The organism is Enterobacter sp. CRENT-193, assembly GCF_002787395.1.
Lineage (GTDB): Bacteria > Pseudomonadota > Gammaproteobacteria > Enterobacterales > Enterobacteriaceae > Enterobacter > Enterobacter hormaechei_C.
In genome coordinates this window covers 3540880-3597904 of record NZ_CP024812.1, presented here as the reverse complement: position 1 = coordinate 3597904, position 57025 = coordinate 3540880, and the positions used below count along the sequence as shown (strand labels likewise).

Here is a 57025-nt window from a genome sequence, read left to right as displayed (position 1 = left end):
CCGAGTCCAGACTTTTCCGGTCGGGTTTTGCGGGCTACACAGCAGCAGAATCGTGTTTTCCGGTTTTGATAGCGCCGCTTCCAGCGAGGCCATATCCCCCTCCCAGCCATGCGCTGTTTTCTGCATCGGCACGGAAACAACGGTACGCTGGTTGCCTTCGATGGCTTTATAAAAGGCATCGTAAGCCGGAGTATGGACCACCACGCCGTCGCCAGGCGAGGACCAGAGGCGGATCAGCTCCGAGACCATATAAATGACCGACGGCCCATACACCACGGTTTCGGTATCAATCTGACTGTTAAAGCGTTGCCGGAACCAGTGCGCCACGGCGGCCAGAAATTCGTCATTTTTCCAGCGACTGTAACCAAACACCCCGTGGTTTATTCGCTGGTGCAGCGCATCGGTAATGCAGGGGGCGGTGGCGAAATCCATATCAGAGATGGTGAAGGGCAGCAGGTCGGCAGCGCCAAAACGGTCAGCGACATAATCCCACTGGGTACACCAGGTGCCGTGTCGATCCACGACGGTTGAAAAATCAAACATGACGGTGCTCCGTAAAGTAAAACCCCCTCATGACGAGGGGGGGCGAGGCATCAGGCTTCGACGGTTCGCATCAGGGTTGCCAGCTCATCCTTCACTGACTGTACCTGCGGGCCAATGACGACCTGCAAATTGTGCTGATTTAACTGTACTACGCCAATAGCCCGGTTAGCTTTAAGTGCGTTGGTATCCACTTTGGACATGTCCGCCACCGACAAACGCAGGCGGGTGATGCAGTTATCCAGAGAGGTAATATTATCCGCACCGCCCAGCGCCGCCAGAATAGCCGGCGTGTTATATCCGGATTTCCCAACGGTACCGGCCACCGCCTGTTCAACGCTGGTGGCCGTATCGGTATCGCGGCCAGGCGTTTTCAGGTTGAAGCGGGTGATGGCGAAGCGGAAGATCCCGTAGTAAACCGCGAACCAGATGGCGGCCACAACCGGCACCAGATACCACTTGGTGGACAGGCCGTGCAGGATACCGAATACCACGAAGTCAATCACGTTACCGTCGGTGTTACCGATGGTCACACCGAGCACAGCCATCACGGTAAAGCCCAGGCCCGTCAGTACGGCGTGGATGAGGTACAGTACCGGTGCCACGAACAGGAACAGGAACTCGATAGGTTCTGTCGTACCGCCCACCACGCAGGCAATAACGCCGGAGATCAGCAGACCTTTAATTTTATGACGATTTTCCGGACGGGCACAGTGGTACATCGCCAGCGCAGCACCCGGCAGGCCGCCGAGGAAGGCAGGCATTTTACCCTGAGAAAGGAAACGCGTCGCACTTTCAGAGAAGCCGTGAGTGGTCGGGCAGCTCAGCTGGGCCTGGAAGATGGTCAGCGCGCCGCTAACGGAATGACCGCAAACGTCCATGGTGCCGCCTGCTTCCGTAAAGCGGATCAGGGCAACCAGGATGTGCTGTAAACCAAACGGTAGCAGCAGACGTTCACCCGTACCGAAAATCATCGGGCCGAAATCACCCGCGCCGTTGATAATGCGGCCAATCCCGGTGATCCCCATGGCAAAAATCGGCCAAATCAGAGGGATGATCAGACCAAACAGACCCATCACAACCAGCGTAATGATTGGCACAAAGCGGGTCCCGCCGAAGAAGGCCAGCGCATCGGGCAGGCGGATGTTGTGGAAGCGCTCGTGCAGCATCCAGATAATCACCCCCGCGATCACGGCTCCAAGGATCCCGGTATCGATGGACTGAATACCAATCACGCTCTGAATGTTATTGGCTTTCAGTACCGCCGCGTCGGTCGTCGGCAGGATCCCTTTGGCGGTCAGCCAGAAGTTAACCGCAAGGTTCATGACCGCATAGCCAACGAAGCCCGCAAACGCCGCCACGCCTTTGTTTTCGCGCGCCAGACCCAGAGGAATGGCGATACAGAACATTACCGGCAAGAAGCTAAAGGCAAACGATCCGACCTTGCTCATCCAGATGAAGATCGCCTGAAGTACCGGATTTCCCAGGAAAGGGATCAGAGTAATGACGTCATGACTGCTTAACGAGCTGCCGATCCCCAGCATAATCCCGCAAAAAGAGAGAAGCGCCACGGGCAGCATAAAGGTTTTACCCAGTTGCTGGAAAAACTCCCACAGCGATATTTTTTGTGCTGCTTTCGTCGTCATAAAACGACTCCTTAAAGGGTAGAAAGAGATTTAACGACCTCGATGGGGCGAGAAGATAAAACGTTTTATCAAACTTTAGTGCGCGCTAAATCACATTCTCAGGCTTTTACTGGTAGTATAAAGATAACGTATTGATAAAACGTTTTAGCGATCTCATTATCAAGGAGTCACGCCACCACATGGCTGTAGCGAAAAAGATCACCATCAACGATGTCGCGCTGGCGGCGGGGGTTTCCGTCAGCACCGTTTCGCTGGTATTAAGCGGGAAGGGGCGCATCTCTCCTGCAACGGGTCAGCGCGTCAACGAGGCCGTTGAGCAGTTGGGCTTTGTGCGTAATCGCCAGGCGTCGGCGCTGCGCGGTGGGCAAAGCGGGGTGATAGGGCTGATCGTTCGCGATCTCGCGTCGCCGTTTTATGCAGAACTGACCGCCGGGCTGACCGAGGCGCTTGAAGCGCAGGGGCGAATGGTTTTCCTGCTCCACGGTGGGCGCGAACCGGAGCAACTGCTCTCCAGGCTGGATTTGCTGCTGACGCAAGGGGTGGATGGGGTGATCGTGGCCGGCGCGTCCGGCGTGGGCAGTGAATTGTGTGAGCGCGCGGCGCAGAAAGGCGTACCGCTGGTGTTTGCGTCGCGCGCCAGCTATCTCGACGAAGCCGATACCCTTCGGCCAGATAACATGCAGGCCGCGCAAATGCTGACCGAGCATCTTATTCATCGCGGCCATCAGCGCATCGCTTGGCTCGGCGGTAAAAGCTCGTCCCTGACGCGTGCCGAGCGGGTGGGCGGTTACTGCTCCACGCTCATCAAATATGGCCTGCCGTTTCACAGCGAATGGGTGGTGGAGTGTGAATCCAGCCAGAAAAAAGCCGCGGAAGCCATCGGCACGCTGCTTCGCAACAGCCCGACGATCAGCGCGGTGATTTGCTATAACGACGTTATTGCGATGGGGGCGTGGTTCGGCTTGATCCGCGCCGGACGCCAGAGCGGTGAGGGCGGGGTAGAAACGTTCTTCGGCCATCAGGTGGCGCTGGGGGCGTTTGCAGATGTCGGTGAAAATGCGTTAGACGATCTCCCCATCGTCTGGGCGACGACGCCGGCTCGTGAAATGGGGTACACCCTGGCAGAACGAATTATGCAGCGCATTGAAAATACGGACGTGCAGGCCGGGCATCAGATTGTGGCTGCGCGCTTAGTGACGGTGAAGTAAACGCTTTGCTTGCACGGGCCTACAACGGCTCAGGATCGGAGGCCGGGTAAGCGTCAGCGCCACCCGGCAATAAAAAATCCCTCATGCGAGGGGTTTTTCGTTTACTGCTGCGGTACTGCCGGCGGCGCAGCCGGTTCGGCCGGTTCAGGCATGCCCAGCGTCGGCATACCAAACATACCGACAAACTCTTCCAGCGGCATTTTGTCGCCGTTGAGCGTCACCTGGCCATTAGCATATTGCAGGCTGGTGGAAATGGTGTTGTCTTCCACCTTCGTGATGCGGAACATCTGGCCCATCGCCGCCAGGCCTTTCACCTGTTGGTTTGCCAGTTTACCTGCATCTTCTTCACCATACCCTTCGAGTTTCGCAATCTGCGTCATGAACTCGGTTGCCATATCCATCGGGATGGTCAGCTTGCTGTCGAGCGATTTCACGCTGCGGTCAACTTCCTGCGCGAGGGTCTGCGGCTCGCTGGTCGTGGCTGCCGGATCCTTCAGGAACAGCGACAGGTTGAAGTTGGTTTCGCCTTTGCCGTTTTTCCAGCTCAGTGGCGCAACGGTAATCACCGGCTCGCCCTTCAGCAGGATCGGCAGGTTATTAAACAGCACCGTCATCGCCTGCTGCTGGTAAGCCTGTGGGTTCTGTTGCAGGGCGGCATCGGTCAGCAGAGCCTGGCTCTCTTTACTGTATTTCTGACTGAATTCGTGCCACGCCTGGCCGTCAATGTTGCCGATTTTCAGGGACAACTTACCGGTACCCAGATCCTGATTCTGTACTTTCAGGCTTTTCAAGCTGTAATCTAGCTGGGTGTTGATGCTTTTACCGTCTTTGGACACGTCAGACTTACCGTCCAGATCCATGCCTTCAAGCACCGCCATCTCTTTGCCTTCGATCGCAATGGCGATCTTATCGAGGCTCAGTTTCTGGTCGCCGATACGCTCATCAAAATCAGTCATACGGCTATTGCCGCTGGCTTTCAGGTTGTTGAAGGTAAGCTGCACCTTCTGGTTATATTCATTGACTGAATTCATCAGGCCGCTGGCGGCATCGCCGGTCAGGGAGACATTCTTGCCGTCGCGATCGGCATCAAGCTGGAAATTACCGCCGCTGAAGGCGACTTTATCAGTGCCTTGTTCGTAATTCAGGGCTTTCAGGTCGATGTCGGAATGCGTATCACCGGCATAGCTGATGCGGGTATTGATCTCAAACGGCGACTCATTTTTCGCCATATCGAAAATCGGCTTCGTCACCTCGTTATTCACCAGTACGGTTCTGGCGGATGCCATAGAGGGGATCAGGTTAAACTTTTTCAACTGCGCCAGCGGGAACGGACCGTGGCTGACCACTTCATCCAGCACCACGCTCTGGCCCGGTTTCAGCCAGGCGCTCTGATTACCCGCAACCGGCTTCACCACCACCTGCATATGGCTGGTAAACACGCCACGCTGGTAGTTCTGATAGCTCAGCTCCAGACCTGCTTCAGGCGCGCTGCGCTTAATCTCGCTGTTTGCCTGCGTCATCATCTCTGCCAGACGGCTTTCCAGCTGTTTCCCGGTATACCAGGAAGCACCCGTCCAGATCACGCCTAAAGCAACAATCACTCCTACCGCTACGACCGATTTTTTCATTGCGATTATCCCTAAAATGAAACCAGGCGGTTAAAACCGCCTGGTGTTACAACGCCTGTTACTAGCTTAGCAAGAGTTGTTAAAAAATTCAGTAAGTCCCTAAAGCTTATTAAAAACACGCGCCAGGCGACCGGTGCCGCTCACCCGGACAGGCGACTCGTTTGCTGCGACAAAGGCGGATTCACCCGGTTTGAGCACCAGACGCTCGCTATCTTTGTGCAACGTCGCTTCGCCTTCCACACAGAACAGGATCGCGGCGCTCTCCTGTGCAATGGCGGTTTCGTCTGCGCTGAGGTCGTGCAGGGAGAAGGCAAAATCGTCAACCGGAATCGGGAAGTCCAGCTCTGCGCCGTTTTTCACCGGCTGAGTAAGCAGCTCCGCAGCAGGTTTCGCCACAAACTTCACGTTGGCAACCAGCTCAGGGATGTCGATGTATTTTGGCGTCAGGCCCGCGCGCAGTACGTTATCGGAGTTAGCCATCACCTCCAGTGCCACGCCGTTGAGGTAGGCGTGCGGGGTTTCAGCGAACAGGAACATCGCTTCGCCCGGGTTGAGCTTCACCACGTTCAGCAGCAGCGGAGAGAAGAGGCCGCTGTCGTCCGGATAAAACGCGGAAATTACGCGAATGGTGTCCCATGGCTCACCCTGCTGGCTGTTCAGCGCGGCTTTCAGCACCGCCAGCGCGTGGGATTTTTCCTCGCCCTGCATATTCAGCAGGCTGGCAAACAGCTCGCTCAAGGCTTCTGCGTTCGGGTTTTCAAGGAAGTGGGCGATCGCGTTGTGAGCCCCGGCGACCGGTTGCAGCAGGGAGATGATCTCGGAAAACTCGCGGAAGGCATTCATCGCCAGGAAAGGGGTAAGGGCGAAAACCAGTTCCGGCTTGTGGTTAGGATCTTTGTAGTTACGCTCTGCGGCGTCTAACGGAATACCGGCGGCATTTTCTTTGGCAAAGCCCAGCTCAGAGGCTTTTTTGTTCGGGTGAACCTGAATGGAGAGCGGCTGGTCGGCGCACAATACCTTGAACAGAAACGGCAGCTCACCAAAACGATTCGCCACTTTATCGCCGAGCAGTGCGGCTTTGTCGGCGTCGATGACGTCACGCAGGCTGCGAACCTGACCGCTGGCATCTTCAATTTTTGAGCTGCTCTTCGGGTGCGCGCCCATCCACAGCTCTGCCATCGGCAGGTTGTCCGGGTTGGCGATACCGTAGAGATCCGTTAACGCAGTTTTACTTCCCCAGGCGTAGTTTTGCACTGAGTTGATGAGTTTTTGCATTATCAAGCCCTGATTCATATGTGGAATTAACTCCGCGTATTAAAGCAATAAACCGAATGGAAGTAACCTGCGGATGTAAAAAGTCGTACTAGTCTCAGTTTTTGTTAAAAAATTGTGTAGGATAAGCTGACTCGCTTTTAAGCCGGGCAGCGGAACATCTGCCCTGAATAAACAGACCGAAGCAGTAAGTGAGAGAACAATGTCGAATAAACCCTTCCATTATCAGGATCCTTTCCCCCTCAGTCAGGATCAGACCGAGTATTATCTGTTAACCCGCGATTACGTTACTGTCTCTGAGTTTGAAGGGCAGGAGATCCTCAAAGTTGACCCGCAGGGGCTGACGTTGCTGGCGCAGCAAGCCTTCCATGATGCTTCCTTTATGCTCCGTCCGGGGCATCAGCAGCAGGTTGCTGATATCCTGAGCGACCCGGAAGCCAGCGAGAACGATAAGTACGTTGCCCTGCAATTCCTGCGTAACTCTGATATCGCGGCGAAAGGCATTCTGCCGACCTGCCAGGACACCGGCACGGCGATTATCACCGGTAAAAAAGGCCAGCGCGTCTGGACCGGCGGCGGTGACGAAGCGGCGCTGGCGCGCGGCGTTTACAATACCTACACCGAAGACAACCTGCGCTATTCGCAAAACGCGGCGCTGGATATGTACAAAGAGGTGAACACCGGCACTAACCTGCCTGCGCAGATTGACCTCTACAGCGTCGACGGTGACGAGTACAAATTCCTCTGCATCGCCAAAGGCGGCGGTTCAGCCAACAAAACCTATCTTTACCAGGAAACCAAAGCGCTGCTTACCCCGGGCAAGCTGAAGAACTACCTGGTCGAGAAGATGCGTACCCTCGGCACCGCGGCCTGCCCGCCGTACCATATCGCATTTGTGATTGGCGGTACGTCTGCCGAAAGCACCCTGAAAACCGTTAAGCTGGCCTCAACCAAATACTACGATGGCCTGCCAACGGAAGGTAACGAACATGGTCAGGCGTTCCGCGACGTGCAGCTTGAGCAGGAACTGCTGGCCGAAGCGCAGAACCTGGGGCTGGGCGCGCAGTTTGGCGGCAAATACTTCGCGCATGACATTCGCGTGATCCGCCTGCCGCGCCACGGTGCTTCCTGTCCGGTGGGGATGGGCGTTTCCTGTTCAGCGGACCGTAACATCAAAGCGAAGATCAACCGCGACGGCATCTGGATCGAGAAGCTGGAGAACAACCCGGGCAAATACATCCCTGAAGAACTGCGTAAAGCGGGCGAGGGGGAAGCGGTTCGCGTGGACCTGAATCGTCCGATGAAAGAGATTCTGGCGCAGCTTTCGCAGTATCCGGTCTCGACCCGTCTATCCCTGAACGGGACGATTATCGTGGGCCGCGACATCGCCCATGCGAAGCTGAAAGAGCGCCTGGACAACGGCGAAGGGCTGCCGCAGTACATTAAAGATCACCCGATCTACTACGCAGGTCCGGCAAAAACGCCTGATGGATATGCTTCCGGCTCGTTAGGCCCAACCACGGCGGGCCGTATGGACTCCTACGTCGACCAGTTGCAGGCCAACGGCGGCAGCATGATCATGCTGGCGAAAGGCAACCGCAGCCAGCAGGTGACGGACGCGTGCCACAAGCACGGCGGCTTCTACCTCGGTAGCATCGGTGGCCCGGCGGCGGTGCTGGCGCAGGGCAGTATCAAGAGCCTTGAGTGCGTGGAGTACCCGGAACTGGGTATGGAAGCGATCTGGAAAATTGAAGTGGAAGACTTCCCGGCGTTCATCCTCGTGGATGACAAAGGTAACGACTTCTTCAAACAGATCCAGTCTTCCCAGTGTTCGGCGTGTGTGAAGTAATTCTGTAAATTGCCGGGTGGCGCTGACGCTTAACCGGCCTACATACTCGTAGGTCGGGTAAGGCGCAGCCGCCACCCGACATCAAAAAGAGCGCACAAAGCGCCATAACGTTTCTCAGAAGTCATCAATACTTATCTCTTAAGCATGTGAGCAATCCCATCTTTGTTATCAAGGATTAAGTAATGACAATGCATCGCCGCGAGAAAGACTCCATGGGCGCCATCGACGTCCCGGCCGACAAGCTATGGGGCGCACAAACCCAGCGTTCGCTGGAGCATTTTCGCATTTCGACAGAGAAAATGCCCGTCTCGCTAATCCAGGCGCTGGCGTTGACCAAACGCGCTGCCGCCAAAGTCAATCAGGATCTGGGCCTGCTGGATGCCGATAAAGCCACCGCCATCATCAATGCCGCCGACGAAGTGCTGGCGGGCAAACATCCCGACGAATTCCCCCTTGCCATCTGGCAGACCGGCTCAGGCACCCAGAGCAACATGAACATGAACGAGGTGCTGGCGAACCGCGCAAGCGAGCTGCTTGGCGGCGTGCGCGGCATGGAGCGCAAGGTCCACCCGAACGATGACGTGAACAAAAGCCAGAGTTCCAACGACGTGTTCCCGACGGCCATGCACGTGGCGGCCGTCATCGCAATCCACGAGCAGCTTATACCGCAGCTCAACGTGCTTAAATCTACGCTTAACGAGAAAGCGCAGGCCTTCCGCGACATCGTTAAAATTGGTCGTACGCACCTTCAGGACGCCACGCCGCTGACGCTCGGCCAGGAGATCTCCGGCTGGGTGGCGATGCTGGAGCACAACCTTAAGCATATCGACAACAGCCTGCCGCATCTGGCGGAGCTGGCGCTCGGCGGAACGGCGGTGGGCACTGGGTTAAACACCCATCCCGAGTACGCGGTGCGCGTGGCCGAAGAGCTGGCGAAGATTACCGGGCAGCCGTTTGTTACCGCTCCGAATAAGTTTGAAGCGCTGGCGACCTGTGATGCCCTGGTGCATACCCATGGCGCGCTGAAAGGGCTGGCGGCCTCGCTGATGAAAATCGCCAACGACGTGCGCTGGCTGGCCTCCGGCCCGCGCTGCGGCATCGGCGAAATCAGCATTCCGGAAAACGAGCCGGGCAGCTCCATTATGCCGGGTAAAGTGAACCCGACCCAGTGCGAAGCCATGACCATGCTGTGCTGTCAGGTGATGGGTAATGACGTGGCGGTTAACATGGGCGGCGCGTCGGGTAACTTCGAGCTTAACGTCTATCGTCCGATGGTGATCCACAACGTACTGCAATCGATTCGTCTGCTGGCCGATGGCATGGAGAGCTTTAACGAGCACTGCGCGGTGGGCATTGAGCCTAATCGCGAGCGAATCAGCCAGCTGCTGAATGAGTCTCTGATGCTGGTAACGGCGCTGAACACCCATATTGGTTATGACAAAGCGGCCGAAATCGCTAAAAAAGCGCACAAAGAGGGGCTTACCCTGAAAGCCTCTGCGCTGGCGCTGGGCTACCTGACGGACGCCGAGTTTGATGCCTGGGTCCGACCGGAAGCGATGGTGGGCAGCCTCAGATAATCACTGCGCCACATACAGGTGCAGCCGCGGAATAATCAGCTGTAGCGGCTGCGCCTGGGGTTTATAGCGATGCTGAACGTTTTCAGCATCGTAGTTCAGCAGTTCCCCGATATCCGGCACCACCGCACCCTGATCGGCATCATAGAGCGCAATCAGCGGCGTCGGGCAGGCGTATTGCACCTGCTTTTGTTGACCGGCATACCAGACACGGGCGATAGGCTGCACCTTCACCGGACGCTTTATTTTAAGACGGGTATCAGCTGGCAGGGAGGCAATGCTGTGGTACTCCTGCTCCAGCCGTTCAATCCACTGTTCCCGCGACCACGGGGCGACCGTTCGCGGCGATTTCAGGCTTTTTTCCAGCTGCGCCAGGATCTCGTCCCGCGCGAAATTTTTAATGATGTGCTTGTTGGCCCAGCCGAAGCGCAGCGTGGCGGGGTGGCGCAGTACCGTCAGCGTGCGGTAGGCATTCAGGGTGATCAGCCCCGGAAGCTGGCGATGCACCCATTCAAAACGGGCAGCCGGTGCCAGCCCGGACTCAACGGTTACAATCCTCTCAAAGGCGGCTTTCAGCGTATTGATATGCGTAATCTGCGCCTCAATTCCTTCACGCGTTGCGGCATCCGTTTGCAGGCAGATGACGCCGGGCAGGCGAACGGCGGCCTTACTGCTGCGATTTTCGGACTGCTGCTGGATGAAAAGGCGACGATAGTGCTGCAACGTCATTTCCAGCGCCGCCTTGCCAACATGCTGCGTCACCTCAATGGTGTTCAGCGGGTCGTGCTCTGCGCCTTTTGCCACCTCGGGCAGGGAAAAGACGCGGGCGGCCAGCAGGCGGCAGTCCTGAAGTTGCCCCGTGAGGGTCAGTAACGCCTGCTCTATTTCCCGAAATGTGGTGTTAAGCCTTTCGATGAGATCGTAAGTTGTCATGGCAGCCCTTAATTAGTTACAACATACTATTGATATAGCACAACACGCCGGGTCAGGCCAGCGTGCGGTTTAGGTCAGGCAGGTACGGGAAGGGGAATGTTGTGATAGATCGGCCAGCTAAAGACGAACCGGGCCCCACCCAGCTCGCTCGCTTCGCAGCGAACCGAACCGCCCATCGCCTGGGCAATAGAACGGACAATAGCCAGCCCCAGACCACAGCCGCCGGTAGCCCGGTCGCGGCTGGGATCGAGGCGCACAAACGGCTCAAAAACTTTTTCACGCTCCGCCGGCTCAATGCCGGGGCCATCGTCTTCCACACACAGAATCGCCTGGCTTCCCTGCAAATCTAAACCTATGCGCAGCGTCGTTTCGCTGTAGCGCATGGCGTTGTTCATCAGATTATCCAGCACGCGTTCCATCAGGCGCATGTCCAGTGCGCCGTACGCGCCGGGGGTAATGGCTGTCAGCAGTTTTCGCTGAGGGTTAACGCTCTGCACATCGTTAATATGCGTCTGTAGCCAGACGGGGAGATCCGGTGTACTGAGGTGCAACTCCGTCTGAGGCCGATCGAGGCGGGCATAGGTCAGCAGCTCTTCAATCAGCGCTTCAAGCTGGCCAATATCCCGATTGAGCGCCTGCGATTCCGCCCCGGTGAGGTTCTCGCTCATCTCCAGGCGATAACGCAGGCGTACCAGCGGAGTGCGCAGTTCATGCGCAATGCCATCGATCAGCTGCTTCTTGCTGGCAATCAGGGCGTTGATGTTATCGGCCATCTGGTTAAAGGCAATACCGAGCCGGTCAAAACTGGAACCACTGTCGAAATGTATGCGTTCAGTTAAATGACCCTCCCCAAAACGCTGTGCGGCGGATTCCAGTTTCAGCATGTCCTGCCAGTGCGGTCGCATCCAGATGAATACAGGGAAAGCGAGCGAGATGGCAATAAAGCCCAGCAGGGCGAGATCCAGCAGGCGCATCTGGTGCAGGTAATAGAGATAGGGCACCGGCCCGACGGCCAGGACATAATGGCTGCGCGGAATACGCTGAATGAAGGTATATTTCTCGTCCAGCGCGACGATGTCTCCATCGCGCAGACGCTGCATCGCAGGCGGCGCTAAATCAAAATCCTTCATGGGTTCGATATGCAGATCAAACGACAGATTCAGATCCAGCTCTTTTAACGTGCGCGCCCAGTCATGAGGTGGTATTTCTCGCAACTCGCTACGCATCAGGTAGAGCGAGCTTTTCATCAGATCGTCGAGGGATTGTCTGCCCGCGCGCTCTGCGGTGAATTTGTAGACCAGCCCGACCAGCATGGTCATCACCAGAAAGCAGACAAACAGCAGAAGGTAAAACTGCACAAACAGCTTTTTCATTAATCTCACCGAAACAGGGGCTTCACTACACGTCTTTTACCAGCAGGGTCGCCATGGGCGCAAGTCAGGCATGATGAGTTGAAAAGGGTAATTGTCGAGAGGTATTTCAGCGCGGCATCGCTTTATTCCATCAATGCCCGGAAAATCCGTTTACGTTTCAGTTAAACGCGTTTATTTACGATTGCGTATTATTGATCCGTAATAACAATGACAAAGGCCACCTGCGGGTGGCTTTATTTAATGGCGTTAACCAGCGAGAGGGATCCGGCACAAACGGTGCGACAGAAATAATTAGCGTTGTAACCTGAGCATTATCGAACTTCGTTAATGTCTGGATTTAGCTGTGCTGACAATCAGTGGATTCGTGGTAAACCCATGCGGGCATTTCCGCGCGTTGCAATGCACCGCGTATGTGCATATCTCTTCTTGCTGGTTTCGGTTGTATGGGCATGCCATCTTGTTTTTAATTTCACTCCATAACATCTCGTTATAAGGTGATATGTTATATATCGATATAGGCTTGAACACACCATTAATGAAGACGCCATTTTTTGTCGGATATATTCTGTCACCGGGGTACAAATAGACATCGCTTTCATACCAAATAATGAGTTTCAAGAACTTGAGTCCCAAGATGCTTGAATAAACGATTCCCGTATTAGGACAAATTACCGAGCTAATGACTCTCCATGACATTGCTATACCTCTTTCATTAAATAATTGAGAGAGTATAAGGTTTAGCATGAGAATTAGATATCTGCAAACACGTAAGCCATTGAAAAAGATCGATATTATTTATACGCTTTCCACTATCCCCTTTGTTTTCAAAAAGATAAGATAATGATTAAAGCAATTGTAAAGATTATTTTTAGCCCAATGTGCTTTTAAGTGACGGATTTTTGATCGATGATGGCGCCTGCACTGCTGAATATATATTGTACTACAGCACTGAAATACATTAGGAATACTTTTGTTTAGGCGAAAAATGCCCCACGAAATAGCATACAAGGAAGGAATGTGAACAAGGGATATTTTATAACTGACGATGCATATAATCGATAACTTTCGACGGGTACTGATAATAATTCCGATGCATCGTGAGTTATTTTTCGAATATTCCTGTTTTGTTCCTTTTTTCAGGTTTCCCAGGCGTGCGGTGCAAACAGATAGCCCTTATTGCGTACGGTTTTAATGCGGTAAGGTTCCGTGGCGTTATCCAGCAGTTTTTTACGCAGACGCGAAATCGCCACATCAACGCTACGATCCATTCCGTCGTAACTTACGCCGCGCAGATTTTTCAGTAATGCATCCCGGTCCATAATTTGACCGGCATGGGTTGCCAGCTCCCACAGCAGGTCAAAATCTGCGGTTGAGAGCGCAATCAGCTCCCCGGAAAGCATAACCTGTCGGTTGACCGGGTCGATAGAAAGCGTGCCGAAGCGCATCGCTTTGTGCGGCGTTAAAGAGGGGGCAGACGCTTCACGCTCCGCGCCGCTGGCACGCTGACGCAGATGGAGGCGCAAACGGGCAAGCAGGACTGCCGGCGGCGTGGTTTTCAGGATGTAGTCATTCGCGCCCATCTCAAGCGACAGAATATGATTCATATCGCTGTCGAGAGAGGTCAGCAGCACGATCGGACCGTCCCACTTCGTGCGCAGATCCCGGCATAGCGTCATACCATCTTTTCCGGGCAGCATGATGTCCAGCAACACAAGGTCCGGATTTTCGCGGGTCACGACGTCTTCAGCGCGATCGCCACGAGGCTCGACAACCACTTCCATATCATGTTTACCCAGATAAGCGGCGATCAGTTGCCCCACCTCGGGTTCATCTTCAACATAAACAATCTTATTCATACAACGTCTGTCATCGCAAAAAACGTCAACATACACCGCGCAATCTTAACCTTCCATTAATCTTTCAAAATTAGCCGGACTTCCGTTATCCTGCACGGGAATGTTATTTGATTGTTAAGGGAAAAGAATGGGGCTGGTGATAAAAGCCACGCTGGGTGCGCTGGTCGTGCTGCTGATTGGGGTGCTGGCTAAAACGAAGAACTACTACATTGCCGGGCTGATCCCGCTGTTTCCCACCTTTGCGTTAATCGCGCACTATATTGTGGCCTCTGAGCGGGGTATTGAGGCGCTGCGCGCCACCATTGTGTTCGGGATGTGGTCGATCATCCCGTATTTTATCTATCTGCTGTCGCTGTGGTACTTCACCGGTTTTCTGCGTCTGCCCTTGGCGCTGGGCGGGGCGGTGGTCTGTTGGAGCCTCAGCGCCTGGGTGCTTATCTTCTTCTGGAGCCGCTTTCACTAGCGCAGCGGGCGGCCACCGTCCACGGCAAACGTTCGGCCCGTGACGTAACAGCTGGTCAGCAGATAATCGATCAGGTCGATCACCTCTTTCTCACCGGGCGCAATTTTCATTAACGACTTGTTGAGCGCCTGCTGACGATACTCGGCATCATCGCCTTCGTTAAATAAAATCATCGCCGGAGCAATCGCGTTGACCTTTACCTCGGGCGCCAGCTTGCGTGCGAAAGAGCGGGTCATATTATCCAGGGCGGCTTTGCTGGCCGCATAGGCGATGTGTTTGTCGCTTCCTCGCTCTACCACGTAATCGGTGAAATGGATAATGTCGCCTGCGGCATGACCGTGTCCGCGCAGCAGATCCTGTAGGGCATGGTTGAGCAGATAAGGCGCATTAACGTGGATCTGCATCATGCAGGCGAGCGTTTCGCTGAGCGAATGTCCTGCTTTTTCAGGAAGCCAGGTACTGGCATTGTGAATAACCGCCCGCAGCCCGTGGGTGGTCGATTTCACTTTGTCCGCGAAGGCGAGTATACCTTCATCCGTGGAGAAATCCGCCTGAATGCATACTGCTCCGGCATTTCGTAGACCTTCAATGGAGGGATATTCCGTGCGGTAACTGACGATAACCGGATGGCGAAGGTTGAGAAAGTGATGGGCGAGGGCGAGGCCGATGCGACGGCCTGCGCCAGTGATCAATATTGGGCGTTGCTGCGTGTGTCCCATCGTAATCTCCTTTTCAGTTCAACAATGGGACAGGCGACGCTATCCCATTAACATCCACGTTGCCGGTACGGCAGCGACTAACAGCAAACCTATCAACGCCATTTCGCGGCGCTTAAGGGCATTATCAAGCTGATGCGTACGGCGAGCGTAGATAAACACCAGCAGGCCCGGTGCGTAGAGCACCACGGACAGCAGCAGATGCATCGGTCCGGAAGCATACAACAACCATAGACCGTAAATACAGGCGCCGACACCTACCGCATAGTGTGCCGGGCGGGTCGCAATTTTTAACAGATATGCGCCCACTAAGAAATAGGGTACCAGAATCATCTCGGAGGCGATGGTCAGCAGCGTGTTATAGTCCGATCCTGTGAGCCAGATCAGCACCAGACAGACCTGCACGCTGATGTTGGTGAGCCACAAAGAGGCCGATGGCGCACTGTTTTTGTTCTGACGGGCAAACAGGCGCGGGAACGCTTTATGCGTGGCGGCCAGGAACGGCACTTCCGCTGCCATAATGGTCCAGCTCAGATAGGCGCCGCAAACGGAGACAATCAGACCCGCCGCGATAATCACGTCTCCCCAGGGACCCAACATTTTCACCATCAGCCCGGCCATGGACGGGTTACGCATTTCCGCCAGTTCAGGGCGTGCCACCACGCCGAGCGACAACAGCGTCACCAGCAGATAAACGCCCAGCGCCGCCAGTACGGCCAGCAGCGTGGCGCGTCCCACGTCGCGCTTGTTACGCGCGCGGGCAGAGACTACGACGGCACCTTCAACGCCGATGAACACCCACAGGGTGATCAGCATGGTATTTTTCACCTGTTCCCAGACGGGAACGCCCAGCGCAATGCCGCTGAAATCGAGCGTAAAGACATCGAGACGGAAGGCGAGGAAGGCCAGCACGACGAACAGGCCAAGCGGCACAAGCTTGGCCAGCGTTGCCACGAGGTTAATGCTGGCCGCGGTCTGGACGCCGCGCAAAATCAGCCAGTGAACAATCCACAGCAGTACCGAGGCGCCGACGATGGACTGCCAGGTATTACCGTCGCCAAACAGGCGCAGTTCGGGCGTATCGGTAAAGAAGCTGAGCGCCGAGAAGACGATAACCAGATAGGAGACGTTGGCGATCACCGCGCACAGCCAGTAACCCCAGGCGGAGCAGAAGCCGATCAGCTCGCCGAAACCTTCCCGGGCGTAAGTGAATATTCCGCCGTCCAGATCCGGTCGGATACGGGTCAGCAGCAGCATGGCGAATGCCAGCAGCAAAATCCCAACACCGGTAATGCCCCAGCCAATCAGTAATGCGGCCGGGCTGGCGACGGCCGCCATGTTCTGCGGCAAACTGAATACGCCCGCGCCCAGCATTGAGCTCAATACAAGTGCAGTTAACGCACTCAGGCCAAGTTTCTTTTCCATTGGCTTCCTGTTATGAAAAGTCCAAATCCAGAATAATTATTTCGCTAAGGCGCATAAAAATGGTGGATCACGCTAAGGCGCGGGATTTTACGGAGTGTGAAGGATGCATGCAATGACGTGTGGCAGAAATCAGAAAAAAAGTAACAAAAAAGGCGGCACTGCGCCGCCTTTATGAAACCGTTTTGTTACTTGTACAGATCGGCGCTGATGGTCAGGTTGTTACCACGTTCCTGCCACTGACGGGTGATGTGGTAATACTTCGCGCCTTTCTTCGCAGCACGCTTCGCCACCTGATAGGAGATTTCCGTCATGTTGCCATAGTTGCCCGTAAACTTGATGCTGTCGAACGGCACCATCTGCGCGGCAGTGGCTTTGTTCAGCTCTTCAATTTTCGTGCCGTCTGGTAATGTAACGGTATAACGACCGCCTTTGGTGGATTGGGTTTCAAAGAAACGACCCACTTCAGCGCTTGGTGCCGCAGACGTTGCTACGCCCGGAATTTCCACTTTCTTCGCTTCTTCACCGCCTTTCGCTAACGCGGCACGTCCCGCATCTGAATCCGCTGGAATGGCATCCGGGCTTTGCACTACGCGTTTTTTCGCATCTTGCTTATAGATGAAAGCGGTGATGCGCTGGTTTCCGCCCTGGTTGGCATCAACCTGACGCACGATATAAAACGCGTAAGCGCCTTTTTCTCTCGCGGCTTTGGTGATGGCATCGTTAACTTCAGGCTGGCTGCGGTAGAAGCCCTGAACGGTCACGGTGTCATACGGTTCCAGCTGAACAGCCTGATCTTTCGGCAGTTCAACAATGCCGTTAATCACGCGGTTTTTCTGTTCATCTGCTTTTGGGGCATTATCTTTGTACAGCGCAATCGTCACGCGCTGGTTGCCGCTGTTGCCTTGATCGGACTGGTCAACAACGTAAAACGAGGCAGCGCCGTTTTTATCGGCGGCTTTTGATGCGGCGGCGACGGCATCGCCAATAGAGTTATAGCGACCCACAATGACCGTATGGTCAAAAGGTTTTAACGCTGCCGCTTGCTCCGGCGTCAACTCTGTCGCGGCATTCGCAGACAGGGCGGTCGCGGAAAGAAGTGCGGACGCCAGGAGTGTGTTCTTAAGCTTCATAAAAATAATCCTTCGCCTTGCGCAAACCATGTACTGGTGTTGTTGTTAATTTGAGACGGTCCCGATTATGGCATTTAACACCCATCGCTGTCTGCGGCATTTTTCACAGCCTGTGCTCACCAAAGGACCTGATTCGATAACATTTTGTGATATGTGGAAAAAACAGGCGTTTCACAAGAAAAACTGATTAAGCATATGACTTTTACAAGTTAATTTAATGTTAATGAGTTGTTCTATTATGGCGCTATATCATGTTTTTACCGCTTCGCTTGCGCGATTTATCGGTCCTGAAGGCGAATTTAAGGTAAATATCTCTGTCAGTAACCCCGATCGCTTATTTTTCACAGATAAAGTAAGAAATAGTGTTTTCTGGCGGTAGATCACGGGCGCTATTTTCAGTAGGTTATAGAAAGTTTGTTACTGTTTTATTTTCCGGGGTTAATCATTCTCCGTCGTTATCGCGATGGTGAAAATTGATACAAACCGCGGGCAATTATCGACAAACCATCATCAAAAACCGATGGAAGGGAAAACTATGCGTATTGGGGTACCAAAAGAACGGTTAGCCAATGAAACCCGCGTAGCGGCAACACCAAAAACGGTGGAGCAACTGCTTAAACTGGGTTTTACCGTCGCGATTGAAAGCGGCGCGGGCACACTGGCGAGTTTCGATGACGAGGCCTTTACTCAGGCTGGCGCGGACGTCGTGGACGGTGCTGAGGTCTGGCAATCACCCATCATTCTGAAGGTAAACGCACCGGAAGAGGGTGAAATTGAACTGCTGAACGCGGGCACTACGCTGGTGAGCTTTGTCTGGCCAGCCCAAAACCCGGAGTTGATGGAGAAGCTGGCGGCACGCGGTGTCACCGTGATGGCGATGGACTCCGTGCCGCGTATTTCGCGCGCGCAGTCTCTGGATGCGCTGAGCTCCATGGCGAACATTGCCGGCTATCGCGCCATTGTCGAAGCTGCGCATGAGTTTGGTCGCTTCTTTACCGGTCAGATTACGGCGGCAGGTAAAGTTCCACCCGCGAAGGTGATGGTGATTGGTGCCGGTGTGGCAGGTCTTGCCGCTATCGGGGCCGCAAACAGCCTGGGCGCTATTGTTCGCGCGTTTGATACCCGGCCGGAAGTGAAGGAGCAGGTGCAGAGTATGGGCGCCGAATTCCTTGAGCTGGACTTCAAGGAAGAAGCGGGCAGCGGTGATGGTTACGCGAAGGTCATGTCTGAAGCCTTTATCAAGGCGGAAATGGCGCTCTTTGCGGCGCAGGCAAAAGAGGTAGACATCATTGTCACCACCGCGCTTATTCCGGGTAAACCGGCGCCGAAGCTGATCACCCGTGAGATGGTGGATTCCATGCAGCCGGGCAGCGTTATAGTCGATCTGGCGGCGCAAAACGGCGGTAACTGTGAGTATACCGTGCCAAATCAGGTCACGACGACCGCGAACGGCGTGAAGGTGATCGGTTATACCGACCTGCCAGGGCGTCTACCAACCCAGTCCTCTCAGCTGTACGGCACGAACCTCGTTAACCTGCTGAAGCTGCTCTGCAAAGAGAAAGACGGCAACATTACCGTTGATTTTGATGATGTGGTGGTGCGTGGCGTTACCGTGGTGCGTGAAGGGGAAATCACCTGGCCTGCACCGCCGATTCAGGTTTCCGCTCAACCTCAGGCTGCGCCGAAAGCGGCACCAGAGCCCGCGGAGCCAGCAAAACCTGCGTCGCCGTGGCGCAAATACGCCATCATGGCGCTGGTCATAATCCTGTTTGGCTGGCTGGCGGACGTCGCGCCAAAAGAGTTCCTTGGCCACTTCACCGTCTTCGCGCTCTCCTGCGTGGTGGGTTACTACGTCGTGTGGAACGTTTCCCATGCGCTGCATACCCCGCTGATGTCGGTCACCAATGCCATCTCCGGGATTATCGTGGTCGGGGCATTGCTGCAAATTGGTCATGGCGGCTGGATCAGCTTCCTGAGCTTCATTGCGGTGCTGATCGCCAGTATCAATATTTTCGGTGGTTTCACCGTGACTCAGCGCATGCTGAAAATGTTTCGTAAAGGCTAAGGGGTAGCATATGTCTGGAGGATTAGTTACAGCCGCATACATTGTTGCTGCAATCCTGTTTATTTTCAGTCTGGCGGGGCTTTCCAAACACGAAACGTCTCAGCAGGGAAATAACTTTGGTATCGCCGGTATGGCGATTGCGCTGATTGCCACCATCTTTGGGCCGGACACCGGCAACGTGGCGTGGATCCTGGTGGCGATGATCATCGGCGGCGCGATTGGTATTCGTCTGGCGAAACGCGTTGAAATGACCGAGATGCCGGAGCTGGTTGCTATTCTGCACAGCTTCGTGGGTCTGGCGGCGGTGCTGGTGGGCTTCAACAGCTACCTGTACCACGAACCGGGCCTGGAGCCGATTCTGGTGAACATCCATCTGACCGAAGTGTTCCTCGGCATCTTCATCGGTGCGGTGACCTTCACCGGGTCGATTGTGGCGTTCGGCAAGCTGCGCGGGAAGATCTCTTCCAAACCGCTGATGCTGCCTAACCGCCACAAGCTGAATCTGGCGGCGCTGGTCGTTTCATTTGTGCTGCTGGTGGTCTTCGTGCGTACCGAAAGCGTAGGCTTGCAAGTGCTGGCGTTACTGGTGATGACCATCATCGCGCTGGCGTTCGGCTGGCATCTGGTGGCGTCTATCGGCGGAGCAGATATGCCGGTAGTGGTTTCCATGCTGAACTCCTACTCCGGTTGGGCGGCGGCGGCGGCAGGCTTTATGCTGAGCAACGACCTGCTGATTGTCACCGGTGCGCTGGTGGGTTCTTCCGGTGCGATCCTGTCTTACATCATGTGTAAGGCGATGAACCGTTCGTTTATCAGCGTCATCGCGGGTGGCTTCGGTTCTGACGGCTCATCAACCGGTTCTGATGAGGAAGTGGGTGAACACCGTGAAATCAGCGCGGAAGACACCGCAGAGATGCTGAAAAACTCGCATTCCGTCATCATCACCCCAGGCTATGGCATGGCGGTGGCGCAGGCGCAGTATCCGGTGGCGGAAATCACCGAGAAACTCCGCGCGCGCGGTATCAAGGTTCGCTTTGGTATTCACCCGGTGGCGGGGCGTCTGCCAGGCCACATGAACGTGCTGCTGGCGGAAGCGAAGGTGCCTTACGACATCGTGCTGGAAATGGACGAGATCAACGATGATTTCGCCGACACCGACACCGTGCTGGTGATTGGCGCCAACGACACCGTTAACCCGGCGGCGCAGGACGACCCGCGTAGTCCGATTGCGGGTATGCCTGTTCTCGAAGTGTGGAAGGCGCAGAACGTTATTGTCTTCAAACGCTCTATGAACACCGGCTATGCTGGCGTGCAGAACCCGCTGTTCTTTAAAGATAACACCCACATGCTGTTTGGCGACGCCAAGGCCAGCGTGGATGCGATCCTGAAAGCGCTGTAATTTCGCTTCATCCTGACAAACCGCCCCCTGGGGCGGTTTTCTTATTTCTGCGGCCAGCTTTTCTCCTCTGTCTATACTTTACCCTTTGTGTAATACGAGGAGGTGTAATGCGATTTTTGTCCCGCTTCGACATCATCGAGCTGATGATGACGCCGTCTTTCTGGATCGGCGTCGCCACGGTGGTCTTTGTGACTCTGCTGGTGTACTGGCTGCTGACGCGCCTGATCGCCTTCGTTAAGAAAGGGATCACCACCTGGGGCGACAAGCACCCCAGCACCAACCGGATGCGCTTTATCCTGACGGATATGCTTAACCGCACCAGCCGCGTCCTGCTTTTTGTCGTGGCGCTGTTGTTCAGCCTGCGTTTCGTCGACTTACCGGATCATCTCTTTGGTACCGTGAGCCACGCCTGGTTCCTGGTCTTCGCTATCCAGGTGGCGCTGTGGATGGATCAGGGGGTGGTGTCGTGGCTTCGTCACGTCATGCTGGCGCCGGGAAGCCATAAAAACCCGGTGACGCTGGTGATCACGGGGCTTATCCTCCGTGCCATTGTCTGGTCAGTGATGCTGCTGTCTATTCTTGCTAACGCGGGCGTCAACATCACTGCTCTGGTTGCCAGCCTTGGGGTAGGGGGTATTGCTATCGCCCTCGCGGTGCAAACGATCCTGAGCGACGTGTTTGCATCGCTCTCCATCGGTTTTGATAAGCCGTTCGAAATCGGCGATTTTGTGGTGTTTAACGATGTCGCCGGGACGGTAGAGCACATTGGTCTGAAAACCACCCGTATCCGCAGCCTGAGCGGGGAGCAGATTGTCTGCGGGAACGCCATCCTGCTGCAACAGACGCTGCATAACTACAAGCGGATGCAAACGCGGCGGATTGTTTTTACCTTCGGGGTCGCCAGCGACACGGCGCCGGAAAAACTGCGTTCAGTGGGTGAGATGGTCAAACAGATCATTACCGACGTCGGGGAAACGAAGTTTGACCGCGCCCATTTCCTGGGCTTCGATCGCGATCGCCTGACCTTCGAGGTGGTTCATATTGTTAATACGGCGGATTACAACAAGTACATGGATATTCAGCAGGAGATCAATATTCGTATCCTGGAGGGGCTGAACCAGCAGGAGATCAAGCTGGCGCTACCGAGCATGGTTCTGCACGCGCCCTGGATGAATGCCGGCGACGAGGCATCTGCGCAACGGTTGAGCGAAGCGCAATAAAAAATGTCCGCAGTCAAGCGATTGTTGAAATCAGCCTGATGGCCGGAAGTCTATATGGGGTGCGGGTTTGGCTCTACTTCGGGCCGCCTTGCGGGGCTGTGGCGTTGTGGGCTGGGAGCCACATAGGAGCTTCGCGGTAGAAAGCCCGAGCGTGCTGCATCGGGGGCGGTTGCCTGCAGGCGGTAGCCGCGTTTGGTCTTCATAGCCCAATCGGTCGCCGTCCTCCAGAATGAAGAACGCGCAGCCTTGGGCTGCGCGTTTGAGGGATGGCCGCCAGCGGAAACCGGCATCATCAGCTTGGCTTCGGCGGCGCGGCCTTGCCCGCGCCTCCCTTCCTGAATCCCCGATCTCCGACCATGAAGGCTTCTAGCATGTGCGGAATTAGCACCGTGGCATCGACCGCCTCGCCGTAGGTCTGCGCGTGCAGCGTAGCGTAGCGGTCGAGGTCGGCTTTCAGGCTGGCCGGGCAAGCAAAAGTCAGCTTCGTGGATTCCGTTTTCGGCAGCGGCCCGAGCCGTAGCTTGCGCGTCGTCATCGCGAAGTCCCCCTGTTGAAGAAAAGTGGCTGGTACGGCCGCAGCACCAGATCGCGGTTGACGATGATGCGAACCGGCAAGCCGGGGCGCTCCGTCAAGGTGGGCTGGATGTTGAGGTTGCGCCGGGTCATCTCCTGACCGACCTGATTGATGCTGTCCTGGGCGCTATCGCGGCCGGCGATGATGACGCGATCACCGTCCTGCCGGTTCTCCGGCGCAGCCAGTTCGGCACCGATGCCCAGTAGCGTCGTCAGTGCCGCACCGGCAAAGACGCGATCCCAATGCCAATCCACATCATCTTCCAAGCCGGCGTAGCCGGCCGGATCGGTGCCGGCCAAGTTGTCGAGCTTGAGCGAAGACGTGTCGGGCAGGATGATCCGGTTCCACACCACTTGCACGCGGCTCTGCCCGTAGCTGACCTGGCTGTTGTATTTGCCCAGGATGCGTGACCCCTGCGGGATCAGCAGGAACTTGCCGGTAGCCGTGTCATAGACCGGCTCCGTCACTGTGGCGATCACATCGCCCGGCAAGTCCGACTTGATGCCCGTCACCAGCGCCCCGGCGACCACCGTTCCGGCCATGACCTGATACGGCGACGCCGGCAGCGTCAGGTTGCCGGAATCACGGGCTTCCGTGGTTCCGGCTTTCTGGAATGCCTCTTTCTGGTCTTGCCGGTTCTGCACGGCGGTCGGGTCGGCGGGCTGGGCCGCCGTCGACGCAGGCCCGGCCGCCAGCGGGTCGAAGGCCGCATTGGCGGTGAAGCCCGGCGCAGCGGCTACCTGTGTCTGCGCCACCGGCGCGGCCTTCTGCGAACCAGAGCGGAAGAACACCGCCGATGCCGCTGCTGCTTCGGCTTCCTTGCGCAACGCGTCGTTGGGGTCGTTGCCGGGGGCCGCGTAGGCGGCCGTCACCGGCTGCTGCGACTTCACAATGGCCGGGCCAAGATCGCCTGGCAGCGGCGGCCCCAACTCCGGCACGGATGCCGCCAAGGGGGGCGGCAGCTTCGAGTAGTCCGCCGGCAGCGCGTCCAACCCTTCGGACTTCGAGACGCGATCGACGTTGTAAAGCTCGGTCTGCTCGCCTGCACCGCGCCGCTGCGGTTGCAGCGACCACATCAGCGCGCCGAGCACAGCGACCGAGAGACCGCCGACGAGGATGGCCAGCGTGCGCCGGTTCAGGCGCGTGACCGGGCGCGGTTGGGCGCGCAGCGCAACTGCCTCGGGTGCCACCTTGCCCGCATGCGGCGTGGCGAGGTCGGGAGTGTCGTCCTGGCTCATGGTCAGTTCCTCCGCGCCAAGCCATCCGTGCGTTCGATACGCACCACGTCACCCTTGTCGCCGCCCAGGCGCAGTTCGGCCGCGCCGAACAGCCGATCCACGATGTAGTAAGGCGAGCGAAAACGGTAATTCACCAGTTGTCCGTCGCCCTGCGCGCCGATGACGAACAGCGGTGGCAGCTCGCCTTGGGCGATTCCCGGCGGGAACTGGATATAGACCTTCTCGCCATCGTCGAAGGCGCGCAGCGGCTTCCACGGCGGATTGCTGCCTGAGACGGAATATCGGAAGCGGATCTTCTCCAGCGACAGTCCGGTATCGACCGGTGCGGCGGCGCTAGCCGCCTGCGACTGGCGCTGCAAGGCCAACATCCGGTCTTTTGGGTAGTCCCAGGACACCGACGCCATCCATGCCTTTTCCGTCGAGGTCAGTTCCAGCAGGTATGTTCTGCGACTGGTGGTGATGACCAAATTCGTCTTGAGGCCTGAGCGGATGGGCTTGACCAGCACATTGATGCGCATCGCGTCGCCGCTGCCGCTGGACGTGTCACCGACGATCCAGCGCACGGTATCGCCGGCTGCGACCGTCACTAGTTCCTCGCCCGGCTGCAAGGAAACCACGGTCACGCGTCCCGGCGCGGCATAGACTTGGTAGAGCGCACCATCGGTGAAGGGCCACACCTGAATCGCATTGACGTAGCCCTCGCGCGTGGGCGCGATGCGCGCCTCGGCATTGGCACGGGAAACGCGCACCTTCTCATCGGCCGGCTCCGGCTTAGCCGGGGCCGCGTCCAACTCGTGCAGCGGCTTCAACTGCGCTGGCAGCGCCAGCGGCTCGGGCATGGCGACGACTTCCACTGGAGCAGGCGGCTCCGGCAGCGGCTGTGCCTGCACCGGCTCATCGAGCGAAATGGACGGAGGCGGCTTGCCCTGCGAAGCGCAGCCCGACAGGGCCACCACGGTCAGCGCGAAAGCGTATAAGCGGAAAGACAGGTTCATGGCTTGGCTCCTTCAGAAGAATCCAGTTCGCGGCTCCACGACAGGCCGTTGACGTAGATACCCAGCGGGTTCTTGCGCAGGCGCTGTTCGGTGCGCGGGGTTTGCAGGACGGTGGAAAGCACCGCGTTCCATCGCTCGGTCCCGGCGGGGGCACCGTTGATGAACCGTTGCTCCGTCCAACGGACGTTGAACGAGGCATCGCTGGCGCGTACCACGCTGGTGATCTGCACCGTCACCGACTCGCGGCCAACACGGGCGAAAGGATCGTTCTTGCTGGCGTAGTCGTTGAGCACCGCCGCGCCTTTGTCGGTGGTGTAGTCGTAGGCGTCCAGCCAGTTTTGCCGCACCACGATGGGATCGATAGACAGCGAGCGCACCAGCGTCACGAAGCGCGCCAGGTGGTGCGCGATCTGCGCATCGGCGGGCCGGTACGGCGTGGCGGCTTCGCCGACGGCGCGCACCTGCCCCGACTGATCGACCTCGATGACGTAAGGGGTGACGATGGACTGCGCCGAGCGCCACACCAGGCCACCGGCCATCAGCAGCGCAAGCGTGAGGCAGCCGAAGGCCATAAAACGCCAGTTCTTGGCCTGGACGCGGGCCGAGCCGATGCGCTCGTCCCACACCTGCGCGGCGGATTGGTACGGGGTGGCAGGCTGCGGCGTGTCGGCATAGCGCACCTGCGGGCGTTTGAATCGCATAGGGTTCTCCTTGGTGGTCAGGTATCGGGTCACGCATCGGGGCGCAGGCTTGGGCCTTGCCCTGAGCCGCCGCCGTCGCCACTGCGCAGCGTGTGGGCTGCGGTGGTTGCGGCATGGGTGATCTGCTGGCGGCGGTGCATCCGCTTTGCCCAGGCGGGTTGCTCTTGCTTCGGCGCGCTGGCTGCGCCTTCGCCTGCGGCGGCCTGGCCGGAACCGGCAGCGCCGACATCCGCACCGTTCCATCCTGCCCGGAAGGAGTCGGCCACCTTCTGACCGGCAGCGGAAGCGCCCGATGCAGCTCGGCGGCCTGCCGCTTGCGCGCCGGTCTTGGCGACATTGCCGAGGCCCGCAGCCGCGCCTTTAGCCCCGCCGCCCGCAGCGGCGGAACCGGCCTGGAATGCGGACTTGGCGCTGCTGGCCGCCGACGTGGCGGCGCGTGCGCCGCTCCCGGCCAGCTTTGCGGCGGCCGGGGCCATGCGTGCGCCCGCCATGACGGCACCGCCCACGCCGGTCGCGGCGGCACCGATGGCAACACCCGTGCCTACCGCGCCGACGGCAGCGCCCGCCATCGCACCCGCGCCGAGCTGCGGCGCACCGGACACAAGGCCCGTGGCGATGCCGGGGCCGAAGATGCCCAGCGCCAGCAAGGCAAGCGAAGCCAGCATCACGACAAGCGCATGGTCGATGGAAGGCTCGTCGGGATGAACCTGGAACTCCGCGAACAGGCCCGAGCCGATGCCGACGATTACCGCCAGCACCAAGACCTTGATGCCTGACGAAACCACATTGCCGAGCACCTTTTCCGCGAGGAACGAGGTTTTGTTCCAGAGCGCAAACGGGATCAAGACGAAGCCGGCAAGCGTGGTCAGCTTGAACTCGATCAACGTGATGAAAAGCTGAACCGCGAGCACGAAGAAACAGAGGATCACCACCAGCCAAGCGATGAACAGCACCACGATGGGGTCGAGGTTCACGAACACTTCGGGGAAGCCGGCCATGTCACCGATCTGGTCGAGGATCGGCGCAGCGGCGTCGATGCCGGTCTTGGCAAGCCGACCCGGCTGCAAGAAGTTCTCCATCGTTATGGCCGAGCCAGTGGCGGTGATGCCTAGCCCGGCGAACGAGCGGAACACGATGCTCGACAGCCAATTGAAGTTACCGATGATGTAGGCGAAGGCACCGACGTAAAGCACCTTGCGCAGCAGCTTGGCGATCACGTCCTCGCCCTGGCCGGTCGCATGGCTCATGGCCCAATACAGACCGGCAATGGTCATGTCGATGACAATGAGAGTGGCCGTCAGGAACGCGACTTCGCCTTGCAGCAGACCGAAACCGGAGTCGATGTAGCGCGAGAAGGTATCGAGGAATCTGTCGATGATCGTTACGTCGTTCATGGCGTGTCCTCCGCAGCGGCGAGCGACGCATCACCTTCCGGCGCGTCGTCGGTTGGCGTGTCGAAACTCGCCGGAATCGGCGGCAGTTCTGCCAGCGTCCGGTATTCGTCCGGCCCAGTCTGGCCGGTGAAGAAGCGCCGCCGGAAGGCTTCGGCAGCGGCGCGACAGGTGTCTTCGCCTGCGGTTTGCCGGTCGGCTGCGCATTGGGCGCGCAGCGCCTTGAGCCGCACGGGATCGGCGGCCAAGGTGGCGGTCAGGTCTTCAGCCGGCTGCTGGCCGCATGCGGTCAGCAGCACGGCCAGCAGGACAGGAACGCATCGCATGGCCGCCTCCCGTCAGTTGTTGTAGAAGTTGACGGACTGCGGTGTGTACGGCGTGCCGGTGCCCAGGAAGCGCCGCCGCACTTCGCGGGCGCGCTCGGTGGCCGCTGCCTGCCGCGCCAGCTCCAGCGAGGCCGCCCTGTCTTGTGTGATCTGGAGCTGCTGGGCCTGGATGGACTGCTTGGCCTGCAAGGCGAGAAGCTGGTTCGTTGCCTGCATCGCTTGCAGCGCACCCGTGGCCGATTGGCTTTGGCTCACGAGGTCGGCCAGCGCGCTTTCGTCTTGCGTCAGGTTCTGCGACACCTGCGCCTGCATCCGCATCGCGGTGTGCAGGCCGTCGAGCGTGTTCTTCCAGCGTTCGCGTGCGTCCTGTGCCATGCGGTCGCCGCTGATGGTGGCGGCGTACTGCTCCGGGTACAGGCGCGAGAACGTGGCATCCATGCTCTGCACGTCGTAGGCCAGCCCTTGCGCCTCGGCAATCAGGCGTTCAGTCGTGGCGAGCGTCGAGCGCAGCCGGTTGACGATGTTGAAGTCGAGATTCGCCAGGTTGCGCGCCTGGTTCATCAACATCTGCGCTTCGTTCTGGAGCTGGTTGATCTGGTTGTTGATCTGCTCCAGCGTGCGGATGGCAGTCAGCGTGTTCTGCACCAAGTTGACGGGATCAACGAAAGTGAGCGCCGCCGCTGGCTGAGCGAGCATCAGCGAGCCGGCCAGCGCGGCGGCGAGCGAAACGGAAAGTACACGGGTCTTCATGGCGAAATCTCCAGGGGTTGAGTAGCGAGGAAAGAAGCCGCCGACGGCGAGGACGGCAGCAGGTCGGCGGCCCAATCGAGGCCGCGATGGCGTAGCCACGCACCGGCGAAGCCGGGAGCGCCGGCCTGCGTCAGCACTCGGTCAATGTCGCGTTGGTCTTGCGGTGTGGATGCGCCCGAGAAGGCGAGCGCGGCTGGCCCCAGGTCGAGGTCGAACAGACGATTGCCCAGGCGCGATTGGTAGTAGTAGTCGCGCTTGGGCTGCGCGGTGGCGACGATTTCGATTTGCCGACTGTTGAGGCCAAAGCCCTCGTAGACCGTGCGAATCTGCGGCTCGGTCGCCTGCGGGTTGGGCAAGAAAATCCGGCTCGCGCAGCTTTCGATGATCGCGGGCGCGATGGTCGAATCCTTGATGTCGGCAAGCGACTGCGTGGCGAAGATCACCGACACGTTTTTCTTGCGCAGAGTTTTCAACCATTGCCGGATGCGTGCCGCGAAGGACGGTTCATCAAGGAATAGCCAGGCTTCATCGAGAATCAGCAGCGTGGGAGCACCGTCGAAACGTGCATCGAAGCGGGCGAACAAGTAGCGCAGCACCGCTTGCACGGCGGCGGGGCTGTGCATTAGCTCTTCCATCTCAAAGCCCTGCACGTCGCCGCTGCCGAGCCGGTCGCGGTCGGCATCCAGTAGCTTGCCGTGCGCGCCGCCCAGCACATACGGCGACAATGCCTGCCGCAGCGCGTTCGATTGCAGCAGCACCGAAAGCCCGGTCATCGTGCGCTGCTCCACCGGCGCACCAGCGAGGCTGCCGAGCGCCGACCAAATGGCGGCTTTCTCGTCGGGGCCGACGGTCACGCCTTCATGCAGCAGGCGGCCTTCGATCCACTCGGCGGCCCAGGTGCGATAGCCTTCGCTGTCGATACGGGCCAAGGGCTGAAAGGCAATGGCGCCGTCCGCGCCGAGGTCGTAGTGTTCGCCGCCCAGGCCCAGCACCGTCGCCCGCATGGATCGCCCCATGTCGAAGGCGAAGATGCGCGAGCCGCCATAGCGGCGGAACTGCAAGGCGAGCATCGCCAGCAGGACAGATTTTCCCATGCCCGTCGGCCCCGCGACCAGCGTATGCCCCACGTCGCCGATGTGCGTCACCAGCCGGAACGGCGTCGCGCCATCCGTGCGCGTGACGATCAGCGGCGGGCCGTCGAGATGGGCGTTTTTCTCCGGCCCAGCCCACACGGCGGACACCGGCATCATGTGCGCCAGATTCAGCGTCGAGACGATGGGCTGGCGCACGTTGGCATAGGCATTGCCTGGTATGGACGACAGCCACGCATCGACTGCATTTAAGGTTTCGGGGATGGTGACGAAGCCACGTCCTTGGATGACACGTTCCACCATGCGCAGCTTTTCGTCGGCTACGGCAGGGTCGTCATCGAACACCGTCACCGTGGCGGTGAGGTAGCCGAAGGCGACTTGATCGCTGCCAAGCTCTTGCAAGGCGGCATCCGCGTCGGCCGCCTTGTTGCTGGCATCCGTGTCCACCAGCGGCGATTCCTGCTGGAAGATGGTTTCGCGCAGTAGCGCAATGACATTCTTCCGTTTCGCAAACCACTGGCGACGCAGGCGGCCCAGCTCCTTTTCCGCCTCGGCTTTATCGAGGCAGAGAAACCGGGTACTCCAGCGATAGGCAAAGCCCAGGCGATTGAGGTCGTCCAGCAGGCCCGGCCAGGTCGAGGTCGGAAAGCCCCGCACCGACACCACGCGCAGATGCTGGTCACCCAGCATGGGCGCAAGGCCGCCGACTAGGGCGGAATCGGCCAGCAGTGCGTCGAGGTGGAAAGGCACCTCGGGCACGGCCAGCCGGTAGCGCCGCGTGGACACCGTGGCGTGAAGATAAGTCAGCGTCGCGGCATCGTCCAACCAGACGATTTCTGGCATCACGCCATCGAGCAGGTCGAAAACCCGATCCGTTTCTGCCAGGAAGGCGTCAAGCCGACCGCGCCAGTCCACACCATCGCCCGGCGCGTGCTCGTAGAGCAGCTTGGCTGCACGAGCGCGGGATTCCTCCGGCGGCAGATAGGCTAGCGTCAGGTGATAGCTGCTTTCGTAGTGGTTCCCCGATTCCTCAAAGGCAGCGCGGCGTTCTTCGTCCACCAGCCAGGACAGCGGTTCGGGAAAGTCGGAATGCGGATAGTCCGCGGCCGACTGGCGCTCGGCTTCCACGAACAGCGCCCAGCCCGAACCCAGCCGGCGCAACGCGTTGTTTAGCCGTGCCGTCGTGGCGATCAATTCGCCCTGCGTGGCGCTGTCCAGATCAGGCCCGCGAAAGCGCGCCGTGCGCTGAAACGAGCCATCCTTGTTCAGCACCACGCCCGGCGCGATCAGCCCAGCCCAGGGAAGCCAGTCGGCCAGCAAGGCGGGCCGCTGGCGGTATTCGGCAAGGTTAAGCATGGCGGCGTCTCCTACACGTCCAGCAGCGGCTTGTGCTTGATGTGCCGGGCGAAGACCTGCATGAACTGCGGATCGACCCTCGCGCCCCACACGGCCAGCGAGTGACCGACGATCCAGAGCACTACGCCAGGAATCCAGAGTTGCAGGCCCAGCCCGACGGCAGCGGCTAGCGTGCCGTTGGCAATCGCCACCGTGCGCGGTGCGCCGCCCATCAAGAGCGGCTCGGTCAGCGAGCGATGTAGCGGCACCTCGAAGCCGGCCGCGAAGCTATCCGGGCCACTCATACGACAGCCCCGCCGGAGAAGCTGAAGAACGACAGGAAGAACGAGGACGCGGCGAACGCGATGCTCAAACCGAACACGATCTGGATCAGCTTGCGAAAGCCGCCCGACGTGTCGCCGAAGGCGAGCGCGAGGCCCGTGGCGATGATGATGATGACCGCGACGATGCGTGCCACCGGCCCCTGAATCGACTCCAGAATGGATTGCAGCGGGCCTTCCCACGGCATCGAGGAGCCGGATGCCTTCGCCGTGCCCGCCGTCATCAGCATGACTGCGGCCAGCAGCAGGCCGTGGTGCGCGGGGCCGGCCAGCCGCCGCAGGCGTGCGATGGTTGAAACCGGATTTACGGAATTACGGAAAGCGTGAACGTGCATCTGCGTCATGGCAGTTCTCCAGGTAGGTCAAGGGACGAGGAAGGCGCAGCGGCATCGGCTGCGAGAGGAACCGGCATCAGCTCGGGAAACGGTGTTTCCAGCGCGTCCGCCAGGCGATAGCCGGTGCCGTCGAAACCGACGACACGGGCGATGCTTTCGACGCGGCGCTTGCGGCCACGCCCGGCGATGTGGATCACGACGTTGACCGCCTCGGCGATCAGCGCACGCGGTGGGTTCACCGCCACTTCAAGAATCAACTGTTCGAGGCGCAGCAGCGCGCCCAGCGCGGAACCGGCGTGGATGGTGGCGATGCCGCCGGGGTGGCCGGTGCCCCACACCTTAACCAAGTCCAGGGCTTCGCCGCCGCGTACCTCGCCGACGATCACGCGGTCGGGGCGCAGGCGCATCGTGGCCCGCACCAGCTCGGTCATAGACACGACGCCAGCGCGGGTGCGCAGCGGCACATGGTCGCGGGCTGCGCATTGCAGCTCGATGGTGTCTTCGAGCACAAGCACGCGGTCGCCCGTGGCGGCGATCTCCGCAAGCAAGGCATTGGCGAGTGTGGTTTTGCCGCTGCTCGTCGCCCCGGCGATCAGGATGTTCTGGCGCTCACGCACGGCGCGGCGCAGGAACTCGGCCTGGCCTGTGGTCAAGATGCCGTCGGCCACATAGCGATCCAGCCCGATGATGCTCACGGCGCGCTTGCGCAGCGCGAAGGCTGGGCCGGGCGCTGCGGGCGGCAAGATGCCCTCGAACCGCTCGCCGGTTTCGGGCAGCTCGGCGGTCAGCAGCGGCCGCCCGCGATGCACCTCTGCGCCGACGTGCGCAGCCACCAGCCGGATGATGCGTTCGCCATCGTCTTGGGACAGCTCCACGCCCAGCGGCATGCGGCCCGATGACAACCGATCCACCCATAGGGTGCGGTCGGGGTTGAGCATGATTTCCACCACGTCGGGGTCGGCCAGCGCAGCGGCGATGACTGGCCCCATTGCCGTGCGCAGCATCTGGATACGGCGATCCAGAGAGGTTGCGGCGGATGAGAGTTCGGGCGGGGTTTGCGGAATGGCGCTCATGAGGCACGCTCCTGCGCTTCAGCCAGTGCCTCCGCGTCATCCATTCGCGCCGGGTCTGGGTGCAGTTCTTCCACAACGTCGCGCACCAGGCTGCGGCCACGCAGCAGGTGGCGGCCGAGCCGCTCCACGAATTGCTCGAAACGCGCTTTGCCTTGGGCGCGAGCTGCGTCCTGATGGGCTTCGGGAATCGGGGTGCTGACGGTCAGGAAGTAGCGGATGAACAGCGCCAGTGTTTCGATCTGGATGTTCTGGTCGCGCTCCATGCGCTCGGCCTGCCGCGACAGGCGATCGAGCCGCTTGGCGATGGCCGCCTCGCGCTGGTCGCCAGCATCGGGCGATAGCCACGACGCGAGCGCCGCCGCGACAATGGACGACTTGGACACGCCTTTCTTGGCGGCCAGTTCTTCGAGACGCTTGGCGTGCTCGGGCTGAATGAACAGATTGAGGCGGTATTGGCTCATAAGTCGATTCCGTCGTTGGGGTCGAGGGAAGCCAGCCGGGCCGTGCGCTGCATGGCCGGGTCGAGCTGGCCGGGAAGCGGCAGCGGCAGGTCGTCGTCGTCATCGAGCAGAGTCAGGTCATGGCCGGCGAGCAGCGGTTCGGGGCTGTATTCGCTGACTTCGGATAGCTCCGGCTGTCGGCGTGGGCCGCCGTCATCGGCGGTGCCTGTGCCATCGCCGGACAGGCCCGCAGCCCGGACCGTTGACACGGCTGGGATCGATAGGCCGCTCCAGTCGTCGGGCCGGGCCGGTGGCGCGTCCGCGTATTGCCCGGCCGCGAGCACAGGCGGCGGTAAAACGCGGTTCTTGAAATTCGCGTCGGCGTAGTAGCGCAGCTTCTTGGCCTTGATCGGTGCCACGCTGGACACCATCACCACAGCTTCCTCAGTCGGAAGCTGCATCACTTCACCGGGCGTCAGTAGCGGGCGGGCCGTCTCCTGCCGCGACACCATGAGGTGCCCCAGCCACGGTGCCAATCTGTGCCCGGCATAGTTGCGCTGCGCGCGCAGTTCGGTAGCGGTGCCAAGCGTTTCGGAGATCCGTTTCGCAGTGCGTTCATCGTTGGTGGCGAACGTCACGCGGACATGGCAGTTATCCAGAATCGAATGGTTCTGGCCGTAGGCTTTGTCGATCTGGTTGAGCGATTGGGCGATAAGAAAACTGCGGATTCCGTAGCCCGCCATGAAGGCAAGCGCCGTCTCGAAGAAGTCCAGGCGGCCCAGCGCCGGGAACTCATCGAGCATCAGCAGCAGCTTGTGGCGGCGTTCGATGCCGTCGCTGCCGTCGAGCGATTCGGTGAGCCGTCGGCCGATCTGGTTGAGGATCAGGCGAATGAGCGGTTTCGTCCGCGAAATATCCGAAGGTGGCACTACCAGATAAAGCGACACCGGATGCTCGGACGCGATCAGGTCGGCGATACGCCAGTCGCAGCGCGAGGTGACTTCGGCCACCGTGGGGTCGCGGTAGAGGCCCAGGAACGACATGGCGGTGCTCAACACGCCGGAACGCTCGTTGTCCGACTTGTTGAGCACTTCGCGCGCCGCCGAAGCGACGACTGGATGCGGGCCACCACCTTCCACGTTCACGAGGTGCTGTGTGGTCATCATCCGGTGCAAGGTCAGCTCGAAGGGGCTGGCCGGATCGGAGAGGAAATTGGCGACGCCGCGCAGCGTCTTGTCCTCGCCCGCGTAGAGCACATGCAGGATGGCCCCGACCAGCAGCGCGTGCGAAGTCTTCTCCCAATGGTTGCGCTTCTCAAGCGCGCCTTCTGGATCGACCAGAATGTCGGCTATGTTCTGTACGTCACGCACTTCATGTGCGCCGCGCCGAACTTCTAGCAGCGGGTTGTAGGCCGCCGACTTCGCATCGGTCGGATTGAACAGCAGGCAGTGTGAGTAGCGTGAGCGCCAACCTGCGGTGATCTGCCAATTCTCGCCCTTGATGTCGTGGACTACGGCGGATGCAGGCCAAGAAAGCAGCGTCGGCACCACAAGGCCGACGCCTTTGCCTGAGCGCGTGGGCGCGAAAGTGAGGATGTGTTCCGGGCCTTCATGCCGAAGGTACTTGCCATCGTGCTGACCGAGGAACACGCCGATCGGCTGCGTAAGGCCGGCTTTGCGAATGTCCTCCGTACTTGCCCAGCGTGCCGAGCCATAGGTCGTGACTAGGCGTGATTGACGAGAGCGCCAGATCGACATGCAGACTGCGACCACCACCGCCAGCAAGCCACTGCCACCCGCTATGGCACCGCCCGTGTCGAAAACGCGTGGCGCGTAGGCATCGAAGAAGAACCACCACTCAAACAGCTTCCACGGGAGGTAGATCGGTGTGCCGAGGAAATCAAACCAGGGGGAGCCAAGGCGTACCTGATAGCCAAGGGCTGCTGCCGTCCATTGTGTGGCGCCCCACACACCCGCGATCACGATGCCGAATACCACGGCTATCTGACCGAACAGCACATTCGTACCTTGCATAGCCCCGCCTCCAATCTCTCCTACGCTGATTCCCTTGGGAAACGCGGCTTAGAAATGTGCCGCAGGCGTCAGGATCGGTGCTGGCTTAGTGCCGGTCAAAGACCGTTTGGGGCAGAAAGGTCGATAAGAAAGAATGAATTCGCGCTGTGTCTAGCCAGGGAGTGACTCCGTAAGCGCCGGCGAATATCAGCGTGCCGAACAGAAGATTCAGGCAGACTAGCGAATTGCTGAATTGCTGAATTGCTGAATTGCTGAATTGCTGAATTGCTGAATTGCTGAATTGCTGAATTTCAGAATTTGGGGGATTCTTTGGGCGGTGTGTATGGCGTTTTTCCGTCACCGTAGAACCGCTTACGTGTTGCCTCCGCTACCCGGTTGCAAAGCAGTTCGCCCAAAGTAGGCCGATCCGTCTTGCATTGCTGGCGCAACTTCTTGAGCTGTTCCGGGTCTGCCACCAGCTCTTCTACTGTCGGGGTTTTCTTTTCTGCACTAGTGGCTTTGTGCGGTTTATCAGATTGACCGCATGCGACTAGCATTGCAGCGACGAGCGTGATGGCGAGTCTCATGGCATCAATTCCTCCGGAAGATCGGGATTTCGGCTTTTTGTTGACCTGAGAAACTCTGGCAATTCGATGGCCTGTACTCGCTGAATGAAGCGCGCAAGCTCGTCAAACGGATCGCCTTCAAGTCTGAGTAGATAGGTCGTCAAAGGTGGTACGCGTGTCGAAAGCGGCCTCGCCACGACTCCTGGCTCTCGGGAGGCTGCAATGTGTGCAGCCCCTGTAAGTCCGAGTGCAAAACCGGCAGATACCAACGCCATCATCAGGTCGAAAGTGGTAACCCGCTCGGCAACTAGAGGCTGCATTTCAGCCCGGCTAAGTACTCGCTCAATGTGCTTGGCGTGGCCCTCGCACACTTGAGGATCAGATAGCACTAGCGGGTAGCGCAGCAGTTCATCCAATGGAATTCGCTTAAGAGCCAGCAACGGATGCCGAGCTGGCAGCGCCACCATAAGCGTGTCAGTCCACGCGGGAAGTGCGACGATTCCATCACCTACGTCGTCGGACTGTGCAAAGCCGACGTCATACAGGTCGTCGTGCAATCCTTTGATTTGTTGGGATAGTGGCACCTCAAAAAAGCGAATCTCAACCTCGGGCTCCTCCTCGCGACACAACGCCAATAGGGCTGGTAAGCACAGTAGTGTTGCGCCGTCTGACAAGGCGACGCGGAGTTGTCCATGAAAGCCATTTTTTGCTGCCTTCACGCAGTCCCGCGCCTGTTGCAAGGATGCGAACACCCGAGGTGCGTGCTCCATGAGCATCAACCCAGCTCGTGTCAAACGCGTGCTTCTCGTGTTCCGAATAAAGAGCTGTGCTCCTAACTCCTCTTCGAGTTCTTTGATCGTGCGAGACAGTGGGGACTGCTCAATATGCAGTTTCGCAGCGGCGCGAGCGAAGTGAAGTTCCTCGGCGAGCGCCATAAAACAACGTAGATGTCGAATTTCCATGCGTCCCCTACTAATCGTCGATCTATTCAGTATTTAAAACTCGCTGCCATGCTGCGTTCTTCCAACTCAAGGACTCAGGGTGAAGATTGCAGATTCACATGCTCTGGCGAACCAGAAAGCGCTTTAGCGAGAACACCCCATTGCACGGCTGCGTCGGCGCGAGCACGGACCAGAGCCGCTCGCTGGGACAAGGTGCCACGCTCCGCTTCTGCAACAACGGTCGCATCCACCTGTCCCGCCTCAAAGAGGCGTCGACTGCGGTCAAGGAGTCGATCAGCGACGACAAGACCATCGACCTGATGCTGCAGAGAAGTCCGCTGGGTCTGCCAGCCCAGATAAGCGTTCTCCACATCCTGAAGCGCAAGCAAAACCGTGCGTTCCAGGTCAGCCTGTGCGCCGCGACTGCGTGCTGAGCCCTCGTCGATTCCCGCTTGTATTGCTCCACCGTCAAAGATCGGAAGCGTCACACCCAAGCCCAGAGAGAAAATGTTCCCTGCCACACGTGTTCCGTTGTTCTCGAAGCGTTGGCGCCCACCACTCAAATCGAGCACAAGTTTGGGGAACCGCTCGCCTTCTGCTGCGTTCCATCGCGCCGTCGCCGCTGCAAGACGCGCCTGCGCGGCTCTGACGTCGGGGCGCTGCTGCAGCAATTCGCCTGGCACGCTTCTGGGAGTCCAATCGGGCATGGTGAGAGAGGCAAGCGCAGGACCGCTGCCAAGCGCCCCCGGAATCCGGCCAACGAGCACATCCAAGGCATGCGTTGCTTCGCCGCGTACGCGTCGCAACTGCTCTTGCTCCACCCGGAGGGCGATGACCTCGGAACGCGTGCGTTCAATGTCAAAGCCCGTAGCTTGACCTGCCTTGAACTTCTGCTCTGTCAGACGCTCAAGGCGCTCGGCGACTTGAAGTCGCTCTTTTGCCAGATCTTCCAGCTCTGCCGCCTGCCGCTGCTGCAGTGCAGCGGACACTGTCTCAAAGGCGATCTGCCAACGTGTCGCGAACCAGTTCTGTTCGACAGCAACTGCGTCCATCCGTGCGCCATCAGCGGCATGCGAGAGGCGGCCCGCTAGATCAACTTCCCATGAAGCCGACAGCGGAAGCCTGGCATCGCTGCTGATGGTCGGTGCCAAAGAAAAGTCGCGCGCGCGCGTTGCTTGGGGCGTGAGCGCCAAGCTAGGGAACATTGAAGCGCGTGTACGTCGGGTGATCGCCACAGCTTCATCAATCCGCGCTCTTGCAATAGCGAGATCGGTGTTGTGCTCCAGCGCGTTGCGCACCAGCGCGTCAATCAGCGGATCACCGTACGCCGTCCACCACTCGGCCGGGAGTGCTTGTGCTGGCACCTGCTGCACAGCCAGACCCGCTTCGTTCATGAATTTGGCCGGAACCTCAACGCGTGATGTCTCCACCCTGTGAGGCGAGTGGCTGCACGCGGCGAGAAGCGTGATCGATAGGAATGCAACAGCAGTAAGGCCGCGGCGGGCGTAGGGATCGGACATGTTGAGCCACTAGGTTGTGAATTGAGGAGGCCGTCTTGACGGGCATAGTTCATGGCGTGTACTATACCGTCCAGACGGTTCAAAAATCAAGCATCTTTGGAGTTTCACCATGGCAACTCGTATGAAATCAAGCCCAGAGGAGTCGCATTCGGCGGACAACGGCGCTGAAGCCCCCTCCATCTCTAAGAAAGCGCAACAAACACGGGAGCGCATCCTTCAAGCTGCGCGTGACGTAGTCATGGAGGGAGGTGCCGGGCACCTAACGCTTGACGCGGTCGCTGCACGGGCAGGAATGAGCAAAGGTGCGTTCCTGTACCACTTCAAGACCAAGCGCGATCTGCTCCTCACGATGATTGATGACCAGGTCTCGGCGTTTGATGGCGGGCAGGAAGAGCGAGAGCTGCCATTCGTCGGCGATCCAGACCCTTGGCTATCCAGCCAGGTCTCGGCTATGCCTGACGGCGGGATGCAAAAGATGAGCGCTGCATTGCTGGCGGCCGTGGCTGAAGACCCCACGCTGCTTGAGCCTGTGCGCGGCTGGTACCGCAGGCAGTACGAGAACGCGAGCAAATCTCCACGCGGCACCGATATCGCCGGAATCGTTCTATTTGCCTTGGACGGAGTCTTCCTCGCCGAAATGATGGGTTTTCCGACGTTTGCTGCCGAAGACCTTTCTCGACTCATGCACACCCTCCAGGCGCTCGCCCGCGGCGAACTGGAACTCACCCCTATTGATAAACGCTGATGAAAGGCCTTCCCGTGTCTTGCACTCCCTTTAAATCCCAGTCCTGGCAAATGCAGAAAGTCGGCCTCGCGTTTGTTCTGCTCGCATCGCTTGCCGGCTGTGGTAGTCAGAAGGAGCCTGCTTCCGATCCACCGCGAGCGGTCAAGCTGCTCACGGTGGGGGATGTAGGTTCTGTGGCCAATCGCATTGAATTGAGTGGTCTAGTTCGCTCCAGTGAGCGGAGTACCTTGGGGTTCGAGACTGGCGGGCGTATCAGCAAGCTTCATGTGGACGTGGGAGATCGCTTCTCTCGCGGACAGCTTCTGGCTGAGTTGGATGTTCAGCCTGAGCAACTCCGCCTGGAGCAGGCTCGGGCGGCACTCGCTGCAGCGGAAGCCGCATTGGCAGACAGAATCGTTCAAACAACGCAGCAACGGGGGCTGCTTGAGGGCAACGTGATATCCCCCGCGGCATTCGAGAGTGTGAAAGCACAGTTGGTTGCTGCTGAAGGCCAGGTACGCAATGCAAAGGCCACATTGGGCCTCGCCGAGCGTGCGAGACGGGGTACCGCCATTCATGCGCCATTTGACGGCGTCGTCGCGGAGAAGCTCGCTCTGCCTTTCACTGATATTGCAGCCGGAGCGCCCGTGCTTCAAGTGGATGGACTGCGCAGCGGCGTAGAAGTCCTTGCGACTGCATCGACGACCCAAGCAGTGCACATCAAAGTTGGGCAAGTCGCAGAACTGCGTCTGAGCGAGTCAGCAAGTCCCGTTCGTGCTTCGGTACAACGCATTGGCTTGCGTGCAGAAAATGGCTCACTTTTGCCTGTCGTGCTAGTTCCTCAAGATGCCACTCAGGCGCGCAGTCTTCGACCCGGGTCAGCCGTTCAAGTATTGCTGAAGGCGCCGGAAGCGAAGGATGCCTCACCAGACCGCCTGATGCTTCCCTATTCGGCACTGGTGCTCAGTGAGAAAGCAGGACAAGCCGCAGTGTTTGTGTATGACGTGACGGGGAAGAAGGTGCACCGCAGGGAAGTGCAGTTCCAGAGCGAGCCAGGCGGCGACAACGTTCGCGTCGTGGGTGGCCTGAAGCGGGGCGAGATGGTGGTCGCGGCTGGCGCGGGCTGGCTGACGAACGGACAACAAGTCACTCCACTCAAAGCCACGACTCAATTGGCCGGACGCTGACCCGCTACAGGAAGACTTCGCTATGAAGATCACAGAAATGGCGCTGCGCGCCAGCAGACTCACCTACCTTGCCGCGGTCATCATTCTTGTTGCCGGCATTGCCACGTTTCTCAATTTCCCTTCGCAGGAAGAGCCATCGGTCACGATTCGAGATGCGGTTGTTGCCGTTCTGAACCCTGGCATGCCAGCCGAACGTGTTGAGCAGTTGATCGCGCGTCCGATCGAGGAGCGTTTGCGGGAGCTGGCCGAGGTCAAGCGTGTAACCACAACCGTTCGCGCGGGCGGGGCCGTCATACAGGTCACGATCTGGGAGCGGTACACCGACCTAGCCCCCATATGGCAGCGCGTTCGCGCGAAGGTTGCCGATGCTCAGCCTCTGCTTCCACGGGGTACGTTGGGGCCATTTGTCAACGACGACTTCGGCCGTGTTGCCGTGGCGTCCATTGCTGTGACTGCTCCAGGCTACTCCATGAGCGAGATGCGGGTTTCGCTGAAAGAGATGCGCGACCGCCTGTACGCGCTTCCTGGCGTTGATCGCATCAGCTTCTATGGTCTGCAGGAAGAGCGCGTCTATCTTGAATTTGACCGGCCCAAGCTAGCCCAGCTTGGATTGACCCCTCAAGGGGTGATCGATCAACTCGTTAAACAAAACGTCGTTCTTTCAGGCGGGCAAATCGCCATCGGCGGCATCAACGCTTCGCTGGCCGTTAGTGGAGAGGTTCGCGACGCCGCTTCGCTGCGCGCGTTGCCGATCATGATGGCGCAAGCTCAGGGTGCGCGCGGTGCTTCGCCTGCTCCTTCAATCTCACTGGGAGAGCTTGCGCGCGTGCAGGTACAACCTGCAGATCCTCCCGAGTCTGCTGCAGTCTATAAGGGCCAGCCTGCCGTAGTGATGGCAGTGTCCATGACCTCGGGCCAGAACGTGGAGCAATTCGGCGTAGCCCTCAAATCCCGTGTGGCCGAGCTTGAGAAACTTCTGCCCGCAGGTTTCGAGCTCTCCTATGTGACATTCCAGGCAGACGTCGTCAAACGTGAAATGGGCAAGATGAACCAGGTGATGATCGAAACGATTGTCATCGTGCTCGGCGTCGTCGTCCTTTTCCTGGGATGGCGCACAGGATTCATCGTCGGGATGATCGTGCCGCTTACCATTCTGGGGGCACTGATCGTGATGCGCGCGCTGAACATCGAGCTGCAAAGTGTTTCGATGGCAGCCATCATCATCGCTTTGGGGCTCTTGGTAGACAACGGCATCGTGATTGCCGAAGACATTGAACGGCGCTTGGCAGCCGGTGAAGACCGCAAACAGGCTTGTCTCGAAGCGGGTCGTACCCTCGCACTGCCGCTGCTGACGTCCTCATTGGTTATCGTCATCGCCTTCTCCCCGTTCTTCTTCGGCCAGAGTGCGACGAGTGAGTATCTGCGCTCTCTCGTCATTGTCCTCGCGCTCACGTTACTCGGATCTTGGCTGTTGTGTCTGACCGTCACACCTCTGCTGTGCTACCACTTCGCCAAAGTGCACCATCAGCCAGCAGACGACGCGCAGACCTACAACACACGCTTCTATCGCGGCTATCGCAAGGTGCTTGAGTGGGTACTCGGCCACAAGGCGATCTACGTCGGTGTGATGACGGGTGCATTGGCCGTAGCTCTGTACGGATTTACGACACTGCCATACGACTTCTTGCCGAAGTCCGACCGTGTGCAATTCCAGATACCTGTTCAACTCGCACCAGGAACGGATTCACGCCTCACGCTTGCGAAAGTGAAGGAGGTCAGTGGCTGGCTCGGCGATCAAGAAATCAACCCCGAAATTACGGATCACATTGGCTACGTGGCTGACGGTGGACCGCGCTTCATCCTCGGATTGAATCCACCGTTGCCAGCATCGAACATTGCGTACTTCGTCGTGACGGTCAAGACAGGCACCAACATTGATGCGGTGATTGCCCGGACGCGGGCTTATTTCGCCCAGCATCATGGAGAGGTACGCGCAGAGCCTCAGCGGTTCTCGTTAGGTACTACCGAAGCTGGCACAGCCGTCTACCGGGTCAGCGGGCCGGATCATGAGGTGCTCATGAATGCAGCGGCAAAGATCGAGTCCGCACTTCGGGATTTGCCTGGAACTGCCAACATCAAGAACAACTGGGACACTCGTGTCGGCCGTCTCGATGTTCGGGTCGATCAAGACCGTGCGCGACGTGCTGGCGTTACCACCGACGACATCGCCGCCTGGCTTGGCACCCGTTACATCGGCCAGTCGATCTCGGTGATCCGCGATGGTGATACCAGCGTGCCAATCGTGATGCGTGGGACGTCCAGTGATCGGCGCAGTACTGCAGACGTAGGTGCGACGACCATCTATCCTGCGTCGGGTGGACAACCCGTTTCTCTTGCTCAAGTGGCCGATGTCACGCTGTCCAGCGAGCCGTCCGTTATTCAACGCCGCAATCTCATTCCCACGGTTACGGTTCAGGGGCAGAACACGGCATACACCGCGCAAGAGATCGTGGATCATCTCGCACCTAGGATCGCTGCAATCGAACTACCTGCAGGCTATGCCATAGAGCTTGGTGGAGAAATTGAAGAATCAGCTGAATCGAATGCTTCGCTTTCGCACTACATGCCGTTTGCTCTTCTGGCGATGCTGCTGCTGTTCATCTGGCAGTTCAACTCGTTCCGCAAGCTGATCGTCATCCTAGCAACCATTCCGTTCACGTTGATTGGTGTCGTGATTGCATTGAAGGCGACAGGGACGCCTTTCAGCTTCATGGCGACCTTTGGTGTGCTCGCGCTTTTTGGAATCATCGTCAACAACGCTGTTCTGCTGCTCGAACGCATTGAACAGGGCCTCGCGGAAGGGCTCGCGCGGCATGAGGCCCTGGTGGGGGCGGCGATGCAGCGGCTGCGTCCGATCGTGATGACGAAGGTGACCTGTATCGCCGGTCTGGTGCCACTGATGTTGTTTGCAGGTCCGCTGTGGAAGGGCATGGCCATCGCCATGATTGGTGGCTTAGCGCTTGGCACTCTCGTGACGCTGGGATTGATCCCGCTGCTCTACGAAGTGCTGTTTGGGATGAAGTGGCCCGGCAGAAAGCAGCGTCAAGAAGCGACGCGACATCCGACGCAGCCGATTTAAACCATCTGATCAACGTGTTAGGCCCCGTCATGTCCCGTAGCTGGGGCAACGCAGGGGGCTGATTCAGCGTTATTGGAAAGACTCTAGGAATAAAACTAACTGTCGCCAACCTGCCGATTTTGTCGATGGTTGGATGGCTAAGTTTTTCTGAATAGATTTGGAGAAATACATGAACCCGCTGATGTGGAATCCATGGCTAGTGCTTCTGCTTGCTGGACTTTTCGAAATAGGTTGGCCACTCGGCCTCAAGCTGGGTGCAATCAATGTGGCGATGCGCTACGTGGGGCCGGCCATTGCGGTTGCCTGTATGGCAGCCAGTGGATTTTTCCTATGGCTATCACTCAAGCATATTCCCATGGGAACAGCCTATGCGGTCTGGACCGGCATCGGTTCACTAGGTGCATTTCTTGTGGGTGTGTATGTGTTCGGTGACACGGCTTCCTTGATACGTTGGGCCGGCATTGCGCTTGTTGTCTCCGGAATTGTCTGTTTGAAAATGGGATAAGCGAAACTTTCTATGAATACCTCTATTTCACCGGCCCGGCTCCTTCTGGTGCTAAGCCTTGCTGCGACCTTGTCTGGCTGTGCATCAAACGGAATGACGAGATCTGCGTTTCTTGGTAATTACGATGCATTGGAAAAAACGAAGTACGAGAACGTTTTACTCTTTAAAGCGCCTGGCTTTGAGCCCCGTCATTACCGGGAAATAGTAGTCGAGGGTGCTCAGATAGTGACGGGAACTGGACGCATTGATGGTCTTGACTCGGAGCAAGTGCGTGAGCTTCTCGATCATGTCAACAGTGAACTGCGACACCTCCAAACCAAGTCCGAAGCTCCCTCCTCGTCAGGCCGCATACGTGTGCGTGTGGCAATTACGGCCATTGAGACGCCCAATAGAGCAGTCAACACCCTAACGACGTTGCTTGTTGGGCCAGTGACAACCGGCGGAGCCAGTTTGGAGTTCGAGGCAGTAGATGAACAAACAGGTCGTCGAGTTGCTGCTGCTAGCTGCTTCGGGCACGGCAACGCTCTCGCTGATTTCAAAGGGTCCTATACACTGCTCGGACATGCAAAGTCTGCAATCTCCACCTGCCTTGAACAGATCAATAGCGCTTGGAGAAGTGCTGACTCGTGAATAGCATTTATTCCATACCTGCGCGCGCCACAAGCAAAGTGCGAGAAACCCCATTAAGAGGGTTGGTGGGGTGCCTTTCTTGGATCGCCAGCATCATTCTGAATTCGCTCGGTTCCACCGCAAAATTGCCGTGGCCTTTCGTTCTTTTCTATTCGAGAGGTTGCGCGATGCTATTTGCGGGGGTAAAGCGACTGGAGGCGTGTAGATCCACGCGGTTGGGTTTGGCCTGCGCGATGGCGATGGTAGTTCTGACAGGGTGCTCCACCTACCGTCCTTGGATCAACCCACCACTTTCCGAGGCCACCTTAGTGGCTTCCGCCGAGGGCGACCAACGCATCCGGCCGCCAGAGGTCAACCAACCGGTCGTTGTCGCGGTAACACTGTCAGGTGGAGGCGCGCGGGCGGCGGCCTTTGGCCTGGGCGTGCTGCGCGAACTCAAGGCCACACGCTTCGCTCTAGAGGGCCAGGAGACAACTCTGCTGGACCAGGTGTCTTTGGTCAGCGGCGTGTCGGGGGGCAGCATCCTTGCCGCGCATTTCGCGGCATTCGGCGATGCCACGCTGACTCGTTTCGAACCGGATTTTCTGCTTGTACCCTTTGAGGCGCGACTCGTACGTGAAGCTCTCTGGCCTGCGCGTCTCTATCGACTAACTTCACCTTGGTTTGGACGCAGCCAGATCTTGGCTCAACGCCTGGACGAACTTTTCGAAGGTCGCACCTTTGGTGACGTGCGTCGACGACCGGGCGCGCCCGATCTGATGATCACGGCAACCGACCTCACTACCGGTGCCCCTTTCGATTTCACTACCGAGCAGTTCCGGCTAATCTGTTCCGACCTCGATGCAACGCCGCTGTCTTTCGCGGTGGCGGCCTCGTCGGCAGTGCCGCTGCTGCTGTCGCCCGTAACGGTACGAAACAACGCGAATACTTGTCCGCCGCCTCTTCGATCTTTGCCTATCCGTGGGCAAGATTTCAGATCACGCATCCTGCAAAGCAGCATAGACAGCTACCGCAATGCGCAGGATCGGCCCTTTATCCACCTCGTAGACGGTGGTGTCTCCGACAACCTCGGCGTACGTCTGATGCTAGACCGGCTAGTAGCCTCGGGCTCAATGAGCGCCAACTTCTCGGACGTCAAGCCCGGAAGCCTGCGCCGACTCGTGTTGGTGACTGTGAACTCCGAACGCGGCCTGAGCGAGCGCGTGGACAGTAGCGACCGAGTCCCCAGTACGACGCAAGTACTTGAGTCGCTGATCTTCGGTGCAGGCGCTCGCGAGACCCAGGTGACGCTGGCCATGCTTAACGACGACCTGCAACACTGGCGTTCCGAGATTGTCCGCACCCGTGGCCAAGCGGACAGCCCCTTTGCGGCCGACGCAGAAATCTACGTAGTAAGCGTAAGTCTGAACGACGTGCCGGACGACAAGATCCGGCATTCGCTGCTGCGCGTGCCCACAGCCTTCACGATCGAGGCTACGGATGTCTTGGACCTGCAAACTGCGGGAGGCGAAGCACTGAGGCAATCCAAGGAGTTTATGGCATTGATTGAATCTCTAAGAAGAATCACAGCAGCCAAGCAGACTGCGCCTGGTACTCAGCTTCCCTTGATATCTAACTGATACCGATACTGGGCTTTCGTCCAAGTTCCCAAGAGGCACTTCCGCCGATAACCTTTGCGGCAAGCTGTTGTCCCAGTCGCGGCTCAATTACCGGCCGCCACGGCACAAGGCTGAACCCCATGCCGTCATCGAGCATCGCGTAGCGCCCGCTGGCGAGCATAATGGAACGCCGGTAGATACCGGCTACGCGCTGCCCGTCGGCCACCGGGCGATGCTCTAGGCCGGTTTCCGCCGCAATGTCCTTGGCGGCTTGTGCCAGTTCCCGACTGCGCAGCGTGCCCAGCAGATTCCGGGCAAGGATCACGCGCTGCCCGCGCCGCTCGGCTAGCCCTTGTTCGGCCAGGAAGTTGGCGCGCTGCTGCATAGCCTGCTTGGCGTCGCCGCCAAAGCCCAGTTCGCCCAGCCCACGACCGCCGCCGATCAATTGTTGGTCGAGCCAAGTCGCGCCGATCACGCGCACCTGCCGCTCGATGGGCAGATGCGTTTTCAGCTCCACGGACACACCGCCCAGCCGTTGCGCGTCGTACTGACGGCCACGCTCGGCCATGTCGTCCGGCACCTTCCATAGCCCTTCGGCCACGCGCTCCACGACGCCGGCCCGGCGCAGGGCTTCCAGCCGCCGGACGTGGGCGGCGACAACTTCCTGCGGGTCGCGTCCGGGTACTGCCCGGCCTTGCTCGATCGCCAGGTGATGATCGGCGCGGTACAGGCCATCGCTCGCCAGCGCGGCGATGTTCTTGTCGGCGGCGCGCACGTCGGCCGAACCCTTCACTTCCACCACCGCGCCCGTGGGGTAGTTCGCCAGCTCGTCGCGGGCGTTCAGCGTGACGTAGTGGGCCTTGCCATCCGTGCCGTCGATGACCAGATAGCCCCGGTCGTGCAGCTCGTCGGCCAAGCCCTTGGCGGCCACGCGGCCGAGGATGGTTCGGCCGTCGTCGCCTGGCTCGAACACCGCCAGCTCGCGCGGCTCGCCGCGCATGGCGCGCTGCATGGTGCGGATGATGTCGCCGCGCTCGCCCAGTGCACGCAACGTCTTCTCCGCGTCTGTATGGACGGCCCAGGTGCCGGGCTGCACCTCGTCGGCCAGGCCCAGGCGCTGCAAGCGTTGCAGCCGGCCGATCAGCAGCAGGCGCTGGCGTTGTAAGTCCGGCTCATTGAAGCGTTCGATTCGCACCCTGCTATCCTCGCCGGCCTCGCGTTGCAGCGTGCGATCGAGGCTCGTCCATCGCTCCTGTTCGACCTCGCGCCCCAAGGTCTGGTGGATCTCCAGTTCGGTGCGCGGCCCCAGCCATTCGGTCGCCAGTTCGGCGGCCCGATGGCGAAAGCCGTGTGCGATGTAGTCGCCCGCGATGATGAGGTCTTTGCCGGTGTCGTCGCGCCCGCGCACGATCAAGTGGGTATGCGGGTTGTCGGTGTTCCAGTGATCGACCGCGACCCAATCCAGCCGTGTGCCCAGGTCGGCTTCCATGCGGTTCACCAGATGGCGGGTGTAGGTGCGCAGGTCGTCCAGCTCCACGCCGTCTTCGGGGGACACGATGAAGCGGAAATGGTGGCGGTCATCGGCGCAGCGTTCCTTGAAGGCGTCCAGGTCGGCTTCGTCGGACTGCGGTCCGTAGGCCTGGCCAGGTTCGCCATCGCGGCCCGCGCCGTCGCGCTCGACGTACCGCAGGTGTTTGGCGAGCGACTGCGGGCTGGCCCGCTGGTGATTGACCAGCAAGGTCTTGATGGTCACGCGCCGCGACATGGGCGTTAGCTTCGCCCCGGCGAAGCGCGCTGCCGTGTGGCCGCGCCCGAGCCGAGAGCCGGGGCGCTGGCCGGTGCCTGCGGCCCCAGGACGGCGCACCGCCGACTTGCCGCTGCTGGCTTTGCCAGCCTGCTTGAGCACCTTGGAAACGAAGCTCTGCCCCTGGCCCTTGCCCCGGTTCTTCGGGGCGCTGGGGCGCACCCGGAAATCGTCGTCGCGGCGGTCGGTCATCGCCATTCTCCCGGCAAGCTCAGGCGTGTCCTGTCGTGCGAAGCACGCGGGCATGCCTGCATTGGCGCGACCCTCGCACCGAACGCGGCACGGCGGCAAAGCCGCTCCGTGCTGTGTTCCCCCCATGTGCAGACAGGCTTTCGACGCGGCCCAGTGCCGCGTCCTTTTGTCTTGCCTTCCGCCTTTGCCCTTCGCTGTCGCTCCAGGCACCGGCGGCCCGGCGGCGCTGCTGCGTGAGCAGCCAGCGCGCCGGCGAACGCGCCAATGGCCGCAGGCCGGGCGCGTTCGAGGCAAGACGCCTGCACGTTGGACGGCTGCGCCGGATGCTGCGCGACGTGCGGTGCGAATGCACCAGCACGGCAACCGCGACGACACGGCAGCAGCAGCGAGAACGACATGCCCGATGGCACGCCGGAGCGTAGCGAATCGGCGGCCATCATGGGCGTATCTCCAGCCACACCGGATGCGCAATGCCGATCACGGCGGATGCGCTGACCGGGCCGAAGTAACGGCTGTCGAACGATGCTGGATTGGTCACGCTCAACAGGAACAGCTCGCCCGGTTCGAGGCGGCGGCAAAGTTGCAGGGACGGCAGCGCCCGGCCCAGCCGGTCGGCAGGCAGCACGGCGGCGGAAGGCACGCCGTCGATGCGTACCTGACCGGCGACGATGCAGACGTGTTGCGGCGCGACCGCGCCCACACGTTTGAGCAGCGGAACGCGCGTCGGCAGATAGCCGCGCTGCGCAGCGAGCGCGGCGGCCGTGGCCGAAAGCGGCACCAGCACGATGTTGTCCACGGACAACGGGCGTGGCAATGAGGCGGTGCGCGGGTCGAACGGGTCAATGCGATACCAACCGACCGCCACGCTGTCGGACGGGTTGTAGGTCAGACGCGGCAGCGGCGACACGAAAGCCGCCCAGGTCAGCGCAGCGAAGCCGATGGCGGCCAGTGTCGCCAGCACGATGCGAGCGCGCAGGCGTGAGCGAGGACGCGGTGGTACGGCGGGCGCGTTGGCCGTGGTGGTCGGGGCCGTCATGGCAGCACCTTCCCGGCCAGCCAGGCGGTATGCCGCTCGGCGTTGTATTCGGGCAGCGCAAGGCGAGCCGCAAGACGGTTGCCCAGCGTGCACCAGTACGCGGGCGACACGTCGATGGCGGCGATGCCCAGCGCCTCGATGCCGTCGATACGTTCCAGCACGGCGCGCACGTTGGCATCGCCTTCGGCGTGCAGCAGCAAGCGTGCACCCGGCTGCACGCCGGGGATGCGCTGCGCCGCGTCCAGCGGTGTGCAAGCCTGCATCACCATGAGTTGCCAGCGGATCGTGCCGTAGTCGTTGGCCTGCCAGCGGATGCGGCAGAACATCGCGCTCGGCAGGAACACCGCGCAGCGCCGCCAGTCGTCCAGGCGCAGCGTGCGTGCGGGTTCGCCGAAGCGCAGGTAGAGCTTGAAGCGGTGTTCGAGATAGGCCAACGAAACGCGCGTCAGCGGCACGTTGCCGGCCTGTCCGGCGAGTGCTACGGGATGCAGCGGCAGCGCAGCCGGTGCCGCGTTCGCGGCAGGCAAAGCGGATGCGGTCATGGTGTGTTCTCCGGTGGAAACTCCCGCTCCAGCAGACCGCGCAGCAGGTCGGCCACGGTCACGCCTCGCGTGAAGGCCAACACCTTGATGCGCGCCCGCATGGCGGGCGTGATGTCGAGGGTCAGGCGCGCGGTGTAGAGGTCGCCTTTGCCCAGCGCGTCGGCATCGCCCTGACGAATCCACGCCTCGGCGTGCGGATTCGCGGGCGGACGCGCGCCGATGCCGACGCGCTTGCCCGTGCGTTTGCTGTTGGGTGGCTGCTGCGCTGTCATGTCGGCCACCGCAGCAGTTCGTCCACCAGGGCGGTGATCTCGCGGGCGGCGGCACTGTCGGGCGCTGTCTCGCGTGCGAGCCGGCCAGCGGCCACGCTGTCGGCGAACACGATGCGCTGATGCACTTCCGAACGCAGCGCGGGCAGCGGCTGTTCAGCCAGCGATTGCCGCGCTTCGCGCCCGATCACTGTGGTGCTGACGCGCCGGTTGATGACGAAGGCCGCGCGCAGCGCAGGCCGGAACACCTGCGCCTCGCGGATCAGCGCCACCATCTCGGCACTGGCCCACAGATCGTAGGGGCTGGGCTGCACCGGGATCAGCACGCGCTCGGCCGCCAGCAGCGCGGAGCGCGCCAGGGCGGCGATGCGCGGCGGGCCGTCGATGATGACGTGATCGGCCCGCCTGGCGAGTTCTGGCGCTTCCTGATGCAGCGTTTCGCGGGCTAGGCCCACGGCGCTGAACAGCCGTGGCAAGCCTTGCTGACTTCTGCGCTGTGTCCAGTCCAGAGATGAACCCTGCGGGTCGGCATCGAGCAGGACGACATGCTGGCCGTGTAGCGCCAGCTCGCCGGCGATGTGTGTGGCAAGCGTGGTCTTGCCGACGCCGCCTTTCTGGTTGAGCAGCGCGACGATCATGGCGTGGCCCTCCAGACTGGAAAGCCAAGCTTTGCCTGCCGTGCAAAACGCTGTTCGCCGTGCCGTTTCTCGGTTGTCCACCGAAACGGCGCGCTTCTACTAAAAGTTATGTATTTCTTGTTAGGGAAGTTAGAGGGGCCGCAAACCCGCGCCGTTATTGGCTTTCCGGCGTTTTCGTACTCCTGATAGCACGATAGGCGTACTCCCGATAGCACGATACCCGGTACTCCTGATAGCACGAGGCCGTCCACACCTTTTCCACGAGTTATCCCCGTGCCGTGTGCAGCACGGGCCGGAAGGTCAGCAGTTCTTGTCCGTCGTCCGGCATTCGCTCGATGCCCAGGACGTAGCCGGGCAGCGACTGCCGCGCCACCAGGACGCGCAGGTCGTAAGCGAAGTCGGAGAAGCGCGCAGCGCTGCCCGACTTGCGGTGCAGGTGCCGGAAGTCGAATTGCCAGCCGCCCGGCTGCTTGCCGCCGTGCTTGCGCACCAGGCGGTACAGCCAGCGCTCGATCCCGCCCTTCAAGCGGAAATAGGCTGGGTCGATGGTCAGCACCAAGGCGGCATCGAGCACGCCCGCATAGAACCAGTCCGGCAGGATCAGTTCGATGCCCAGCGGCACGCCGCTGGCATCGGCCAGTTCCTTCCACTCGTTGATCCACGAGAAGCGATGCAATCGCCTTCCCGTGGTTTCGCGGATGGACGTGGCCACCGTGGTCGATTGCAGCCGGTCGAGCGCGGCTTTCAGGCGCAGGTAGTCGTTGAGAGACGTGCCGCGCCCGATGAAGCGCAGGATCTCGTAGGGAGTGGCGCGTATCCAGCGCGACGGGCGCAAGCCCGCGTCGCGCGCCTCCACGATCTGCGAGGCGGCCCAAATCAGCAGGTCGGCATCCCATATCGTTGCGATGCCGTGCTCCTGCGTACCCTCCACGCGGATGGTGATGCCGCCGGCGCGGAAGTCGATCGGCGCGGTACGCCGCGACTTCGCCAGCGAGAAGAACGGAAAGGCCATCAAGTCCTGGCTGTCGCGGGGTGCCATGTCGCCCGGCAGCGCGCGGAACAGGTCGAGCTGTTCGCGCTGCAAGGCTTGCCCTGGCGGGCTGGACATGGCGACGGCCACCCACGCGCCAGCGATCAGCGGCCATCACGGTAATCGCCCGCGTGGCGTTCGGCATATTCCGGGTCGGAAGTCGCCTCGTAGCTGCGCTGGTCGGCCCAGGCATCGAGGTCGGACACCGCGTACATGACGCGGCGGCCGAACTTGCGGAACTTCGGGCCGCCGCCGATCACGCGCTGTTTCTCCAGCGTGCGTGGCGACAGGCGCAGGTACTCGGCGGCTTCGTCGTTGGTCAGGTAGCGTTGGGGCTGCGCAGGCGCAGCGACAGCAGCGGCGGCAGGCCGCAAGGGAGCGGGTCGCATGGGATGTACCTCCATCAAGCCCGGCCACACCACGCGGCCGGTTAGAGGCACTTTCAAGAAAGCGAGGCTGCTTGCTAAGGGACGATCTACGGGGGACGCGAAACGTCCCCCCCTACTGCAACGGCGGCGGAAGCTGTGCCAGGCGGCGATAGCCGCCACGCATCAGCGCATCGCCACGACGTACCAGCCGCCGCACGCGGGCACGTAAGGCGCTGTCCTTGTGCCAGTCGGCGGCGACAGCATCGGCGCCGAACAGCCCTTCGGCCACTTCGCGCAATGACGCGCCCGCCAGGGTCGCGTCGAGCGTCTGCAAGGTGTGCAGTTCCAGCACCGCGGCCGTCGTGGGCCTGGAACGGGCCGCCGCCGCAGGCGTGGCAACCGTGGCCACGGCCAATGCGTCCAGCTCGGACGCGAGCGTGCGATAGCGCGCGCAGGGCGTGGCGCAGGCGCGGGTGGCGTAGAGGTAGGCCATGCCGTCTTCCAGGCCCGGCGCGAGCGCGAGCCGCAGGCAGCAGCCGGGCCAATGCGACACCAGCACCAGGCGCTTGCCGTCGTGGATCAGTTGCTTGCGGCCAGGGACGCGCCAGAACTCGAAGGCATGGGCTTCGGGTGGCGGGTCATCGTCCGGGTAAACCTGCACGACGGCATCGTGATCGGGAAACCAGGCCGGATGCGCGTCGCGCGCATCCAGGGCTGGGTCTTCCAGCAGGCGCAGGCCCCACGCCTGCGCCGTGTCCGGCCGGCGGCGGCGGCGCAGCCAGTCGCGGCGGTAGTCGGGATTTCGGCGCAGGTATTCCCACGCCAGCGCAGGGCCGTCAAGGTGCAGAACGTAGAGATAGGCCGCTGTCGGATACCAGTGTTCGGCGCTGCGATCAGTCATGGCGAAACCTCCCTCTGTTTGGGATGCGTCGCCACGATTTCCGCGATGCGGGAACTATCGAAATGCCATCAGGTCGTCATCAAAATTGGTTAGGCTGTAACTGTCGGTGTCAAGACCATTTGGCTCTGCGTGTTGCGGAAATCGTCTGAATGCGACGGCTACGCCTTCAGGAAAATGACGCGCAGCACCGAACACCGTGCCGCAGCCCGCGCCCAAGATCAGGACTGTTTTCAACAGGATCGCACCACTTCGGTGCAAGAATGCGGATTCAGACCTGCACGGTCTTGATCAAGATTGAAATAGTCACGATGCGCCCCGGCTGGCTAGGCCGCGCTGGTTTTCATCAGTCCGTGATCGCGCCGTTCTCCTGCGCCAGCCGGACGTACTCCGATAACGGGCGCACCGCCTGGAAATACCGATCCCGCCGCACCGGCAGCTTGCGCGGCCCGACGATGCCCGCCAGGTCGGACAGCTTGACCATCCCGAGCTCAGGCATACCGATACCGAGGTCGATCAGGCCGTAGGCCGTGTCGCCATCCGCCGGGTCGAGCGACACCAGCAGCCAGGTCACATGCGCGTCCGGGGTGAACAAGCGCACCACGGGCAGCGGGTCGAGCCGCTGACCAGCGGCGAGCGCCGCGCCGTGGGCCAGCAGCCGGGCGCGTTCATCAGCGGTGACAAGCGGCAGGGTCATGGGCAGCTTCTCCACGAAACCGACGATGCGCGAATGCGCTTTGGTGCCGAAGCGCAGAACTGCCGAAACGCATCCGTGCATTCGTGTGGAAGCACCGATGTGCAAGCCATCGCATCCGTAGAAGAACAGAAGCGCCGAAGCGGAATTGTCGGAAGCCGGAAAGACACGGATGCGATTCCCCGGTTCTGTCGGAATCCGCATCTGCGGATTTCCGTAAAAGCACGAAAGCGGGCCTTTCAGCCATGAATGAACACTATAGATTGTAGCCCTATAGGGCGCAATGGGCTGTCATCTTGGTTTTTATGGGGAAACCAAGTTAGTGACAGCGAAACACTCATTGGCAACGGCAATACGGACAGTCAGGAAGGCGCGAGGCTTGAGCCAGGAAGCGTTCTCCGACGTGTCCAGCCGCACCTATATGAGTACGCTGGAGCGCGACTTGAAAAGTCCGACCCTGCACAAGCTGACCGAGCTGTGCGAGGTCATGGAAGTGCATCCGCTGACGCTGTTGACGCTGGCCTACGCCGGCGACGACACGCACAAGGCCGACGAACTGCTGGCGCGGGTGCGCCAGGAGTTCGAGGCCGTGCTGAAAGAGCGCGACGCGCCCTAGCGCGTCTGAATGCCCGCAAGCGGAGCGCGCAGCGCCGCCAGGCGCGAAGGCGTGAGGGATTGAAGCCGAATGGACATGACGCCATTGGCGGCATGGGGCGCAGCCCGAAAGCCCGGCGGCGCTTCCAGCGCCGACACGCCATCTTGTGCCTGCGGCTGCCAAGGGTTGCGAACCCTCCAGTCAGCACCCATGCGATACCGGCCCTGGTGGACGTACCCAGCGCGGAGCGACTGCCGAAACCCTATGCGTGCGGTGATGCGATGAGCAGCACAGTGCCCCGCCGCAATGGGCGGGGCGCTGTGGGCGGCCGTCAGGCCGCCTTGGGCTTGTTGCGCGACCAGATCAGGTCGTGCGTGCCGTTCTCGCCTTCGATCAGGCGGGCATAAACGGTGGCTGGGAACGAAGGATCGTCCAGGGTCACGGACACATAGGGCCGTCCGGCCTCGCTGGTCTTCTTCCACGCCGCGCCGATGTCATGACTTGCCGCTTGCAGGCGGTAGTCGGGGGCGTTCTCGTTGTCGCCCTTGTCGTTGGGAACCAGCTTGACTTTGACGTTGAGCGTCAGGGTGCGGAGCGTGCCGGTGAAGCCGTCTTTCTCTGCGGTGAAGGTGCCGATGTTTGCCATGATGATTTCTCCTTTCGGGTTGAACAAGGTCGCGCCAGTGCGTCCTTGTTGTGATCCGTCCGGCGGGGATGGGCTGGCCGCACCGCTTGCGGTCGGAACGAAGTGGAGAACCTGGAAGCAAAAATAATTTGTCCCGCGAGGAATGCGCGCAGCGCAGGGGAAATTATTTTTGCTGGAAGGTTGCGGCCATGAAGCCCAAGGCGCAGCCGCGCCACCGCCAGGATTCACAACAAGACAAGGACGTACAGGCCGACCGCTCCCGAATGGAGACATGGCCGACTCGGCATCCCCGCGTGACGGCTTCACCGGCTTGCGCCCTGACGCGGGCCAGGTCAATGCCCCGACGACAAGGCCGGAGCGCCCCTGCCGCAGCTCGCGGCACATGCTTGAGGCGTGGCGTGGAGGCTCCATCGGGCGAGGCCGGGCGGTGTGTCGGTGAACCGTCCTTCGTGACATACAGGCAACGAACCGCCAGCGTCGAGGACGGCACGCTTTCGCACAACCTGCCGCAGCAAGCCGGGGCGTAGCCCCACAAGCCCCGCCCATTGCGGCGGGGCGCAGTCCAAACACCGGCGGCGGGGTGCGCCGCCGCACTTGTGGGCTTCGTGGTTTCTCGCGCACAAGGCCGCTTGTGCGCGGCCCCTTCGCCGCCCGCCCGAAGGCGGCGAAGGGGCGTTTTGGTTTTGGGCCTTGAAACCGGGCGCGGCCACCGCCGCGCCCGGATTTTTGACCACCAGCCCCAGGGCGGAACGGACTGGGGCTGGCGTGAATGATGGGTTAGTCCTTGGTTTCGATAATCCACCACACGGCACGCGGCAAGGCGCGGCCCGTGATGGGGTGAAAGTCGGTCAGGTCGGCTCGGGCTGTCCAGCCGCGAGGCGGACGGTAGCCGCGCACGTCGCCTTCGCCGTGCCAGCGGCGGGCGCGTACCGTACCGGGGGCATAGGTCGCCGCCATGCGTGGGCGGCTGGTCGTGGTGCGGGTCATTGGGGTTTCTCCTTGCAGCGAAGCGCCCCGGTCGAGGCCGGGGCGCTTGCCTTCCGTGCGGGTCAAGCGGCCAGTGCTTCGGCGGGTTCATCCGCCATTGCCTCGGCATCCTCCGGGGCGTTTTGCTCCGGGCCTTCTTCCTGCACGGCATCCTGCGGGCCTGCGGCCTTGAAGATGGCGGGCATCCAGCCCGTGCCATCGGCCAGCCGCTCGGCCTCGCTGGCAATGTCGGCCTTCTTCAACTTCGCCAGCCGGGTTACAGAATCCGGTGCAAACACGGCCACGGCATCCAGAATCACGGCCTTGGAAACATGCTTGAAGTAGCCTTCTGCGGTCGGCTTCCACCATGCGGCCATGTCGAGGCCCACGGCCTGCGCCAGTTCTGCGCCGCGCTGGTGCGGCGTGGCGCGGGGTGTCACCACGTCCACCGTGGAAGCCACGCACACGGCCAGCAGCCGCACCAGTTCATCTTGCGGCTTCGCCAGCAGCACGGCGAACAGTTCGGCGCTGTCCTCCGGCAAGGCTTCGCCCGCCACCTGTTGCAGTTCGCGCAGCGCCACGGCGGCGGGCGATTCGGGCAAGTCCGGGGCCATGCCTTCCAGCCGGTCTTGCACTTTGAGGCTTACGCCCAGCGGCAAGTCGTGGCCGTAGTGGCTGCCCTGCAAAACGGTCTGCACCATGCCATGCACCACGGCGGCCAGCGCGGCTTGCGGATGCCGGGCGACTTCGATTTGCAGCGCGGCGGTGCGGTGGGCGCTCAACTTCTGCGCCAGCCGGTCGGACATGGCGGCGGCCTTGGGCTGCCTGTCGTCGTCTCCGTCCTCGCCTTCCTCGTCGTTCGCGGCTTCGCCTTCGCCGCCGAAACCCTGCCGAATCCTTTCCAGTGTGCGCAGCGCCTTGGCTTCGGCTTCGCGCATCAGGCCGCGATGAATGACGGCCTCGCCGTTGCGGTCGATGGTGACGATGGCTCCGGCTGCGGCCTTCACGTTCGCGCCGTAGTCTTGCAAGCCATCTTCTAGCGCTTGCAACTGCTCGCCCACGGCTTCGCCTTCCTCCTGCAAGGCATCGGCCTTTTCCTCGTCGTCGGCGTCCAATGCGGCATCCACGGCTTCGGCCAGTTCGTGCATCCGGGCTTGCAGCTTCTCGATGCGTGCGGCTTCGCGCTTGTTCGGTTCGCGGCGCTCCCTCGGGGCGCGTTGGAAGGTGTGCAGGTCGGCATGGGTCGCGCCCGGCGTGGCATCCACCCACGCCCAACCTTCGGCGCGAACATTGGCGGCAATGCCTGCCAGCCGGGTTTGCGCCAGTCGTTCCAGCAGCGCGGCATCGGTCAGATACACGCCCGCATCGCCTTCCGCAAACAGGTCGCGGCGGATGCCACCGCCTGCGGCTTCGTAGGTGTCCAGCCCTACGAACCGCACCAGCGGATGCCGGTAGGCGTCGATTTCGCGCTCGGTCAGGCGTTCGCGCAAGTGGGACGGATGCCGCTGCCACTGCGGGGCATCGTAGAACGCGGCTTCCTGTGCGGCGTGGTCATCGGTGATGGCAAGCGCCATCAACTGATCGAGCGTGACGGCATCGGCGCGATAGTCGGCCATCAGGCGCGGCGACACGTTCGCC

The 57025-nt window shown here is 60.2% G+C and carries 53 protein-coding genes (2 of these 53 running past the window's edge); 14 read left to right on the top strand and 39 right to left on the bottom strand.

Going from position 1 to position 57025, the window contains the following annotated elements; translation table 11 throughout:
• Positions 1 to 543 carry the 5' end (the start) of a MalY/PatB family protein gene (locus CU081_RS17840; protein WP_022650948.1) on the bottom strand. The gene continues 630 nt to the left of window position 1, outside the view, so only the first 543 of its 1173 coding nucleotides appear in the window; it begins with the start codon at positions 541 to 543; the stop codon falls past the left edge of the window.
• Positions 544 to 593: 50 nt separating this feature from the next.
• A complete protein-coding gene (gene malX / locus CU081_RS17835; RefSeq protein ID WP_023324552.1) occupies positions 594 to 2186 on the bottom strand; it encodes a maltose/glucose-specific PTS transporter subunit IIBC in 1593 nt (530 codons plus the stop codon).
• 179 nt (positions 2187 to 2365) lie between these two features.
• Between malX and CU081_RS17830 the strand changes: the two genes are divergently transcribed.
• Entirely contained in the window at positions 2366 to 3394 is a 1029-nt protein-coding gene (locus CU081_RS17830) for a Mal regulon transcriptional regulator MalI (protein WP_003857568.1), read from the top strand.
• A gap of 101 nt (positions 3395 to 3495) precedes the next feature.
• On the opposite strand, the gene CU081_RS17825 is transcribed toward CU081_RS17830, so the two are convergent.
• Together CU081_RS17825 and manA are read right to left on the bottom strand one after the other, a co-directional pair.
• A complete protein-coding gene (locus tag CU081_RS17825; RefSeq protein WP_003857566.1) occupies positions 3496 to 5022 on the bottom strand; it encodes a YdgA family protein in 1527 nt (508 codons plus the stop codon).
• A 99-nt stretch (positions 5023 to 5121) separates the two neighbouring features.
• Positions 5122 to 6297, bottom strand: a complete 1176-nt coding sequence (manA, locus tag CU081_RS17820; RefSeq protein WP_003857564.1) for a mannose-6-phosphate isomerase — start codon at positions 6295 to 6297, stop codon at positions 5122 to 5124.
• A 199-nt stretch (positions 6298 to 6496) separates the two neighbouring features.
• On the opposite strand from manA, the gene fumA reads away from it, so the two are divergent.
• Positions 6497 to 8143 (top strand): class I fumarate hydratase FumA, encoded by a 1647-nt coding sequence (gene fumA / locus CU081_RS17815; protein WP_003857562.1) that lies wholly within the window; start codon positions 6497 to 6499, stop codon positions 8141 to 8143.
• A gap of 182 nt (positions 8144 to 8325) precedes the next feature.
• Complete coding sequence (gene fumC / locus CU081_RS17810; RefSeq protein WP_003857560.1) at positions 8326 to 9720, top strand: class II fumarate hydratase; 1395 nt, start codon at positions 8326 to 8328, stop codon at positions 9718 to 9720.
• Here the strand turns inward: fumC and tus are convergent, their stop codons facing one another.
• The 4 genes from tus to rstA form a co-directional block, all read right to left on the bottom strand.
• Positions 9721 to 10650, bottom strand: a complete 930-nt coding sequence (gene tus / locus CU081_RS17805) for a DNA replication terminus site-binding protein (RefSeq protein ID WP_003857559.1) — start codon at positions 10648 to 10650, stop codon at positions 9721 to 9723. It lies immediately after the preceding gene.
• 74 nt (positions 10651 to 10724) lie between these two features.
• Positions 10725 to 12023 carry a two-component system sensor histidine kinase RstB gene (gene rstB, locus CU081_RS17800; RefSeq protein WP_022651038.1) on the bottom strand — a complete coding sequence of 433 codons (1299 nt, stop codon included), beginning with the start codon at positions 12021 to 12023 and terminating at the stop codon, positions 10725 to 10727.
• A 324-nt stretch (positions 12024 to 12347) separates the two neighbouring features.
• The gene (gene iraM, locus CU081_RS17795) at positions 12348 to 12719 is read right to left on the bottom strand and encodes an anti-adapter protein IraM (RefSeq protein WP_003857554.1); all 372 of its coding nucleotides are present in this window, start codon (positions 12717 to 12719) and stop codon (positions 12348 to 12350) included.
• Positions 12720 to 13159: 440 nt separating this feature from the next.
• Positions 13160 to 13879: a two-component system response regulator RstA gene (gene rstA, locus CU081_RS17790; protein WP_003857553.1), complete on the bottom strand. Its 720-nt coding sequence runs from the start codon at positions 13877 to 13879 to the stop codon at positions 13160 to 13162.
• A 127-nt stretch (positions 13880 to 14006) separates the two neighbouring features.
• Here rstA and CU081_RS17785 point away from each other — a divergent pair, with 127 nt between their 5' ends.
• Positions 14007 to 14342 carry a GlpM family protein gene (locus CU081_RS17785; RefSeq protein WP_003857551.1) on the top strand — a complete coding sequence of 112 codons (336 nt, stop codon included), beginning with the start codon at positions 14007 to 14009 and terminating at the stop codon, positions 14340 to 14342.
• On the opposite strand, the gene folM is transcribed toward CU081_RS17785, so the two are convergent.
• From folM to ydgH, 3 genes are all read right to left on the bottom strand, one after another.
• Entirely contained in the window at positions 14339 to 15061 is a 723-nt protein-coding gene (gene folM, locus CU081_RS17780) for a dihydromonapterin reductase (protein ID WP_003857550.1), read from the bottom strand. The two genes, CU081_RS17785 and folM, sit on opposite strands and share 4 nt — an antisense overlap.
• A gap of 39 nt (positions 15062 to 15100) precedes the next feature.
• Positions 15101 to 16483 (bottom strand): amino acid permease, encoded by a 1383-nt coding sequence (locus CU081_RS17775; protein WP_003857548.1) that lies wholly within the window; start codon positions 16481 to 16483, stop codon positions 15101 to 15103.
• Between the two features lie 185 nt (positions 16484 to 16668).
• Positions 16669 to 17613 carry a DUF1471 family protein YdgH gene (gene ydgH, locus CU081_RS17770; protein WP_003857546.1) on the bottom strand — a complete coding sequence of 315 codons (945 nt, stop codon included), beginning with the start codon at positions 17611 to 17613 and terminating at the stop codon, positions 16669 to 16671.
• A 535-nt stretch (positions 17614 to 18148) separates the two neighbouring features.
• Between ydgH and pntA the strand changes: the two genes are divergently transcribed.
• From pntA to CU081_RS17755, 3 genes are all read left to right on the top strand, one after another.
• The gene (gene pntA, locus CU081_RS17765) at positions 18149 to 19678 is read left to right on the top strand and encodes a Re/Si-specific NAD(P)(+) transhydrogenase subunit alpha (protein WP_023324557.1); all 1530 of its coding nucleotides are present in this window, start codon (positions 18149 to 18151) and stop codon (positions 19676 to 19678) included.
• Positions 19679 to 19688: 10 nt separating this feature from the next.
• Positions 19689 to 21077, top strand: a complete 1389-nt coding sequence (gene pntB, locus CU081_RS17760) for a Re/Si-specific NAD(P)(+) transhydrogenase subunit beta (protein ID WP_003857541.1) — start codon at positions 19689 to 19691, stop codon at positions 21075 to 21077.
• Positions 21078 to 21184: 107 nt separating this feature from the next.
• Positions 21185 to 22297 (top strand): mechanosensitive ion channel family protein, encoded by a 1113-nt coding sequence (locus CU081_RS17755; RefSeq protein WP_003857538.1) that lies wholly within the window; start codon positions 21185 to 21187, stop codon positions 22295 to 22297.
• Between the two features lie 292 nt (positions 22298 to 22589).
• On the opposite strand, the gene CU081_RS17750 is transcribed toward CU081_RS17755, so the two are convergent.
• From CU081_RS17750 to CU081_RS17675, 16 genes are all read right to left on the bottom strand, one after another.
• Complete coding sequence (locus tag CU081_RS17750) at positions 22590 to 22832, bottom strand: DUF2274 domain-containing protein (RefSeq protein WP_004883121.1); 243 nt, start codon at positions 22830 to 22832, stop codon at positions 22590 to 22592.
• Positions 22829 to 24109 (bottom strand): TrbI/VirB10 family protein, encoded by a 1281-nt coding sequence (locus tag CU081_RS17745; RefSeq protein WP_004883119.1) that lies wholly within the window; start codon positions 24107 to 24109, stop codon positions 22829 to 22831. The genes CU081_RS17750 and CU081_RS17745 overlap by 4 nt, the downstream gene beginning before the upstream one ends.
• A gap of 2 nt (positions 24110 to 24111) precedes the next feature.
• Complete coding sequence (gene trbG, locus CU081_RS17740; RefSeq protein ID WP_004883112.1) at positions 24112 to 25104, bottom strand: P-type conjugative transfer protein TrbG; 993 nt, start codon at positions 25102 to 25104, stop codon at positions 24112 to 24114.
• Positions 25101 to 25805, bottom strand: a complete 705-nt coding sequence (gene trbF / locus CU081_RS17735; protein ID WP_004883108.1) for a conjugal transfer protein TrbF — start codon at positions 25803 to 25805, stop codon at positions 25101 to 25103. Before trbF ends, trbG begins: the two co-directional genes overlap by 4 nt.
• A 29-nt stretch (positions 25806 to 25834) precedes the next feature.
• Positions 25835 to 27199 (bottom strand): P-type conjugative transfer protein TrbL, encoded by a 1365-nt coding sequence (trbL, locus tag CU081_RS17730; protein WP_004883106.1) that lies wholly within the window; start codon positions 27197 to 27199, stop codon positions 25835 to 25837.
• Positions 27196 to 27522 carry a hypothetical protein gene (locus CU081_RS17725; protein ID WP_004883103.1) on the bottom strand — a complete coding sequence of 109 codons (327 nt, stop codon included), beginning with the start codon at positions 27520 to 27522 and terminating at the stop codon, positions 27196 to 27198. Before CU081_RS17725 ends, trbL begins: the two co-directional genes overlap by 4 nt.
• Positions 27523 to 27534: 12 nt before the next feature.
• Entirely contained in the window at positions 27535 to 28272 is a 738-nt protein-coding gene (trbJ, locus tag CU081_RS17720; protein WP_004883101.1) for a P-type conjugative transfer protein TrbJ, read from the bottom strand.
• On the bottom strand, positions 28269 to 30719 hold the full coding sequence (trbE, locus tag CU081_RS17715) for a conjugal transfer protein TrbE (protein WP_004883099.1): 2451 nt from the start codon (positions 30717 to 30719) through the stop codon (positions 28269 to 28271). Before trbE ends, trbJ begins: the two co-directional genes overlap by 4 nt.
• An 11-nt stretch (positions 30720 to 30730) precedes the next feature.
• The gene (locus CU081_RS17710) at positions 30731 to 31003 is read right to left on the bottom strand and encodes a VirB3 family type IV secretion system protein (protein ID WP_004883097.1); all 273 of its coding nucleotides are present in this window, start codon (positions 31001 to 31003) and stop codon (positions 30731 to 30733) included.
• Complete coding sequence (locus CU081_RS17705) at positions 31000 to 31374, bottom strand: TrbC/VirB2 family protein (protein ID WP_425267603.1); 375 nt, start codon at positions 31372 to 31374, stop codon at positions 31000 to 31002. Before CU081_RS17705 ends, CU081_RS17710 begins: the two co-directional genes overlap by 4 nt.
• 5 nt (positions 31375 to 31379) lie before the next feature.
• The gene (gene trbB, locus CU081_RS17700) at positions 31380 to 32447 is read right to left on the bottom strand and encodes a P-type conjugative transfer ATPase TrbB (RefSeq protein ID WP_004883088.1); all 1068 of its coding nucleotides are present in this window, start codon (positions 32445 to 32447) and stop codon (positions 31380 to 31382) included.
• The gene (locus CU081_RS17695) at positions 32444 to 32908 is read right to left on the bottom strand and encodes a ribbon-helix-helix protein, CopG family (RefSeq protein ID WP_004883086.1); all 465 of its coding nucleotides are present in this window, start codon (positions 32906 to 32908) and stop codon (positions 32444 to 32446) included. Before CU081_RS17695 ends, trbB begins: the two co-directional genes overlap by 4 nt.
• Positions 32905 to 34920, bottom strand: a complete 2016-nt coding sequence (locus CU081_RS17690) for a conjugal transfer protein TraG (protein ID WP_004883083.1) — start codon at positions 34918 to 34920, stop codon at positions 32905 to 32907. Before CU081_RS17690 ends, CU081_RS17695 begins: the two co-directional genes overlap by 4 nt.
• A gap of 290 nt (positions 34921 to 35210) precedes the next feature.
• Positions 35211 to 35486 (bottom strand): EexN family lipoprotein, encoded by a 276-nt coding sequence (locus tag CU081_RS17685; RefSeq protein WP_004883082.1) that lies wholly within the window; start codon positions 35484 to 35486, stop codon positions 35211 to 35213.
• Entirely contained in the window at positions 35483 to 36427 is a 945-nt protein-coding gene (locus tag CU081_RS17680) for a LysR family transcriptional regulator (protein ID WP_004883081.1), read from the bottom strand. The genes CU081_RS17685 and CU081_RS17680 overlap by 4 nt, the downstream gene beginning before the upstream one ends.
• A 74-nt stretch (positions 36428 to 36501) precedes the next feature.
• On the bottom strand, positions 36502 to 37926 hold the full coding sequence (locus tag CU081_RS17675) for an efflux transporter outer membrane subunit (RefSeq protein ID WP_028699135.1): 1425 nt from the start codon (positions 37924 to 37926) through the stop codon (positions 36502 to 36504).
• Between the two features lie 109 nt (positions 37927 to 38035).
• Between CU081_RS17675 and CU081_RS17670 the strand changes: the two genes are divergently transcribed.
• From CU081_RS17670 to CU081_RS17645, 6 genes are all read left to right on the top strand, one after another.
• Positions 38036 to 38671: a TetR/AcrR family transcriptional regulator gene (locus CU081_RS17670; RefSeq protein ID WP_100185510.1), complete on the top strand. Its 636-nt coding sequence runs from the start codon at positions 38036 to 38038 to the stop codon at positions 38669 to 38671.
• Positions 38671 to 39837: an efflux RND transporter periplasmic adaptor subunit gene (locus CU081_RS17665; protein WP_100185509.1), complete on the top strand. Its 1167-nt coding sequence runs from the start codon at positions 38671 to 38673 to the stop codon at positions 39835 to 39837. Before CU081_RS17670 ends, CU081_RS17665 begins: the two co-directional genes overlap by 1 nt.
• Before the next feature lie 22 nt (positions 39838 to 39859).
• On the top strand, positions 39860 to 42976 hold the full coding sequence (locus CU081_RS17660; protein ID WP_100185508.1) for an efflux RND transporter permease subunit: 3117 nt from the start codon (positions 39860 to 39862) through the stop codon (positions 42974 to 42976).
• Positions 42977 to 43145: 169 nt separating this feature from the next.
• Positions 43146 to 43481 (top strand): DMT family transporter, encoded by a 336-nt coding sequence (locus CU081_RS17655; protein ID WP_080750184.1) that lies wholly within the window; start codon positions 43146 to 43148, stop codon positions 43479 to 43481.
• A gap of 12 nt (positions 43482 to 43493) precedes the next feature.
• Positions 43494 to 44111: a DUF3313 family protein gene (locus CU081_RS17650; RefSeq protein WP_100185507.1), complete on the top strand. Its 618-nt coding sequence runs from the start codon at positions 43494 to 43496 to the stop codon at positions 44109 to 44111.
• Positions 44112 to 44344: 233 nt separating this feature from the next.
• Entirely contained in the window at positions 44345 to 45730 is a 1386-nt protein-coding gene (locus CU081_RS17645; protein ID WP_198432265.1) for a patatin-like phospholipase family protein, read from the top strand.
• Here the strand turns inward: CU081_RS17645 and CU081_RS17640 are convergent.
• The 9 genes from CU081_RS17640 to CU081_RS26895 all read right to left on the bottom strand — a co-directional run bounded on the left by CU081_RS17640 (position 45723) and on the right by CU081_RS26895 (position 53384).
• Positions 45723 to 47705, bottom strand: a complete 1983-nt coding sequence (locus CU081_RS17640) for a relaxase/mobilization nuclease domain-containing protein (RefSeq protein WP_100185527.1) — start codon at positions 47703 to 47705, stop codon at positions 45723 to 45725. The two genes, CU081_RS17645 and CU081_RS17640, sit on opposite strands and share 8 nt — an antisense overlap.
• Positions 47706 to 48141: 436 nt before the next feature.
• Complete coding sequence (locus CU081_RS17630; RefSeq protein ID WP_100185505.1) at positions 48142 to 48741, bottom strand: S26 family signal peptidase; 600 nt, start codon at positions 48739 to 48741, stop codon at positions 48142 to 48144.
• Positions 48738 to 49283 carry a DUF2840 domain-containing protein gene (locus CU081_RS17625; protein ID WP_100185504.1) on the bottom strand — a complete coding sequence of 182 codons (546 nt, stop codon included), beginning with the start codon at positions 49281 to 49283 and terminating at the stop codon, positions 48738 to 48740. The genes CU081_RS17630 and CU081_RS17625 overlap by 4 nt, the downstream gene beginning before the upstream one ends.
• Complete coding sequence (locus CU081_RS17620) at positions 49280 to 49555, bottom strand: chromosome partitioning protein ParB (RefSeq protein ID WP_100185503.1); 276 nt, start codon at positions 49553 to 49555, stop codon at positions 49280 to 49282. The genes CU081_RS17625 and CU081_RS17620 overlap by 4 nt, the downstream gene beginning before the upstream one ends.
• A complete protein-coding gene (gene parA / locus CU081_RS17615; protein WP_100185502.1) occupies positions 49552 to 50190 on the bottom strand; it encodes a ParA family partition ATPase in 639 nt (212 codons plus the stop codon). The genes CU081_RS17620 and parA overlap by 4 nt, the downstream gene beginning before the upstream one ends.
• 265 nt (positions 50191 to 50455) lie before the next feature.
• Positions 50456 to 51274 carry a replication initiator protein A gene (locus CU081_RS17605; protein ID WP_425267602.1) on the bottom strand — a complete coding sequence of 273 codons (819 nt, stop codon included), beginning with the start codon at positions 51272 to 51274 and terminating at the stop codon, positions 50456 to 50458.
• A 50-nt stretch (positions 51275 to 51324) separates the two neighbouring features.
• Entirely contained in the window at positions 51325 to 51609 is a 285-nt protein-coding gene (locus tag CU081_RS17600; protein WP_004883058.1) for a helix-turn-helix transcriptional regulator, read from the bottom strand.
• Between the two features lie 112 nt (positions 51610 to 51721).
• The gene (locus tag CU081_RS17595) at positions 51722 to 52489 is read right to left on the bottom strand and encodes a DUF2285 domain-containing protein (protein WP_004883055.1); all 768 of its coding nucleotides are present in this window, start codon (positions 52487 to 52489) and stop codon (positions 51722 to 51724) included.
• Between the two features lie 343 nt (positions 52490 to 52832).
• Positions 52833 to 53384, bottom strand: a complete 552-nt coding sequence (locus CU081_RS26895) for a DUF2958 domain-containing protein (RefSeq protein ID WP_004883053.1) — start codon at positions 53382 to 53384, stop codon at positions 52833 to 52835.
• A gap of 175 nt (positions 53385 to 53559) precedes the next feature.
• On the opposite strand from CU081_RS26895, the gene CU081_RS17585 reads away from it, so the two are divergent.
• Complete coding sequence (locus tag CU081_RS17585) at positions 53560 to 53796, top strand: XRE family transcriptional regulator (protein ID WP_028699140.1); 237 nt, start codon at positions 53560 to 53562, stop codon at positions 53794 to 53796.
• A gap of 310 nt (positions 53797 to 54106) precedes the next feature.
• Here the strand turns inward: CU081_RS17585 and CU081_RS17575 are convergent, their stop codons facing one another.
• The 3 genes from CU081_RS17575 to CU081_RS17560 form a co-directional block, all read right to left on the bottom strand.
• Entirely contained in the window at positions 54107 to 54421 is a 315-nt protein-coding gene (locus CU081_RS17575; RefSeq protein ID WP_014703526.1) for a DUF736 domain-containing protein, read from the bottom strand.
• A gap of 777 nt (positions 54422 to 55198) precedes the next feature.
• On the bottom strand, positions 55199 to 55408 hold the full coding sequence (locus CU081_RS17565; protein ID WP_023110658.1) for a hypothetical protein: 210 nt from the start codon (positions 55406 to 55408) through the stop codon (positions 55199 to 55201).
• A gap of 62 nt (positions 55409 to 55470) precedes the next feature.
• Positions 55471 to 57025, bottom strand: the 3' portion of a protein-coding gene (locus tag CU081_RS17560) for a ParB/RepB/Spo0J family partition protein (RefSeq protein ID WP_014703524.1). 503 nt of this gene lie beyond the right edge of the window; the window shows 1555 of its 2058 coding nt (coding positions 504-2058); the start codon falls outside the window, past its right edge — the gene reads right to left on this strand; its stop codon occupies positions 55471 to 55473.

Bases quoted from the DNA above. Each gene is read 5' to 3' on its own strand.
- malX (WP_023324552.1), bottom strand. From the start codon at position 2,186: ATGACGACGAAAGCAGCACAAAAAATATCGCTGTGGGAGTTTTTCCAG.
- CU081_RS17830 (WP_003857568.1), top strand. From the start codon at position 2,366: ATGGCTGTAGCGAAAAAGATCACCATCAACGATGTCGCGCTGGCGGCG.
- CU081_RS17825 (WP_003857566.1), bottom strand. From the start codon at position 5,022: ATGAAAAAATCGGTCGTAGCGGTAGGAGTGATTGTTGCTTTAGGCGTG.
- manA (WP_003857564.1), bottom strand. From the start codon at position 6,297: ATGCAAAAACTCATCAACTCAGTGCAAAACTACGCCTGGGGAAGTAAA.
- fumA (WP_003857562.1), top strand. From the start codon at position 6,497: ATGTCGAATAAACCCTTCCATTATCAGGATCCTTTCCCCCTCAGTCAG.
- fumC (WP_003857560.1), top strand. From the start codon at position 8,326: ATGACAATGCATCGCCGCGAGAAAGACTCCATGGGCGCCATCGACGTC.
- tus (WP_003857559.1), bottom strand. From the start codon at position 10,650: ATGACAACTTACGATCTCATCGAAAGGCTTAACACCACATTTCGGGAA.
- rstB (WP_022651038.1), bottom strand. From the start codon at position 12,023: ATGAAAAAGCTGTTTGTGCAGTTTTACCTTCTGCTGTTTGTCTGCTTT.
- iraM (WP_003857554.1), bottom strand. From the start codon at position 12,719: ATGTCATGGAGAGTCATTAGCTCGGTAATTTGTCCTAATACGGGAATC.
- rstA (WP_003857553.1), bottom strand. From the start codon at position 13,879: ATGAATAAGATTGTTTATGTTGAAGATGAACCCGAGGTGGGGCAACTG.
- CU081_RS17785 (WP_003857551.1), top strand. From the start codon at position 14,007: ATGGGGCTGGTGATAAAAGCCACGCTGGGTGCGCTGGTCGTGCTGCTG.
- folM (WP_003857550.1), bottom strand. From the start codon at position 15,061: ATGGGACACACGCAGCAACGCCCAATATTGATCACTGGCGCAGGCCGT.
- CU081_RS17775 (WP_003857548.1), bottom strand. From the start codon at position 16,483: ATGGAAAAGAAACTTGGCCTGAGTGCGTTAACTGCACTTGTATTGAGC.
- ydgH (WP_003857546.1), bottom strand. From the start codon at position 17,613: ATGAAGCTTAAGAACACACTCCTGGCGTCCGCACTTCTTTCCGCGACC.
- pntA (WP_023324557.1), top strand. From the start codon at position 18,149: ATGCGTATTGGGGTACCAAAAGAACGGTTAGCCAATGAAACCCGCGTA.
- pntB (WP_003857541.1), top strand. From the start codon at position 19,689: ATGTCTGGAGGATTAGTTACAGCCGCATACATTGTTGCTGCAATCCTG.
- CU081_RS17755 (WP_003857538.1), top strand. From the start codon at position 21,185: ATGCGATTTTTGTCCCGCTTCGACATCATCGAGCTGATGATGACGCCG.
- CU081_RS17750 (WP_004883121.1), bottom strand. From the start codon at position 22,832: ATGACGACGCGCAAGCTACGGCTCGGGCCGCTGCCGAAAACGGAATCC.
- CU081_RS17745 (WP_004883119.1), bottom strand. From the start codon at position 24,109: ATGAGCCAGGACGACACTCCCGACCTCGCCACGCCGCATGCGGGCAAG.
- trbG (WP_004883112.1), bottom strand. From the start codon at position 25,104: ATGAACCTGTCTTTCCGCTTATACGCTTTCGCGCTGACCGTGGTGGCC.
- trbF (WP_004883108.1), bottom strand. From the start codon at position 25,805: ATGCGATTCAAACGCCCGCAGGTGCGCTATGCCGACACGCCGCAGCCT.
- trbL (WP_004883106.1), bottom strand. From the start codon at position 27,199: ATGAACGACGTAACGATCATCGACAGATTCCTCGATACCTTCTCGCGC.
- CU081_RS17725 (WP_004883103.1), bottom strand. From the start codon at position 27,522: ATGCGATGCGTTCCTGTCCTGCTGGCCGTGCTGCTGACCGCATGCGGC.
- trbJ (WP_004883101.1), bottom strand. From the start codon at position 28,272: ATGAAGACCCGTGTACTTTCCGTTTCGCTCGCCGCCGCGCTGGCCGGC.
- trbE (WP_004883099.1), bottom strand. From the start codon at position 30,719: ATGCTTAACCTTGCCGAATACCGCCAGCGGCCCGCCTTGCTGGCCGAC.
- CU081_RS17710 (WP_004883097.1), bottom strand. From the start codon at position 31,003: ATGAGTGGCCCGGATAGCTTCGCGGCCGGCTTCGAGGTGCCGCTACAT.
- CU081_RS17705 (WP_425267603.1), bottom strand. From the start codon at position 31,374: ATGCACGTTCACGCTTTCCGTAATTCCGTAAATCCGGTTTCAACCATC.
- trbB (WP_004883088.1), bottom strand. From the start codon at position 32,447: ATGAGCGCCATTCCGCAAACCCCGCCCGAACTCTCATCCGCCGCAACC.
- CU081_RS17695 (WP_004883086.1), bottom strand. From the start codon at position 32,908: ATGAGCCAATACCGCCTCAATCTGTTCATTCAGCCCGAGCACGCCAAG.
- CU081_RS17690 (WP_004883083.1), bottom strand. From the start codon at position 34,920: ATGCAAGGTACGAATGTGCTGTTCGGTCAGATAGCCGTGGTATTCGGC.
- CU081_RS17685 (WP_004883082.1), bottom strand. From the start codon at position 35,486: ATGAGACTCGCCATCACGCTCGTCGCTGCAATGCTAGTCGCATGCGGT.
- CU081_RS17680 (WP_004883081.1), bottom strand. From the start codon at position 36,427: ATGGAAATTCGACATCTACGTTGTTTTATGGCGCTCGCCGAGGAACTT.
- CU081_RS17675 (WP_028699135.1), bottom strand. From the start codon at position 37,926: ATGTCCGATCCCTACGCCCGCCGCGGCCTTACTGCTGTTGCATTCCTA.
- CU081_RS17670 (WP_100185510.1), top strand. From the start codon at position 38,036: ATGGCAACTCGTATGAAATCAAGCCCAGAGGAGTCGCATTCGGCGGAC.
- CU081_RS17665 (WP_100185509.1), top strand. From the start codon at position 38,671: ATGAAAGGCCTTCCCGTGTCTTGCACTCCCTTTAAATCCCAGTCCTGG.
- CU081_RS17660 (WP_100185508.1), top strand. From the start codon at position 39,860: ATGAAGATCACAGAAATGGCGCTGCGCGCCAGCAGACTCACCTACCTT.
- CU081_RS17655 (WP_080750184.1), top strand. From the start codon at position 43,146: ATGAACCCGCTGATGTGGAATCCATGGCTAGTGCTTCTGCTTGCTGGA.
- CU081_RS17650 (WP_100185507.1), top strand. From the start codon at position 43,494: ATGAATACCTCTATTTCACCGGCCCGGCTCCTTCTGGTGCTAAGCCTT.
- CU081_RS17645 (WP_198432265.1), top strand. From the start codon at position 44,345: ATGGCGATGGTAGTTCTGACAGGGTGCTCCACCTACCGTCCTTGGATC.
- CU081_RS17640 (WP_100185527.1), bottom strand. From the start codon at position 47,705: ATGACCGACCGCCGCGACGACGATTTCCGGGTGCGCCCCAGCGCCCCG.
- CU081_RS17630 (WP_100185505.1), bottom strand. From the start codon at position 48,741: ATGACGGCCCCGACCACCACGGCCAACGCGCCCGCCGTACCACCGCGT.
- CU081_RS17625 (WP_100185504.1), bottom strand. From the start codon at position 49,283: ATGACCGCATCCGCTTTGCCTGCCGCGAACGCGGCACCGGCTGCGCTG.
- CU081_RS17620 (WP_100185503.1), bottom strand. From the start codon at position 49,555: ATGACAGCGCAGCAGCCACCCAACAGCAAACGCACGGGCAAGCGCGTC.
- parA (WP_100185502.1), bottom strand. From the start codon at position 50,190: ATGATCGTCGCGCTGCTCAACCAGAAAGGCGGCGTCGGCAAGACCACG.
- CU081_RS17600 (WP_004883058.1), bottom strand. From the start codon at position 51,609: ATGCGACCCGCTCCCTTGCGGCCTGCCGCCGCTGCTGTCGCTGCGCCT.
- CU081_RS17595 (WP_004883055.1), bottom strand. From the start codon at position 52,489: ATGACTGATCGCAGCGCCGAACACTGGTATCCGACAGCGGCCTATCTC.
- CU081_RS26895 (WP_004883053.1), bottom strand. From the start codon at position 53,384: ATGCGGATTCCGACAGAACCGGGGAATCGCATCCGTGTCTTTCCGGCT.
- CU081_RS17575 (WP_014703526.1), bottom strand. From the start codon at position 54,421: ATGGCAAACATCGGCACCTTCACCGCAGAGAAAGACGGCTTCACCGGC.
- CU081_RS17565 (WP_023110658.1), bottom strand. From the start codon at position 55,408: ATGACCCGCACCACGACCAGCCGCCCACGCATGGCGGCGACCTATGCC.